The following is a 57,671-nucleotide window of genomic DNA, read 5'->3' on the forward strand; positions in this document are numbered from 1 at the left end:
TCCCACATTCTTGGTGGTAAAAAATGGTTCGAAAATACGCTGTTTCGCCTCTTCGCTGATACCACTGCCGGTGTCGCTTACACTTAAACGGGCATAGCTGCCTGATGCCAGATTTAAAGGCATACCGGCCTGCCCCTGCTGCACCTGTACTTTTTCACAATGTATGCTGACCTTCCCTCGTTGTTTCATGGCATAGGCAGCATTGCTGATCAAATTAATTAGAATTTGTTTTAATTCGCCATGATCAATGCGGACAAACAAAGGCTCTTTACAACTATCCACTTGTAGGTCAATGGCTGAAGATAATGTGGAACGAATAAACTCCAGTTCCTTACGCACCTGCCCTTCCAGTTCAGTTAATTCTTCCTTACGACTATTGGTCCTGCTAAAAGATAACAGTTGCTGAACCAAGTCTCTGGAGCGGTTAGCCGCTGCTAACACCTGGCCCAAATGCTTTTTCATCCGTTCATCGGGATGAGTACAATTAATTATTAAATCCGTGTTACCTATGACGATTCCCAGCATGTTGTTAAATTCGTGGGCAATACCGCCGGCCAATGTACCGATAGCCTGCATTTTCTGTGCGTGATGAATTTTTCGCTCCAGTTTGGCCTTATCGGTTTCCAGCTGCTTGCGTTCATCGATGTTGACCCAGTTACCGATAATATCAACCGCATCGCCCACATGATTGCGAATTAACCGCAATTCGTCGTGAATCCAATGGTAAGTGCCGTCACTGTGTAAAAACCGATATTCGTGACCCAGCGATCCGTTGTCATATAAGCGCCTCATTTCCTCATATACCCTGTCTCTATCCTCCGGGTGAATATGTTGTCCCCAAAAAGTTGGGTCATCGGTAAACTGGCGCGGCGCATAACCGGTGAGTCTGCGTACATTGTTGCTGATAAAAGTGGAAGAGAAATGCTGTGCCGGTTCACAGCGATATACCACTGTAGCGCTTTCCTCCAGAATTTCATCCAGATTTTGCTCCACGTAGGTTAATTGCTTTTTCAACTCTGTAATATCAATCAGAACACCGCAGAGCAGTTCCGGGTTGCTCATATGCTGGACCCTGTCCTGGACCCACCGAACTTCATTATCTTTGTTGGTGATACGATATTCCAGACTCAGCGATTGGCCTACCGAGAGATTTTTAAGGGCTCGCAGCACTTCCTGACGATCATAGGGGTGAATGGTATCCAACCATAAAGTACCCTTGGACATCCAATCTGCATCAGTATACCCATAGACATGACTTACTGCTTTATTCACATACTGGATGTGGAGATTTTTCGCGTTCGCTGTATAAATAACTTCGGGCAACCACTCCACTATGTCTTTATACATTTCCCTCATCTCTTCCCTGATTTTCTACCCCCTACTCCTGTGCGGCTCCGTGCACAGGTACTTGTAGGTTTTTCCTACAAATTCCAGGCCAGGATCATACAAAACAGTGCTTACATCGCAGTAATTCTGTTACAACTCTGTAAAACCACACTAATTATATAGTTTCTGCGCAAGCCGTTCTGAATGTGGTATATTGGCCAACATTGCTACATAGGAGACCGACTCATGCCTCATACAAACGCGGACGGTGAATTTATCCGCTGGGAATCTGCATTTCGAAGCTGGATAACCCCTGACGGCCAAGCAGGACCCAGTGGCCAAGCCGGGTTTGCCGCAGAACCTAACCGTTACCATTTATTTGTTTCCTATGCCTGCCCCTGGGCTCACCGTACTTTGATTTACCGACGCTTAAAAAAACTTGAAGAATTTATCAGTGTGTCCGTTGTTAGCCCGGATATGGGCCCGGAGAGCTGGCATTTTGACCCTACTTTTCCAGGCTCCACCGTTGATCACATTTACAATTCCAAATTTCTGTACGAGGTCTACCGCAAGGTTCGCCCGGATTTCGACGGTGTGGTCACGGTGCCGGTGTTATGGGACAAAAAACAAAATACCATCGTCAATAATGAATCGTCAGAAATCATTCGAATGCTGAATTCGGCATTCAATGAGTTTACCGACGTTAAAACGGATTACTACCCCGAAGCTCTACGCACTGAGATTGACGCCATAAACCACGTGGTTTACGACCATATCAACAACGGTGTGTACCGCTGTGGTTTTGCCACGTCACAACAAGCTTATGAAAAAGCCTTTGACAGTCTTTTTAGTACGTTGGATGATCTGGAACAGCGTCTAAGCCAACAACGCTTCCTGGCAGGTGGGCAAATAACCGAAGCCGACTGGCGCCTATTACCCACCTTGCTTCGATTCGATCCGGTATACGTGGGACATTTTAAGTGCAATTTGCGTCGCATCGCCGATTTCCCCAACCTTTGCAACTACACACGCGACCTGTATCAACACCCCGGAGTAGCAGAGACGTTTGAATTGAATCACGTAAAACGGCACTACTATTTCAGCCACGAATCCATAAACCCCACCCGCATCGTCCCCAAAGGGCCCGAGTTGGATTATATGGCACCGCATGATCGGGAGCGTTTTTCTTAACGTTGTTGGAGCACACGGCGACGGCAGGCGGAAGTCGGGTACACGAGGCTGACGTTTATCACAGCGTAATTGTAAGAAAACCTAACTACCCAAACTGATTCTCTTGAAACTGAGATTGAATGCCTTCAACTTGACTCATATTATCCAGCAAGGCTTGCACACAATCCTGGTCCAGTTGTTGCCCTGCCATTTTTCGCAACATATCCAGTGCCTGACTGTTGCTCCAGGCTTCCTTATAAGGTCTTTGCGTCGTCAGGGCGTCAAATACATCCGCTACGGCGACGATGCGTGCTTCCAGGGGAATATCACTGCCGCATTTACCATCCGGATAGCCGGTGCCATTCACAGCTTCGTGATGATATTGGGCTATATTGCGCAGCACATTAATGTGATTAATATTCCCCAGGCCAAAGTTAGCAATCATGGTATCAATCATTTCTCTCCCTTTTTCGGCATGGGAGTGCATTAGAACGGTTTCGGCAGAGTTGAGCTTGCCAGGTTTGAGCAGAACACTATCCGGAATAGCTACTTTACCTATATCGTGCAAAGGCGCAAACATAAACACATGCTCAATGTACTCGTCATTCAAATCATATTTATCGGCCAGTGCCAGTGCAATTAAGCGGCTGTAACGGGACATACGGTCTAAATGGCTGCCGGTTTCAGGGTCACGCACATGAGTAAACTGGCTGGTCGTACTCACCGCTGCCGTCATAACCCGAAGCATATACAATTCATTCACGATCATTAAAGAAATGAGATGACCGTACACATCCAAATCAGTCAATACTTTTTCGGTGAAAACTTCTTTCTCGTAAGAATTAAAAAACAAAAAACCGAAAAACTCACCGCTGTAAAACATGGGCATGGTATAACTGGCAGCGTAACCCTGGCGGCCAATTCGATTGGTGTGTTCCTGGGTACCGTGCTCAAAAGTCACCAAATTGTTCACCACCCGGGGCTTACCCTGCCTAAGAATATCCTTCAACGAAGTGGCCTCATCCAACAATGCCTGGTAGTGAAACAGCGGATCATCATCACCGCTGCTGTGCAGAAAGGTTTTCAATACTTTGGTATCTGGATCATATACCGTAACGGCAATACGGGCGATAAAAGGAAACTTCTCCTGTACCACGTGATGTGCGTAAACGAGCTTTTCCTTCAAAGGGATATGATCATTCAACTTGCTCAGCACATCCTGGTGTTCAAACATTCACGCCCCCGAAAACAGATCAATAAAGCACAAACAGTACTTTTCCACTTGCAACATATGTGAATCCGACTGCAGTTGCATGGCAACATTTGAATTCTGCACCAAACGCCGATCCATTTCCGTGATGCACTCTTTAAATGTCTGCTTGCCTACTGTTCCATGCGTTTCATTTTGGTTCCATAACATTATTTGTAGCACAGCCAGGTTAAGCATGCCATTAACCAGGGTAATCTCATGACTATATTTGGGTGCAAATGGAAATCCCAAATTAGTAAAATATGCTTTTAAGTAGGGTCGCAGCATGGGATTCAGCAGTTTCATACTCTTGCGGGCGTTTTTTCTCATGAAACTGATGTGTTGGTAGATTTTTTGGTAATTTTCGTGAGACTCCGGCGACTCCATGAGTTGTTTCAGTTTGGAGCCGGGTTCACTCAAATACTTGGTATGAATATCCGCTGTGGTGAGCATGGAATAAATACTGCGCCAAAACGAACCTGCTGTTACCGAATCGGGACGAATCTCGCCACGGTTAACCAACGACACAATATCCTGCAGATTTGCTCCCAGATTATCCTCCAAACTCTGCAAGGCCTGCGGTTGCAGTTGTCCGGCATGGTAAAGGGAAAAAATATCATTAAAAACATCTGTTATATAGAACAACATCACACCCAACGGCAGTTTTTTTTGACTCAAAATGACATCCAAGACATCCGCTGCTTGATTTAACAATAGTGTGGAAGCATCCGACTTTTCGGACGGTTCTACCGACCGACTGAATACCGTTTGAGTCCCTGAGGAAAAAAATCGCTGCACGATTTCGGGACAGGAAAAAGACCCGGTGGAAACGCACCGCTGCTCATTCTGTACTACGGATCTGGGAAAGGTTCGGCAAACCTCGGGAATAAAATCATGGCCAAACCGAAGCTGAATATCGCAAAGTTTATCCCTGTTTAAGGCTACACAGGACTTATTGGGATTTTTCCCCATTTGTTGCGGCTGAGACTCCGGTGCCACCACCATATCCAGCAAATATTGACGATCCTCTTCACCTAAATGTTGCCATTTTTCCAGGGTTGCCGCATCGATGCCGATAACCCAATTCTCACTACAGCAACTGCGGGGGCACTGGGACCCCGTACAGACAAACCCTTCCATAGCTTGCAAATGAAAGTTTTGATTCACACTGACTCCCGATACCACTGATTCATCATGCCGGAATTATACGCCAGTCATAGAAATGGGAAAGTCTGATTTTCCAGGTTTCAAACCCCAAATTCCGGGGTTGCTCGCTATACTATGTAAAAGTCAAATTTCTCAGCTTGAATTATTATCAACCGGTGGACGGACAATGCTGGCATTTATACTACGCACACTTTGGTTACTCTGGTGTTGGATCGAACTGACAGTATTTACCTTGAGTCTGTATTTGCTGGCTTGGATACCGGGAATTGGACGTTGGACCCCCTATCATTCCTGGTTTCGGCTTTGGTGCTCGTTTTTTGTCAGAGCCCTGGGCGTGAATCTGGTCCTGCACGAAAAAAACCAAAAACCCTTACCACGCCATTTTATTTTTATTTCCAATCATCCTTCGGCTTTTGAAGACGTTGGGGTTCCGGCCTTGTTTGATGTATACCCACTGGCCAAAGTGGAGGTACGCTCATGGTTTCTGGTGGGAAAAATCAATGCCGCAGCACAAACCCTGTTTGTAAAACGCGAAGACAAGGAATCACGTCAAGCAGCAGTGCAAAATATGATCGATCGGCTGAAACAAGGCCATAACGTGGCATTGTTTCCGGAAGGTGGTTGCAAAGGGCGACGGATAGCACCGTTTCAGTATGGTGCTTTTGATATCTCCCTGCAAACAGGTATCCCTATTCTACCGGTGTTTCTCCATTATGAATCTCAGGACACCTTTGAGTGGCGCGACCCGCAAACTTTGATACACAAATTGTGGCACTTTATAACCTGTCGGAACAGCAAAGCCAATTATTACGTCTACGACGCCATCTACCCGGAGAACTTCAGTGACAAAAAGGCATTTGCCGAACACGTGCATCGCATGTATTTGCGCTGGCAGGAAAAGTATTTGGACTGAATGCTACTGCAGTTTGTTATCTATTTTTCTTAACAAACTTTCTCAAGCGTTTTTTACTGCGAATTTGCCTTGGCGTGAGAGTATTGCGTTTACCTTCAAAGGGGTTGTGGCCGGACTTAAACTCTATACGCAAAGGAGTCCCTTGCAAACGCAACGCCTTGCGGAAAAAATTAGATAAATAACGCTGGTAGTGGCTGGGAACCTTATCCACTTGGTTGCCGTGAATAATGATGCGCGGTGGATTACGCCCCCCTTGGTGAGCATACCGTAATTTAATACGACGCCCTTTAACCAGTTGCGGCTGATGTGCCGTCACCGCGTTTTCCAGTAAAGTGGTCAGCTCAGAAGTCGACACATCAATAAATGCAGAACGGTAAGCTTGTTCTATAGGCTTGTACAACTTACCTACCCCGCTGCCGTGCAATGCCGATATAAAATGAATCTCGGCAAAATCTGCAAACTGTAAGCGCCGTTGCAATTCTGATTTCACCTGGTCGCGTTCATCCGCTGCCAAGCCATCCCACTTGTTAACTGCAATCACCAGGGCTTTACCCGCATCCAACACAAAACCCAGCAAATGGGCATCCTGGTCACTGATCCCTTCACGGGCATCCACCACCATCAACACCACATTGGCAGCTTCCACTGCCTGCAAAGCTTTAATAACGCTAAACTTCTCCAGTTTATCGTCGATTTTGGATTTACGCCGGACTCCGGCCGTATCAATCAATGTGAATTTTTTTCCGTCCCGTTCAAAAGGAATAAAAATACTGTCGCGGGTGGTTCCCGGCATATCTAAGGCAAGAACACGATCTTCGCCCAAAAGCCGATTGACAAGGGTCGATTTACCCACGTTGGGTTTGCCAACAATGGCAATGCGAATGCCCGCATCTTCATTCTCGCCCTCGAGATCGTCTTCATCGGGAACATCTTGAAGGACGGCTTCGATCAAACTTGTTACGCCACCGCCATGAGACGCTGTAATACCGATGGGGTCTCCCAAGCCGAGTGCGTAGAATTCGGAGACACTCACATCGGGATTCGTACCGTCAATTTTGTTTACCACCAATTGCACCCGTTTGTTAAAAGGGCGGAGTTGGGTGGCTATTTCATGATCCTGTGAACTCAATCCCTCCCGCGCGCTGACCAGAAACAGTACGGTGTCCGCTTCCTCTACTGCCTGCCAAACCTGGCCGGCCATTTTCACATCCAAATTCTGTTCGTCGCCACTTAGACCGCCGGTATCAATCACAATGAACGGCTTGGAACCGAGGCGGCCTTCGCCGTATTTACGATCACGGGTCAAGCCAGGTTGATCCGCCACCAGGGCGTCTCGAGACCGGGTTAAGCAATTAAATAAAGTGGATTTGCCCACATTGGGGCGACCGACTAACGCAATGACGGGCTTCATGAGTATTCAAACCGTCTCAGGGATTTGTCTTGGTGGATTTTTCGGGGTTTTTGGGTGCTTTAGGTGTTTCTGTCAAAGCCTTAACGGTGGGTTCGATAATTTCAAAGGCCGCCAAAGAACCGACGTTATCACGCACCAATACACGAGTACCGGCCACAACGGGTGTAGCACTAATGGCATAGTCCCAGTCTTCAATAGGCTCGCCATCGCCCCAATCCACAAACGCGCTAAGATAAACATCCTGCATATGCAAACGCGCTAAAAAATCTCCGTCTTCTTGGGATAACCAATGAATATTACCGGTCACATCCCCAACCACGACTGTCTTACCCAAAACTACCGGGGTTCCGGGGTCCCGGTCAGCGAGGTTTTCCTGACGCCATACGGTGGCCCCTGTATTGGTATCCAATGCCCAAACAATTCCCTGTGAGTCGCTCAGATAGAGCTTATCTCCGTGAACCGTAATTCCGGAATAGGATGACATGTCTCGAGACCAAATCACATTGCCGTCCCGCGCTGAGATAGCAGCCACCCGCCCCTGGTAAGATACTGCGTAAATGGTGTTACCCGACGCGTACATGCGCGCATCCACATCCACCATACGCTCAGTATCGGTGCGCCCGTGGGGTACGGCTAACGCCAGTTCCCACAAGCTTTTACCGCGGCTCAGGTCGTAGGCGATCAACTTACCATTATCAAAACCGGCGACAATTTTTCCGTCCAGCACCAAGGGAGTGGCTCCGCCTCGCAGACTCAGGGCTGGTACTGTTTGTTTCTCCGTCCAGATACGATGACCATCGTGTAGATTCAAAGCGATCAAGTACCCGGCAATAGATTGCAATAATACTTTATCCTGAGCGATCACCGGCTGTATTACAATTTCCGTATCCGCTTTGTGACGCCATTTTTCCCGGCCTGATGCAATATCCAGAGCTACCACCGTGGAATCGTCCTGGACCAGCACTAATGTTTGTTGACCCAAGCCAGGACCGGCAATAATGCGATCACCGGACAAACGTACCTGCCACTTGATTTTACCATTGAGCAATTGCAGAGCTGCCACGTAACCTGACTCATTGGCGACGTAGACGATGCCGTCAGCACTGACCATCGGCAATTGACGAAATTCTCGGTAATGCTTGTCTCCGCTTTGTGACACCCATTGCGTTGCCAGTTGAATTTTCGGCGTGACCGCCTGCAGTTCTTTGAGTTCTTTATAGGATGTTGAGCAGGCGCCAATCAACAACGGCAACACGGCAAATACCAGCTTTTTCATTATCAGGACTCTTTCGCAACGGAGAGGTCTGCAGGCTTACCTAAATCATCCAGCTTCATTTCAATAAAGTTACGCGCGCGTGAGTCAGGTTCCAGTTTTTGCAAAGCCATGGCATAAGCGCTTCGTGCCTGATCGATTTCACCTTTAGCAACATAAATGTCGCCTTTGACTTCTTCATAGGCTGCAGCAAAGCCACCTTTTTGTACGCTGTCCTGCAAGCTCAGAGCCTCATCGGCGTTACCTTCAGCCAGCAACACCCGCATTAAACGCAATCGCGCCACATGCTGGAGATCTACATCATCCGTATTGGAAATAGCCCAGTTCAAATGAGTTTTGGCTGCGACCAAATCCTGCTGTTCCACTTTGATTTTAGCCATTAGTAGAGCGGCAAAGGGGGCATAGGCCGTATCTGCATATTGCCCTAATAACGAGGCACCCAATTCTTCCGCTTTGGTAAAATTGGATTTTCCAACCTCTTGCGACATCAGTTCGTATTCAGCGGAAGCCACTTCTATATGGGAGTAGTGGGATTTGAGCCACGCCTGACCACCTAACAACACACCTATTCCCAACAGAACACCGCCAATAACGGATTTGCCGTTGTCCTTCCACCATTTTTTAAGGGCTTCGACCTGTTGCTCTTCTGTTTCGTAGTTCATGATACCTGACCTGCGGTCTCCAATGGTTAACATTCAGTGGCGCCTAGCGCGCGCCAGCCCGACACTTTACTAAACTCGGCCTGACTTGGACAGCACTTGGGCCAGAATTTCCTGTAACTTTTGCAGCGGAACCGTCTCTTGTTCCCGGTTATCCCGTAAGTACTTAATACTTATTGAATTATTTTGCAACTCCGCTTCCCCCAGAATCAATGCCAGTGCAGCACCGGACTTGTCCGCTTTCTTGAACTGAGCTTTCATTCCACCGCCGCCACAATGATTCACCAGACGCAGCTCGGGTAGCTCATCGCGTAAGCGCTCCGCCAATTGCATCGCCGCAATTTGTGCGTCCCCTAGCCCAATCAGGTAGACATGGGGTAAATGCTGGGGTTGCAGGTGATCCTTGACCAACTCAAACAAACGCTCCATACCAATAGCAAAACCGGCAGCTGGGCTGGGCTTACCGCCCAACTGTTCCACCAAACCATCAAAGCGACCGCCTGCACAAACTGCGCTCTGGGCTCCCAGACGGTCAGTAATCCACTCAAAGACGGTTTTGGTATAGTAATCCAAGCCTCGCACCAGGCAGGGATTGATAACATAATCCACACCAGCAGCATCCAACATGGCTTGCAATGCCTGAAAGTGCTCCCTGGATTCTGAGTCCAAATATTCCTCCAGTTTAGGTGCATCCTGCACCAGGGCATACAGGTCCGGATTTTTGCTATCCAGGATGCGCATCGGATTGCTGTGTAAGCGCCGCGTACTGTCTTCATCCAACTGCTCTTTATGAGCACTAAAATATTCCACCAATTGTTCCCGGTATTGTACCCGGCACTGAGGCGTGCCTAAGGAATTGATTTGTAATTGCAGCCCCTGTAGACCCAGGGCTCGCCACAAGCGGGCGCTCAACAAAATCAATTCGGCATCCATATCCGGACCTTGGAACCCAAAGGTCTCAACGCCGATTTGGTGAAATTGACGATAACGACCTTTCTGGGGTCGTTCATGACGAAACATAGGACCCATATACCACAAGCGTTGAGTCTGATTGTATAACAAGCCATTTTCGATCCCGGCACGCACGCAACCGGCGGTGCCTTCCGGACGCAGGGTGAGCCAATCACCATTGCGGTCCTCGAAACTGTACATTTCTTTTTCGACAATATCGGTCACTTCACCAATGGAGCGCTTAAACAGTTCAGTTTTCTCCACGATGGGCATGCGAATTTCGCTGTAACCGTATTGCGTCATCAAGCGCCTTGTTTGCGCTTCCAGAGCTTGCCAATAGGGTGTTTCATCCGGTGAAAAATCTTTCATTCCCCGAATGGCTTGAATTGATTTTGACACGAAAAAATCCCCGATTTTTTATTATCGCGTGAAATGCTGTTGTATTGGACGGATAAGTGCCGGCTTGGTTCCAGCCCATATCTCGAAGCAGCTGTCCGCGATTCGCCTCTAACTAGCCCACGTGGTTCAGGTTAACTTGCACAACCTCGTCGGTTCCCGCAGCGTTATCTTGCTGCTCCCGGATTTGCCGGCGAATGGCTTTTTCCAATTCGTCCACGAGTTGCTCATCCGTGACTTTATGGTGCGGTTTGCCGCCCATGTACAGCAGATTGGGCTCCCCCCCGGTTAAACCCACATGGGCTTCTTTCGCCTCTCCCGGTCCATTAACCACGCAGCCGATCACGGCTACATCCAAGGGTACCAAAATATCTTCCAAACGTTCTTCCAATGCATTGACGGTAGCAATCACATCGAACTTTTGCCGCGAACAGGAAGGACAGGCAATGAGGTTAATCCCTTTTCGGCGAATGTGCAGGCTTTTCAAAATATCAAAGCCCACTTTGATTTCCTCAACCGGATCAGCTGCCAGCGAGACGCGAATGGTATCGCCAATACCCTCGGCCAGCAACATACCCAGACCAATGGCGGATTTTACCGCACCGGAGCGAATGCTGCCGGCTTCCGTAATACCCAGGTGCAAAGGTTGCTCGATTTGTGTCGCCAGCTCTCGGTAGGCCATTACGGTCATAAACACATCGGATGCTTTCAGGCTGATTTTAAAGTCTGGAAAATCCAGCTTATCTAAAATATCAATATGTCTTTTCGCGGATTCTACCAGGGCTTGTGGCGTGGGTTCGCCGTATTTTTTCTGTAAATCCTTTTCCAAGGATCCCGCATTAACACCAATGCGAATGGGAATGTTGCCATCCCGTGCCGCCGACACCACGGCGCGCACCCGATCTTCGCGTCCAATGTTACCGGGATTGATACGCAAACAATCCACACCCAATTGAGCAACCCGCAAGGCAATTTTGTAATCAAAATGAATGTCTGCCACTAAGGGCACGGCTACCTGCCGGCGAATTTTTCCAAAGGCTTCCGCCGCATCCATACTGGGTACAGAGACTCGAACAATATCCGCTCCCACCTGTTCCAGGGCACGTATCTGTGCCACAGTGGCATCCACATCGCAAGTTTCCGTATTGGTCATACTCTGCACTGCGATAGGTGCTCCACCCCCTATGGGAACATTCCCCACCATTATGCGTCGAGAGGCTCGACGCTTAATCGTATAACTAAGCTGCATAAAACTCTAAGACCTTATGTATTAAATTCTTGTTTTGTCCAACGACTATGGAGCCTTTAAAGTAAACCTGGCCACATCCTCTTTTCCCTGGTACTTGGAGAAATCATAGACTTCTCCGTTGTATTTTATTTCAACAGCGGGGCCGTTACCCAAAATCACATCAAACGGTGCTACGCCACTCAGCTCTTTGGTAGCCCCAGCTAACCCCAAGCTTTTCATTAAGGGCTTGCCGGTCGCATCCATGATTTGCACCCAGGAATTGGCACTGAATTTTAAGGACAGATTCGTCTTCAAATCTTCCGTAGTTTCCAAAGGCGCGATAAAACCGGTATCGGTACGCTCACGCTTTTCCAATGTCAAGGGTTTAGTCACTTGTTGGGGCTTTTCTTCAGAACCCTGTAACCGGGACAGTGTATCTGCATCGATAGGAGCAACATCGTTGCTCAACACTTCCAGATTCGTGGACTGAATATTTTTTTCCACTGCGTCATCCAGACGGGTCTGCAGCTCGGGTACCGGAACATCGTCTGAATAATACAGAGAAAACCAACTCATGGTCACCAATACCGCCAAAGCACCGGTGATAGCCCCATAGCGCTTTAGCAGCGCTAAATTAGAATGGGCAAACAAGGTAAAACCTTTGGGCAAAGACTCGGTGACCTTTTGCAACCTGGAATGCACCGTTGCCTGTCGATAAATCGGCACTTCGGCTCCGCTGGTCTCATGCGACTGTAAATAATCCGAGGCAACAGAGTCCGGCGACAGCTCCACCAGCTTGGCGTAGGCACGCAAATATCCCACGGTGTACACCGGCTGAGGCAAAACATCCGCATCATCTTGCTCAATGGCAGCTATGGTTTTTACATCCAGCTTCAACCATCGGGCAATATCAGCCCGTTCAATATTGCGATCTTCTCGAGCTCGTTGCAGACGTGCCCCCACGGCGGGAGTGCGAGCGTAAACTTCAACCGTTTCTTCAACTTCAGCTTCAGCTGTTTCATCGCTCATGGCGTTGTATCTCCTTGCGATGTTTCATTTAACCATTGATTAAATTCTCGGGACTTTGGAAAGCCGGCACGCAATGATGAGGCATAACGCTGTTCCGCCTTTGCATCTCCCAGTTTACGCTCCGCCTGAATTCCCAACAACAGACTTTGCGGATTGGGCTGCGATACCGCTTCAAACCGTTGCAAATAAGCCCGAACTGACAAATACCGCTGTTTAGAAAACATGATATTCGCCATACCTAACAATGACTTAGGAAGCTCTGCGTTAATTTGCAAAGCTTTGCGAAAATACTCTTCCGCTTTTTTCAAATCCGGAACCTGAGCGGCGCATATTCCAGCATTTTCATACACTTGCTCACGAATATCATTTCTGCGGAACTCCAATGCTTTTTTAAAATAATATTCCGCATCCTCGAAGTTTCCCTGTCGACACAAGAAGCCTCCGTAATTATTGTAGACGTCTACTTTTTCCGGTTGAAGTGATACGGCGGAAGTATAATGATCTTCCGCTTCGTCATATTTATACAGGCGGTCGTACACCACTGCTAAAACGGTGTGTACATCACCGTAGTCGCTTTTCGCCCGTAATGCCTTGAGCAAAACGCGCAAAGCATCATCCAGACGATTTTGCTCCAAATAACCCATGCCGAGTTTTAAATTGACATCGGCGATTTTAAATTCTTTCGTTTCTTTAGGGTCCATCACTGAGCACGCAGCCAGCGTCAACACCAGAGAAAGCATAATAAGCCAGGCAAGAGGATTAACCACCTAACCGGCCTCCCGTACCATCACCTCGTTGCGTGTGGTTCGTTTAGTCTTGTCCTCGACACGTCCCACTAACTGACCACAAGCGGCATCAATATCGTCACCTCGGGTTTTTCGCGTAACAGTATTCAACCCACCTTGCACCAGTTTTTCCTGAAACGCCCGAATTACCGCTGCGCTGGAACGTTCATAATGCGACTGGGGAAAGGGATTAAACGGTATCAAATTGACTTTCACCGGACGCCCGCGTAGTAAGCGAATCAACTCCTCAGCATGATGCATTTGATCATTTACACCTTTCAACATGACGTATTCAATTGTAATTAAGCGGCTGCGCTCATAATTCACATAGTGTTCGCTGGCCTCCAGCACCTCGGCAATCGGGTACTTACGGTTCAGTGGCACCAGTTCGTTGCGCAACTCATCATTAGGGGCATGCAGGGACAGGGCCAAACTAATATCCGTCACTTTCGCCAAACGGTACAGCGCCGGTACTACACCGGCAGTACTCAATGTGACCCGACGCTTGGACAACCCATAGGCGAAATCATCCATCATCAAGTCCGTGGCTTTGACCACATTGTCGAAATTGAGCAACGGTTCACCCATCCCCATAAGCACTACATTGGAAATGACACGTTGATCCTTGGTATACCCCAGTGCTTTATTGGCTACCCAAAGTTGGCCAATAATCTCGTGAACACTGAGATTGCGATTAAAACCTTGCCGTGCGGTGGAACAAAAAGAACACTCCAACGCGCAACCGATTTGAGAGGACACGCACAGGGTTCCACGGCCACTTTCGGGAATGAACACCATTTCCACGTGATTACCGCTGTCCATTTTCAGCACCCACTTGCGGCTGCCGTCTTCAGATTGGACATCCAAAACCACCTCAGGTGCCCTAACTTCGGCAATTTCCTGCAGTTGAGCTCGCAGCTTTTTACTGAGATTGCTCATAGCATCAAAATCGGACACACCCAATTGGTGTACCCATTTGAGGACCTGATTGGTCCGAAAGGTCTTTTCACCCAGCTGAGTGAAAAACTGGTCCAACTCCTTACGGGGAAAATCCAACAGATTAATTTTAGTGCTCATGTAGCAATTCCCCTGCAAATCAGCGGGTGCGCTCGCACAATTCCTGAGGTGTAAACATAAACGCTATTTCAGCTTTGGCGGTATCCGGCCCGTCAGAACCGTGAACAGCGTTTTCATCTATGGTACTGGCAAAATCAGCGCGAATGGTTCCCGCTGCCGCGTCGGCAGGATTGGTTGCACCCATGATTTCCCGATTCTTGCTGATGGCATTCTCCCCTTCCAGCACCTGAACCATTACTGGGCCGGAGGTCATAAACTCAACCAGATCCTTGAAAAAAGGGCGCTCTTTGTGAACAGCATAAAACCCCTCAGCCTGCTCTTTAGACATGTGAATCATCTTAGAGGCGACGATACGCAAACCCGCAGACTCAAAACGGTCGTAGATTTTGCCAATCACATTTTTAGCAACCGCATCAGGTTTGATTATAGAAAAGGTTCTTTCAATAGCCATTCAACAACTCCAACAATTTCAAAGGGTTCGCCGGCCTCATTCCGAGCCCGGAATCAAACCGTTTTATTCAGTGATTAACATTTAATTATACACTGAATTAATTGTTGGATGGGGAGGTTTTTTGCCCTTGCTGATGGACCTTAACGCTTAAATCATCAGGGCGTCGTGCACTTCTTGGATATTCTCTCCCTCAGACATATCAACCACACTAACGCTGGTATCCAAACCCAGCTTTGCAAAGGCCGGGACCGTCTCCCAGTCGACCTTAGCCAATTCATGGTCTTTGTCCACATAGCTCTGTAGATTCGCAACAATTACCAAATCCAGAAAATCCGCAGCCCCATCATGCCGGCGTAGTACATTTTCATGGTGAGCTGCCACATCGACAAACATCTCCGGAAACTCCCATTTTTTCAGCATTGCCTCACCAATAGCGGTGTGGGTATTGCGAATAACCCTGTCCAGCAAGGCGTTATCATTGAGCAACTCGGGTACATCCTCGGCTCGTTTGATAATGGGCAACATACCAATATCATGCATCAACCCGGCAAGTAAGGCTTGATCCGGTTTCAGCTTGGCAAAGCCTGACAATGCATGGGAGATGGCCGCCACTTGAGCGCTATGATCCCAAAATTCGCGAAACTTGGTATCGGAAACCTCCGTGGTTGGCTGAAACATTTGCTGAACTATCAAGCTGTTAGCCAAATTAGTCACCATGGAATTGCCCATGCGGGTCACCGCCGATTCCACCGTTTCTATACGTGTGCTGCCGCGTATCAATGGGCTGTTGGCCACCTGAATCAACCGGGCAGTCAAACCGGCATCCGTTTGAATGACCTCGGCAATACGCTGGGTGCTCACATCCGGATCTTCCAGTACCTCTCTGATTTTCAAGGCCACTTCCGGAAGACTGGGCAGCACCATTTGATCTGAGTGCAACTCGTCCAACAATTCCTTTGTAATTTGCTCTTCCATGTTTGAGCTCATCGATCCACCTCTTATGTTCCCTGAGAAAAAACCACGGTTAATTCAAGCGAGGATCATGCCAAGGCGGGGACTTGTATCGCAGACAGGTTTGCAATGCGGGCTGGGAAAAGACTAATGGTGGGTGATTTACTTCAATCCCGCTCTTCAATCCAATTCATTTGGATCGCCTCCAGGATTTTCTCGCCACAGTGTTCTGCGTCATCATTGAAATCGTCCAGTGCCAAAACCCAGGCCATAAGGTCGGTAAACCGAATATTGCGCGGGTCCACATCAGGATGCGCTTCATCCAGGGCTATTGCGATTTCCAGGGAATCGGTCCATTTCAGTTCCATTGTGTTTTCCCGAAGGCTAGTGGTTTTCAGAAACCATATTTATAGTGTATTTGGGAATCTCCACAATTAAATCCTGATCCCCAACCTTCGCTTGGCAACTCAAGCGCGACTCCGGCTCCAGTCCCCAAGCCTTATCCAAAAGATCTTCTTCTTCTTCCTCGGCCTCATCGAGACTACTAAAGCCTTCACGAATAATAACGTGACAGGTAGTACAAGCGCAGGATTTTTCACAGGCATGCTCAATCTCAATACCGTTTTTCTGTGCCGCATCGCAAATAGTGGTCCCGGGTTCGGCCTCTATAACAGCGCCGTCCGGACAAATTTCTTCATGGGGTAAAAATATTATTTGGGTCATGCCTATTCAAAATCTCCAACTTTATGCCCGGCCATGGCTTTCTTGATGCCGGCATCCATACGCCTGGCGGCAAATTCCACCGAATCGTTGTTTAATTGATCCACGGCCTGTTTGATCTCTCTATGATTTTCGCTACGGTTTAACAGCTGTTGTAAATTATCCATACCGTGTTGCAACTGTTCGATCTCCTGCGGCGACAACAGTTGCTCACCGTCTTCCTTTAAAGCTTGCACCAAAGCCTCCAACACTCGCTGTGCTTCAACCCTCTGTTCATTAAGATTGCGAGCGGCCACGTCTTCGCTGGCATGAGCCATGGCCTCACGCAGCATGGTTTCTATTTCCGTATCCGTTAAGCCGTATGAAGGTTTGACTTGTACGTTGGATTCAATCCCCTGGGTTTGTTCTCGGGCGCTGACAGATAACAAACCGTCCGCATCCACCTGGAATGTCACACGAATTCGGGCCGCACCGGCAACCATGGGAGGAATGCCTCTGAGCTCAAATTTTGCCAGAGAGCGACAATCACTCACCAACTCGCGCTCACCCTGTACCACATGAATGGACATGGCCGTCTGACCGTCTTTAAAAGTAGTAAAGTCCTGCGCCTTGGAAACAGGAATAGTGGTGTTTCTTTGAATCACTTTCTCCGTTAAACCACCCATGGTCTCTATACCCAAAGACAGAGGGATCACATCCAGCAATAATAATTGATCATCCGGTTTGTTACCGGCCAAAATATCCGCCTGAATCGCTGCACCCAAGGCGACCACTTTGTCAGGATCAAGATCCACCAGCGGTTCACACTCGAAAAACTCACCCACTTGGCTGCGAACATAGGGAACTCGCGTGGAGCCTCCCACCATCACCACATCCTGCACCTCGTGCACCTCAATACCCGCATCACGCAAAGCCCGGCGACAAGACAAGAGGGTACGCTTAACAACAGGGTCAATAAGGCGGTTAAACTCCTCCCGAGTTAGTCGCTCACTCCACTGGATACCGCCCGGTAGATTCAACTGGATGGGCACTTGCTCCGCCTGACTCAGCTGTTCCTTGACTCGGCAGGCTTCGTGGCGCAGGGCACGCTTAAAAGTGGCTGATTCTTGAGTACTTACATCGATCTGGACAGCGGCCCTGGACACCATCCAGTCCATAATCAGTTTGTCCATATCGTCACCGCCCAGCGCCGTATCGCCGGCCGTGGACATAACCTCAAATACACCCCGATGCAGACGCAGGATAGATACATCAAAAGTTCCCCCGCCCAAATCGTAGATCACATGTACGCCTTCGGCCTGCTGATCCAACCCATAAGCCACTGCCGCTGCCGTGGGCTCATTTAATAGACGGAAAACATGCAAACCGGCCAGTGTAGCCGCATCTTTAGTTGCCTGGCGCTGAGCATCATCAAAATAAGCCGGCACAGTAATGACACAGCCGGTCAACTCACCGCCCAGAGCCTGCTCTGCACGCCCTCGCAAATGGGCAAGGATGTCAGCGGAAACCTCTACCGCGCTTTTGTCTCCGGCAGCGGTACGAATTTTGGGTACGGCGGATTCGGTTTTCACGTACTCGGCAATCTTCGCGGCATCTGCCATGACATCATCATAACCACGCCCCATAATCCGCTTGACGGACAATATGGTGTTCTGTGGATCCTCAATCATAGCCGCGCGTGCCTCACTACCCACATCACAACTGCCGTTATCTTTATAACGTACCACTGAAGGCAGCAGGTGCATTCCCTGGGCATCGGCGATGGTTTCCGCCAAACCGCTGCGTACAGTTGCCACCAGGGAATTAGTGGTTCCTAAATCGATACCCACCGCCAGCCGATGTTGATGTGGGGCAGTAGACTGCCCGGGTTCACTGATTTGTATTAAAGCCATAATCCGTATTATCTGGAACCTGGGGTAGGTTCTTGTCTATTTTAATCCAGCTGCCGGGAGAAGTAAGTTACAGCAATTGCTCTTCCAACTCCCGACTTTCCTGTTGTAATTTACTGATGAATTGCAGGCGTTTCACCAAATCCTTAGAGTGTTGTAACTGTTCCTGCAAGCTGCCCAAACTTTTCATCAATGGCCGCAATTGTTCTAAAACCTGCGTCAGCAATTGATCCAGTCCCTTGTTAAAATCCAACAATTCGCCCACAGGGTCTGCCGCACTGCTGATAGCGGCCAGAGATTCCCGCAATTCCATTTGCTGCATTAAAAAACCCTGATCCATTGATGTCGCCGTATCGTGCAACACATCACACCCTGCCAAACCTAACATATAGATTGCCCGGCTCAAGGGACCTCGCAACGTTTGATAGGCCTCATTAATCAGCGCGGATTGTTGCACGGACAAACGCCTTTCAGCATCGCCTTTATTGGCAAAGTTGTCAGGGTGTACGATGGATTGCAACCGGCGAAATCTTTCGCTTAAATCCTGGAGATTGACATCATAGGAAACCGGCAATTCAAACAGCTCAAAATAATTACTGGTGAGATTCACCGTGGTCATTGTGTTATTACTTGCGTTTGCGTCACTACTTTAAACAGTAAAACTTTCACCGCAACCGCAACGATCCTTCTCGTTTGGATTGTTAAACTGGAAACCTTCATTCAATCCTTCTTTACCATAATCCAACTCGGTACCATCCAGGTAAATCAAGCTTTTGGGGTCTACGATCAGAGTAACACCGTGATGTTCAAACACAGTATCCTCTGCCTGAACCTCATCGGCAAATTCCATAATGTAGGCCATACCCGAGCAACCGGTGGTTTTTACACCCAAACGCAAGCCTACGCCCTTGCCCCGGTTTTCCAGAAAAGATTTCACGCGATTTGCCGCGGACTCTGTTAATGTGATGCTCATAACTTAATATTCCAATTAATCCAACCAAACAACCTAACTCAGCACTATCACCCGTTCCATGTGAGCGCGGGATTAGTGCGCTGCCCATTTCACCGTGGATAAATCAACACCATCCTTATACATATCCCATAATGGGGACAGTTCCCGCAATTTTCCAATCGCGTGGTTGATTTGCTCAATGGCAAAATCGATATCCGCCTCATTGGTAAACCGGCCAATACTGAAACGTATGGAACTGTGGGCCAATTCGTCACTGCGACCTAAAGCCCGTAACACATAGGAGGGCTCCAGACTGGAGGAAGTGCAAGCTGAACCGGAAGACACCGCCAGACCTTTTAAGGCCATGATCAATGACTCACCTTCCACGAAATTAAAACTGACATTAAGAATATTGGGCACACCATGATCCAAATCACCATTGATGTACACTTCTTCCAAACCCTTGAGACCTTCGTATAAACGGTTTCGCAATGCGGCTATTTTGTTACGATCGTCCGCCATGCGTTCTTTGGCAATCCTAAAAGCCTCGCCCATCCCCACGATTTGGTGAGTGGCCAGAGTACCGGAGCGCATACCGCGTTCATGACCGCCACCGTGCATTTGGGCTTCCAGTCGGACCCGAGGCTTACGTCGAACGTAAAGGGCACCGATACCCTTGGGACCGTAAACTTTGTGTCCGGAGAAGGACATCAAGTCCACTTTTAATTGCTCCAGATCAATATCCACCTTGCCCGCGCTTTGAGCTGCGTCTACATGAAAAATAATGCCTTTGGACCGGGTCATGTCGCCGATGGCGGCAATGTCCTGAATAATGCCAATTTCATTGTTTACATGCATGATGGAAACCAAAATGGTATCCGCTCGCATGGCAGCTTCCAGTTTTTGCAAATCAATTAAACCGTTGGGCTCCGGGTCCATATACGTGACTTCAAAACCTTCCCGTTCCAACTGGCGACAGGTATCCAAAACTGCTTTGTGCTCTGTTTTGGAAGTGATGATGTGCTTGCCTTTTTTGCTGTAAAAATGCGCCACGCCTTTAATGGCCAGATTGTCGGACTCTGTGGCTCCTGAAGTCCAGACGATTTCCTTAGGGTTTGCGTTGACCAATGCGGCAACCTGGTTTCTGGCTTCTTCTACGGCAGTTTCTGCGTTCCAACCGAAAGCATGGGAACGCGATGCCGGATTACCGAATTCACCCTCCAGCGTTAAATACTGGGTCATTTTTTCTGCAACGGCCGGGTCCATTGGAGTGGTGGCCGCATAATCCATATAAATGGGTTTATTCATCAAATACTCCGTGAATCTCTGGTATTAACCGCATGCGTGGGAACAGGTGTCTGGAAACTTCAACCTCGAACAGCGGGTTTACGAGCCCAAGTGTATAACAATCAATCGTTTCAATAAACGCTATAGTGCACGCGTGAAATGCACCCGATCCACCGCCGACTTCAGACGACTGCGATCTCCCCCAAAATTTTATATCTAAAAACCAGGACTTATACCCGGTTTTGTGCCGGAAACTCGCCTCCCCCGTGAGCTCACGGGGAAACACGAGAACCGACCAAACGCTTACATTGCCAGTATATTATCGTTGCGTTCAGTAGAGGCGTCATCTGCCGCAGCAGCGTTTTTGTTGCTGTTATGCAGTTGATCCTGACGTGCGGCCACATCTTTCACATGACGTTGTTCAACTAACTTGCCCAACGTGATGCCGTGCAGAAAGTCGTACAACAAATCACTCAAGTCAGTCCACAGCTGATGCGTCAAGCAACGTTCGCCATTTTGGCACCCCTGCTCACCGGAACAACGAGTAGCATCTACTTTTTCATCCACGGCGGCAATGATGTCCGCAACATTGATGTCATTGGAATCGCGACTCAGACGATAACCGCCACCCGGGCCTCGTGCACTGGAAACCAATTCCCGCTTCCGCAATTTTGCGAATAACTGCTCCAGATATGACAAAGAAATACCTTGTCGCTGGGAAATGTCGGCTAAAGTAATCGGCCCTTCAGTAGCGTGAACAGCCAAATCCAACATAGCAGTAACCGCGTAGCGGCCTTTAGTTGTCAATCTCATAATAAATTTCCTTTGATTTTCAAAGCTTTTTTACTGAATTTTATAATGTTATACCCTGTCCGGTAGTACAGGGAATAAATTGAGTGTACTATTACACACTCGCTGTAGTAATATTAATAATACCAGACCTATTTTGTCAAGTATTATATCCCCCCCTTCTCCGAAGGGTTAGTCAGTTTATCGTCCGCAGCGCTTTTTGGATGAGCGTCTTGCATCCCGATTTCACAAGATTCCAGCTCTGGTAATTCAACATCCTTAAATTCCGCATCCATGGCTTTCAGAGCAGCACACATGGCTTCGATTTTCTTATCTACAGCGTGGGTATGGTCTAATATACAATTAATGGCGTGAGCCACTGGATCCGGCGCATCCCGGGTAACGCCATAGGCATCAAATCCCATTTTTTTGGCCATATCATGCCGATGATCGTTTTCTGGAGAGGAAGTGTGGGTACCTACCGCTCGTCCGGGCACACCCACAACCGTACAATTTTCAGCCACATCTTTGACCACCACGGCATTGGAACCAACACGCACTCCACTGGCCAAAGTGATGGGCCCCAACACCTTGGCACCGGCACCCACCACCACGTCATTTTTAAGCGTCGGATGACGTTTGCCTTTTTCCCAACTGGTGCCGCCCAAGGTCACCCCATGGTATAGAGTGCAATCATCACCAATTTCCGCCGTTTCTCCAATCACCACCCCCATACCGTGATCGATGAAAAAGCGCCTTCCGATTTTGGCACCGGGATGAATCTCAATTCCCGTAATCCAGCGGGCAAACCCGGCAATGGCTCGCGCTAACCAGAAAAAATCCCGTACCCACAAAGCGTGGCTGAGTCGGTGAATGATCACCGCATGCACTCCGGGGTAAGTGGTAATAACTTCGAAGAAAGTGCGAGCGGCAGGGTCTCGGTCAAATACACAAGCCACATCTTCTTTTATTCGCTTGAAAAACTGTCTCATGGGAACCTTTTTGGTTTAACAACGCATTGTTGCTGCGCGGTTGCGCTTTATCTTACTTAAATAGTGGCCTATGCAACAGATTACAAGGCCGGGCAACCGCAGTGAAGTTTTGCACTAGGGTTTTCTGTTTTTCTGCACTGTCGAGAGTATTCCACGCATAATGTTAAGCTCCACCACATCCAGTTGAGCTCGATTAAACAAACGCCTTAAGCGGCGCATCATTTTACGAGGATGGTCCTGACTGAGAAAGCCAATCTCGGAAATAACGTGAAATAAGTGCTCGTAAAACAATTCCATCTGCTCTGAACTCGCCGCCGCTGCTTCATTGTCCATCACTTGCGGTGGTTCCCGGGAAGCCATTTGCAGTTCATAGGCAATGACTTGAACCGCAGCCGCCAAGTTCAAGGAACTGTACTCGGGATTACTGGGGATATGTACAAGATAGTGGCACAATTCCAACTCTTCGTTGGTCAGCCCGGAATTTTCCCGACCAAACACGATTGCTACTGTTTCTCCGGCTCCGGCCCGTTGCAGAGACTCACTGGCGCATTGTCTCGGGTCAAGTTCCGGCCAAGCCAAACGACGCAGTCTGGCACTGGCACCCAGCACCAAACTGCAGTCCTTTAGAGCATCCGCCAGAGTGGAGAATACCTGTACTTTTTGCAGCACATCATCCGCGCCGGATGCCCTGGCCGTGGCTTGGGCATGGGGATACAAAACCGGATCTACCAGGCGTAAATTCTCCAGACACATGTTTTTCATGGCTCGAGCCACGCCGCCGATATTTCCCGGATGGGACGTGTTTACCAATACAATTTGTATATTTTCCAGCATAATTCCAGTTACCACAGCCCTGAGCACAAAAAACCCTATTGTAACTTTAATTCGCACCTTAACGGGTATTTACTGACTGAAAAATGGCAATTTAGGTGTGAATTTGATACATTTGCCGCCCCAACGCTCTATGCGGAAACCCGAACTTTTACTTAGCTGAATACATCCTATGCATCCTACGCTTAATATCGCTGTTCGCGCCGCGCGCTCAGCAGGAAACATTATTGTTCGCTCCATGGACCGGATCGGACAACTTAATATAACCACCAAATCCAGCAATGATTTTGTCTCTGAGGTTGACCAAAAAGCAGAGCAGGAAATCATATACACCTTGCGCAAGGCCTTTCCCAGTCACGGTATTCTGGCGGAGGAAAGCGGCTCGCAGAAGGGCGATGGCGACTACCTCTGGATCATTGATCCCCTGGACGGCACCACCAATTTTTTACACGGCTTCCCACAGTTTGCCGTATCCATCGCCTTACAGCATAAAGGCCGTTTGGAACACGCTGTGGTGTACGACCCCCTGAGTCAGGAGTTATTTACAGCTTCTCGAGGTAGCGGAGCACAGTTAAATGATCGCCGCATTCGAGTATCCAAACACTCTGACTTGAACGGTGCACTGCTGGGCACGGGTTTTCCATTTAAAATGCAGCAACACCTGGACGCGTATCTAGCCACGTTCAAGGCCCTGTTTCCCATGACGGCCGGCATACGTCGCGCCGGTTCGGCGGCTCTGGATCTCGCTTATGTTGCCGCCGGCCGTTTAGATGGTTTTTGGGAAATTGGCCTCAACCGCTGGGACATGGCCGCAGGTGCTCTCATCATTCAAGAGGCCGGTGGTTTAATCAGCGATTTCAGCGGCGGCCACCGCTATTTGGAAACCGGCAATGTCGTGGCCGGAAATCCCAAAATTTTTAAATCCATACTTCAATCCATCAATCCCCATTTGACCGAAGAGTTGAAACAGTAGTTTAAACCGCTAATTCTGTGAGGCGGAGCACAGTTTAACAATTGACCTTGACGCTGTCGTCAAGGAGCGACAGCCTTTCGCCGACAAAATAGGCATGTCAGTCAAACCCTTCACAAAAGTCACTCCGCAAATGCTACGGGAAATCGGTATCCGGGATTGCCGCGACAATTTATTTGAGTTTACTCTATCTCTTTCACAACATGTTGATTTCGATACCTTTGATGTTTTATCGGTCACGCGCGTGGAAGAAGAGCCGGGCACAGAGCAAAACCCCGGCCACACCCAGTTTTTTCTGCACCCTAAAGTACCCCGGCAATATCCCCAAGGTAAAACCCAGGCACAAATTATTCCTTTGCGACCACGACCCCGTCGCGACTAAAACACAAGCCGTTCAAAGGTTCCCATAAGACATAAAATAATGTAATACTTACCGAGAAACTCTGAATGAGTCTGGCTGTGACTCAAATATCCGTTTATTTTTAGTGGAAAAATCAAAGACAGGGGCAATGGATCTACTTTCCAAATTATTAAAAGATATGGTGGCCAACAAGGCTTCCGATCTGTTTTTAAGCACCGGCTCCACTCCGGCTTTACGAGTGCACGGCAAAATGCATGCTTATGATGGAACCCCATTAGGCCCCGGCCGAACCAAGCAAATGGCCGCGCTCATCATGAACGAAGAACAAATGCAGGCTTTCGAAGAAAACCGTGAAGCCAATATTGCCCATAGCGTTCCGGGTATCGGTCGATTCCGCTTCAACTTGTTTTTCCAGCGCAATGAAGTAGCCATGGTTATCCGCTCCATCCCTGACACCATTCCCAAATTTGAACAACTGGGCATCGCCAGCCCTTTGCAAGATATTATTATGATGAAGCGCGGCCTGGTATTGGTGGCCGGACCCTCCGGTGCCGGTAAATCCACCACCTTGGCAGCCATGATCGATTACCGCAATGAAACCGAATTAAGCCATATGGTTACTGTGGAGGATCCCATTGAATACGTCATCCAACACAAAAAATCCATCGTTAACCAGCGGGAAATCGGCTCTGATACCACCTCGTATCATAACGCTTTGATCAACGTCCTGCGCCAATCTCCCGACGTGATTATGGTGGGGGAAATTCGCGAAAGACTGATCATGGAAGACGTACTGGAGTTTGCCGACACAGGGCATTTGTGCCTGGCGACAATTCACGCGAACAGCGCCAGCCAGGCCTTAGAGCGCATCCTGCACATGTTCCCCAAAGACATGCAGGACAAACTTTGCACCTCATTGGCCAATAACCTCAAAGCCGTGGTATCGCAAATTCTGGTACCCAGCGTCTTTGGCGACCGAGCGGTAGCCTTGGAGTTATTGTTAAACACCCCCCGTACCAGTGACTTGATTCGTCGGGGACAATTTGACCATCTCACCGAAGTAATGGACAAGGACACCAACAGTGGCATGCGCACAATGGATCAGTCTTTGTTCCAACTGTATTGTGACGATCGCATATCGGAAGAAACCGCATTGGCATACGCCACCTCAGTAAGTAATATGCGTCTGCAAATCCGTCTATCGGCCCCTTCCGCTCCCGAGCCGGTCACCACATAAGTTCCCTCTTCAGGGAACTGACGCTTTGAACAGTATTTGGTAACAAAATCTTATGGCTTCGTTGAAAAACTTGGAAATGGCCCCCATATACCTGTATTTTCAGCCTCGTCTGTTCATACTGGACTTCTGAGCTTAAATTAATTACCGAGAGGACCTCTTGTCACCATGGCTACCGATATTCCGTTGCTTCTGGAAACCGATCAGCTGGAGCAAAACCTGGACAATGATGACGTTATCATCGTGGATCTTTGTAAAAATGAGCAATACCAAGCCGCCCATATCCCAGGGGCGATCCACATAGAATACCCACAAGTTATTAGCGCCCGGCCGCCGGTAATGGGCCTGTTACCCGAGGCGACGCAACTCAACGCGCTGGCTGCCAGTATCGGTTTACAACAAAACAAGCAAGTTGTGGCTTATGACGATGAGGGTGGCGGTAAAGCGGCTCGCCTGTTGTGGACCTTGCATGCGATGGGACACTCACACACCTCTTTGCTGAACGGCGGATTACATGCCTGGAGCGCGGAAAACCGTCCCATGGAAAACAAAAACAATACTGCCGCTGCGGGTTCATTTGACCTGGATTTATCCACTCACGTGGTCGCCGACCGCGAATTCATTCTCAACAATTTAAACAGTGATGCAGTCAAACTGTTGGATGCTCGCTCCGCCCAGGAATTCAGTGGCGAGAAAAAGTTTGCTGAACGTGGCGGACATATTCCCGGAGCGGTGAACATTGATTGGTTACTCTTAATGGATCAAGCCAACAATCTCAGACTCAAAACTGACGTCGACCTGCACAGCCTGTTGCAGCACTACAACATCCATTCGGAACACGAAGTGGTGGTATATTGCCAAACCCACCATCGCTCTGCACTCAGCTATATCGCCTTGAAACATTTGGGCTTCAACCATGTTCGCGGTTATCCGGGCTCCTGGTCTGACTGGGGCAACAGCGCTGACACCCCTGTTGAATCCTGAGTTCAAACCAACGCAATCCAACAAGCAACGAAAGCATTCTCATGACATTAAGCAGCGCTAAAATCACCGCTATTCAAGCCTTATCACCTACGGTTAAGCTATTAGAGTTATCCTGCGAACCGCCCCTGTCCTTTATACCCGGCCAATGGGTATTAGTCGAAGCGAACCGAGACGGCAAAACCGAGGCTGCTGCTTATTCCATCAGTTCCATACCCAATAGCAACAACAGCATTGAGATTGCGGTAAAACATGTAACGCAAATTCCAATCAGCGGGTATTTACATCAGTTAAAAACGGGTGAACCTTTGCAGATCAGTGCAGCGCAAGGCGATACTGTGTTACCTCAAAACCCGACCGGTCCTATGGTCTTCATCGCCGGCGGCACCGGCATTGCGCCTCTATTGTGCATGGCGAAGTCCCTTTTGCAAAATCAATACACTTACCCCATCCGCTTCCTTATCAGCTGCACCACCCTGGACGAATGTATATTCCATGAGGAACTGCAACAACTGCGCAAAACCGCAGACTTTGACTTTAGCATTACCACGACCAAGGAACAAAATCCCAAAGCAACCTACCACGGTCGCATCAATGACGCCATGCTGAATCCTTTACTGCTGGACCAGGCGCAATTCTACCTTTGTGGCCCACCGAATATGGTGGATCATGTCAATGAACGTTTGATCCAGTGCGGCGTGGCAGCGGAACGGGTCTATTTTGATAAATGGTGGTAACCCAAAAAAGCGGTTCTATCTGTTGTAAGCCGCAGATAGGCCTGATATCGATCACGAATGGAGCGCACATAGTTCACAGGCTCCTGCCCCCGCACATAACCGTGCGCCGCTTGTTGAGCATATTTTCGTTTGGACAATAACAGCATGGCCTTTTCTACATGACCGAACCAGCGGTTGGACTTCCAACCTTTCTTACGTGCCAGGCGCCGGGCGTCATTCACATGCCCCAAGCCCGCATTGTACGCTGCCAAAGCAAACCACATACGATCTTTAACCGGTAATTCATGCTCAAAACGATCCATGAGCCAGTTCATGTATTTGACTCCTGCTTTGATACCATTTTCCGGCACTTCCAGTTGACTGATACCCAGTTCCCTTGCCGTGCGTGGCATCACCTGCATTAACCCCTTTGCCCCCACCCAGGACTTGGCGTTGGGATCAAAGCGGCTTTCTTGGTACATTTGCGACACTAACAAACGCCAATCCAACTGGTATTGTTTGGCATATTTTTGCATTAACTCATCATAGGGCGATAAGGCCGCACCATTACCACCATCCACACGCTGTTGTAAACGTTTGGCAATAGCATGGGGCTTTTTAAAGTACTTATTGCGGGTCATATTATAGAACACACCGCGGTATTCTTTCTTGATAAAACGGTTGATTTCCTCCAGCAGCAGTTGGTCTTCGCTGCGCACCACCCAGGCATGGTCCACCGGTTGCCCCAAGGTAAAAGCTCCTTTGATATCCTCACGCCAAGTGAGCTCAATATCAAGAATGTGACTGTCGGCTACAGTGAGGTCATACTCACCTTGCGCTACCTTTGCAATAATCTCCTCGGTTTCCAGGGTTTCAGGTGCTTTTTTAAGCTTGAATTTCAGCCCCTGTTGTTGCAGTTGTTGTTGTAATTTCTGTAACGTTTTCCAGTAGGAACTGCTGCCTCTTACTACCACAGTACGACCGTGCAAGCCCTTCACTTGACCCAAGGGATCATCGCTTCGACTCACCAACATTTCACTGACTTGATTGATTTTCCGGCTTGCACTCACGCCTTGCGCAGCCCACGCAGGATCAATGGTCAGAGAAGCGCTGATCAAATCGCCCTTACCCTGCTTTAGCCACGGTAACAATAGCTCTCGTGATGGCGGCACGACCACCTCCAATCGCAATCCATGTTGTTGTGCAAACCTCTGCACCAGTTCATAGTCGAACCCCACCAGTTCACCTCGCCACAAAAAATAAGTGGCGGCACTATTGCGCGTCAAAACCCGCAGTACTTTACGATTTTTGATTTCGGTAAAATCCGCCGTATAAACCGACTGGGTCTTTTGTGTGAGTTTCTCCTGTGACAAAAACTGATCCAGCTTTTGTTTTAAGGTTGCAGCCTGGGGCCGCACCGCCCAGGCAATAGCCCGTTCACCGCTCACATCAAAAGCAATCGCCAGATCGTCGCGATAGCTAAGCACATGAGCCGCAATGTTGCTGTCCAATATGGTGTAGCGATTCTTGCTTTGCGCGATATCATCCAAAATGGAGTCCGTCTGCGCCCCCGTCTCAATTTCCTCTATAGAGACTTTGGAATTCGCCCTTTTAAGTGCTTGTGCTGTATCCCAAAAACTACTGGTTTTTTTCACAGCTACTTGCTTGCCGGTCAACTCGCTGGGTTTGCTGATGCGCGCGCCGCTGGATCCGATAAGTTGTTCTTTCACAATGGCAACCGGCACCGTGAATAACCACTGTTTTTTTCGCTCCGGTGTCACTGTCATATTGGCAGCTATAATGTCTGCTTTGCCTTGCAGCAACGCTTGGCCGGTCAATTCAAAACTATCCACGAATACCCAAACCACATTGAGCTTTTCGCGTTCAGCAAAGCGGTGCAGAAGTTCTATATCTACATTTAAAGGACTGCCCTGACGCGGCAAAAAACCGTCCTGGTTGCCAAAGCGTGGCATCACCACTCGAATTTGTCCCCGTTGTTGCAGCGTATCGAAATCGCCTTTTTCAATGTAATTGTCGTCGGAATCCAAATCCAAGACCCGGATGTTTTCTGCTGCATCAGATGCAGAAGGCTGCTGTGAGGGATCACCACAAGACAATAAGCTTAAAAACACTAAGCTTAAAAACACCAATAGCGCCAATAATTGCCAGGGAACTTTAACCATTCGATTCATAGCCACGTGCGGGTGAATTCGTTGAGAAAAAATTGTACCGAATTATGAAAGATTTACCAGTGATTTGGGTAGTTTCAAATATCAGTACAATCTGAATACGGTGGTGAGTCGGTAGAAACGCCGGACAATAACTGGGTATTACCGCCAATGGCTGCAGTATTTACTGTTAATACCCGCTCTGTTGCAAACGCATATAGATAGTGTGGTCCACCGGCCTTAGGACCGGTACCGGACAAAGCTTCACCGCCAAAGGGTTGTACCCCGACAGTTGCGCCAATCATATTGCGATTGACATAGAGATTCCCGACCCGCGCTTGCAGCCGCACTTTATCCATCGCGGACTCCAAACGGCTGTGCAGCCCCATGGTCAAACCATAACCACTGGCGTTTATGCTTTGCAGTAGATTTGCTAATTGATTTTGCTTAAATCGCAAAATGTGAAGCACAGGACCAAAAATCTCCTGTTGCAAATCTTCAAATTTCTGAATTTCTATGACAGCAGGAGCAATAAAATAACCGGTATCGCAACCAGGCGGTAACTCCAATTGAAACACGATATAGCCTTTGTCTCGCATGGCCTGAATATGTGCCAGAACTCGTTTCCGGGACTGAACATCGATGACCGGCCCCACATCCACACTCAAATCCCAGGGAAAACCTATTTTCAACTCCTGCATCGCACCACGTAGAAGCTGTAGAACCGGCTCGGCAATATCGTCCTGTAAACACAGTAGACGCAATGCCGAACACCGCTGTCCTGCACTATTGAATGCGGACAACAAAACATCCTTCACCACTTGTTGCGGTAAAGCCGAACTATCCACAATCATGGTATTAATGCCACCTGTTTCAGCCACTAGTGGTATAAGAGGACCATCGCCTTTTGCCAACTCACGGTAGATAATCCTGGCCGTTTGTGTGGAGCCGGTAAAAGCCACCCCCGCCAACTGTGACCGATTCAATACCCGGCGCTGTACCTGCTCACCCGAAACCGCTAATAAGTGCAATACCGATTGCGGTACACCCGCTTCGTGAAATAAACGCACCGTTTCACGTGCAATCAAGAAAGTCGCCAACGAAGGTTTGGCCAATACCGTATTACCCGCCGCCAGCGCCGCAGCAACTTGACCGGTAAAAATAGCTAAAGGAAAATTCCAGGGACTGATACACAGAAACACACCACGCCCATGCAGGCTAAGCTCATTACGCTCCCCGGTCACGCCATCTGGTAATACGCTCACAAATTGCTGCCGCAACTGCACGGCATAGTAGCGACAAAAATCCACAGCTTCACGAACTTCAGCCACTCCATCCTTGATACACTTGCCCGCTTCCAGGGCTAATAACGCCACCAGTTCCAAACGGTGTTGCTGCAGCAATTCCGCCATCCGCTCCAGGCATTGCGCTCGCTGTTCTATGGACTTCCTACTCCAATCGGCAAAAGCTTCGTGGGATTGAACCAGAGCCTTATCCAGCTCTCCATCTGTTAACACACGGCTGTGGCCAACCTGATGTTGGGTATCAGCCGGGCTAAACATGGGGGTTCCGAAGTCCTCCCCCCAATGTTTTTGCAAGAAAAACTGCATTTTTTGTTTAAACTCATGCCTCACCAGAGGGTCTGCCAATAGCATCCCTGCGGAGTTAAGACGATCGCGATACAATTGAGGTGGCAATACAACACCATTAACAGCAACACACTCGTCTGCACTGGCTTTCTCCCTGGCCTGCACTAATGCCACCGGGTGATGGATAAGCGATTCCATCGGTACCGCAGGGTCGCTGATGCGGTTAATAAACGAAGTATTGGCACCGTTTTCCAATAAGCGCCTTACCAAATAAGGTAATAAATCTTCATGAGCCCCCACCGGCGCGTATACACGACAGGGTCGGGCATCTGCTTTTTGGGCGTAAGCTGCGTACAGGTCTTCGCCCATGCCGTGTAGGCGCTGCAACTCATAGTGAGTATTATCCGCAGATTTCGCCATTACCGTAATACAAGCCAGAGTATGGGCATTGTGCGTGGCAAACTGAGGGTAAAACCAGGTGGACTGCAACAAAATCTGAGCACAAAGCAAATAGGATACATCGGTGTGTTCTTTACGGGTAAATACCGGATACGTCGTTAATCCCTGTTCTTGGGCCCATTTAATCTCCGAATCCCAATAGGCCCCTTTGACCAAACGCACCGGGATCTGACACTGATTTTCCTGGGCCAAAGCCTCCAACCACTGCAGTACGGCCGGAGCTCGTTTTTGATACGCTTGTACCGCCAGCCCCAGACCACCCCATCCCTGCAACTGCTCGTGACACAACAGTTGCTCAAATAAGTCCAGCATAAGTTCCAGGCGATCGGCTTCTTCAGCGTCCAGCGTAATTCCCACTTGGTGTTGTCGTGCCAACACAGCCAAGCTCAGTAATTCAGGAAACAGTTCCTGTATAACCCTTTGAGACTGGGAATATTCGTATCGCGGATGCAAGGCGGAGAGTTTCACTGAAATACTCACACAATGCTGCGGCAACTGATCACCCAGTTCCTGACCACCTGGATTACGATCACGTAAGGCTGCGGCTATTATGGCCTGGGTATAGTCCTTAATATAGCGCCGGGTATCTGCCTGGCAAATGGCAGCCTCACCTAACATATCGAAGGAAAACAAATTAGCCTTGAATTCGTCACCTTTACTGCGCCGTATGGCTGCTTCTATGGTGTCGGCCATAACATACTGTTGACTGACATTTTTCATCGCTTCTTTCATGGCCGTCCGGACCACCGGCTCACTTAACCGCGCCACCAACGCTCCAAAAAAACTACCAGGATCCGATAACTGATTCGCATCGAGCTGCACCATGCGTCCAGTCAACATCAAACCCCAAGTCCCCGCATTAACAAACAAGGACTGGCTCTTATTCATATGGCCCAGCCAATCGGCTTGGGACAACTTATCCTTAATCAGTTGGTCTGCAGTTTTGGAATCGGGAATACGCAACAAAGACTCAGCCAAACACAATAGCAACACACCCTCCTTAGAGGACAAATCATACTCGCGCAAAAAAGCATCAATGCCACCGCTATCCGCGTTTTTGTCCCTTACCGCCACTACCCAACGACGCGCCAGATCCCTCACGACCTCGCTGTCCGTGCTGTTGTGCTGGAACTGACTCAATAATTGCTGTAGACAAACCGCCTCATCCGCCAAATATGCGGCACGGATTTTTTCTCGTAGGAAGTGCTTGTCCTGGAAACGCATTAGACCACCGGCTTGAAAATTGCTTGTTAACCCTTACATAGACTTACATTGATACTATAGTTTTACCTGTGGATTTATTCATTAAGCGCGCCAGTTTTACTTTGGAATAACCAGAAAATACAGAGAGTTATTGATGTTTCATTTTGACGTCGACAGCAGCAACTTTCAGGAAAAGGTCCTTGAAGCTTCGCATAGCACCCCGGTTCTGGTGGATTTCTGGGCGCCCTGGTGTGGCCCTTGCCGTTCGCTCAAACCTCTCCTGGAAAAACTGGCGGATGAATATGGTGGAAAATTTCTCCTGGCCAAAGTGAACTCTGACGAACAATCCACATTGGCGGCGCAGTTTGGCGTTCGAGGCATCCCCGATGTGCGCGCCGTGGTTAATGGTGCTGTCGTTGACGGTTTTTCCGGTGCTCTACCCGAGTCGGCCCTACGCCAATTTTTGGCAAAAATCATTCCCAGCCCGGCGGAAGAGTTACGCCAACAAGCCCTGAATGCGCGAGCTGAAGGACGTCTCGATGAGGCTCAGCAGTTGTTGCAACAAGCGGCGAACCTGGACAGCGACAATCACAAAATTAATTTAGATCAAGCCGCTTTGCTTCTGCAACAAAAGAAAATCGATGAGGCCAAAGCCATTATTGAACATTTACCCGTGAATGTCCGCCAAGAGGAAGATGTGGTCAAACTAACTGCGGAAATAGAGTTACAGGAAAACCTCCGACATCTTCCCGATCTGAACACTTTACAACAAAACATCGCAACAAATCCCGGAGACCTGCAATCACGCTTGGACCTGGCCAATCACTACATCGGCTCGCAGGATTATGAGGCAGCATTCGAACAACTGTTCGAAATCATCAAAACCGACCGCGGTTTTAAAGATGACATAGGACGACACACCGCCGTCTCCATTTTCACTCTGCTGGGTAATAATGATTTGGTACGCCAATACCGTAAACGATTGGCGACTTTGTTGAATTAGTTATTTTGTATTTTGTGAATATGCGTTTCGCTAAATCTCACTAGCCGGCGGCAAGTCAGCGTAAATGCTATTAGCCATCCAGGCCGTAATATCTCGAATCAACATGGGATTACCCACGATGGTCATATCGCCTTCTCGTTGGGCCTGTTTGTAGCTACGATCCCCCATCCAGATATCCGCCAGGGTTCGTACGGTTGAAGTGAAATACACATCCACCTCTTTTCCCGGGTCGTTGGTACACACATCCAATTCGCTGCCCTGCGCCACCAACCACCAGCTTGGGTATTCCTTGATATCCGTGAATTGGAAACGAACAACGGTTTCCTTACCAATCAGTTTTTCCGGAATAATACTCCGCTGCAGGTACAACATCAGCAGCTCCACATCGTAGTCTTTCTCTGACAATTTAGACCTTGCCCAACGCATCCCCCATTCTCCCAATTTGAATACGATAGGGGTTAACTCCCGGCAGGACTCTGTTGCAAAGTATTCATGGCCTTTCTGCCCCGGGATTTTCTTTTTAAGCACAAGTCCGTAGTGTTCTAAAGTATCAAGGCGTTTGGACAGTAATGTGGGTGATATCTGAGTCAGACCCCGCTGTAACTCATTGAATCGGGTCGCTCCCAACAGCAGTTCCCGTACAATGAGAATAGTCCACTTTTCTCCCAGGATTTCTGTCGCTTTCGCCACCGGACAAAACTGACCATACTCCATGTAGCACTCCAATTTCTTTAGGGATTTATAAAACAGATTCTGTAGTTCGTTACTCCATTTTCTGTAGTTAGATACTACACAAATGCGAGTATTTTAAAAACAGTGATCTACCTAAACTTTCTCCCCATCAAGCACAACTCAATTATCAGGAGAAAGACTATGCAGACACACACCGATGTTATGATCCACATCCCCAAACTCACGGAGGATCAGCAGTTTAGCGAGATTGCTGAACAGATTCGCGCTCTCGCAGGCGTGTTTCACTTCGAACGTATGCAAGTACGCCCCAGCATTGTCTTGCTGGTCTACGATGCCACAAAAATACGCGCTTTGAACATTCTGGATCGAATCCACAAAAAGGGGTTCAGCGCATCCTTGATCGGGATGTAAGCGTACCATGGCGACCCAATCAGAAATTATGTCCTTGCTATGGAAGTTTTTCGAAATCATGAGCCACCGGGCTTATAGTACTTACTAACAGGAGAACCAATATGAAACCACTGAAAAAATCCCTGACTTTATTATATGGAGTTTTTGCCTACCTTGCCTTTTTGCTGGTATTTACTTATGCCATTTTGTTTATCGGCAACCTGTGGGTAACACCTTCTTTAGATACGGTTGCACAAACAGATACTATTCATGCTTTGCTGGTTGACTTGGGACTACTTGGTGCATTTGCTCTGCAACACAGCATTATGGCACGCCCAGGTTTTAAACGCTTATGGACTAAGATAGTCCCGGAGCCAATGGAACGCAGTACTTACGTGCTGGCCTCCACCGTGCTGCTGGCGGCAATCGTTTATTTCTGGGAACCCCTGGGCGGAGCTATCTGGCATGTTACCCACCCCGTTGCGGTCACAGCAATTTATGCTGCCTTCACGATGGGCTGGGCGATACTGTTTGCGGCTACCATTCAAATAAACCACTTTGATTTGTTCGGTTTAAGACAGGTATGGTTGAATTTTCGCAACCAGCCGTATACTCAGGTTAAATTTAAAACGCCTTTTTTATATCGGCATATGCGTCACCCACTCTATGTAGGAATGATGATTGGCATGTGGGCCACCCCCACCATGACGATTGCCCACCTGGTTTTTGCAATCATGTGCACCGCCTACATCTTTATTGGTGTTCGCTTAGAAGAAAACGACCTGAAAAAGGTTTTGCCTGAATACGAGCAATACAAAAAAGATGTTCCTATGTTTTTACCGTCGCTAAGCTCACGCTAAATCCCCATTGCGGCTTAGACGGTAATGTAACCAGTTGCGTGGGCATGAAGTTTGTGCCCGCGCTACTCATTTGGATTAATAATTCAGTCTTGCATTACCCCCCATGAATCGCATACCCCGCCATAAGGTGCCATAAGTCTGGAAACAATATCCTGTATCTCAATAACCAAGGGATAATTCAGTTTTTTTACAATAGACAACTGAACATAGCCGTTGTAGTCGTCACCGGGTTCAATGACCCGAATATTTCCGTAGCGATCCCTTAACACCCCCAACGCCTCCATTTGCGGCGGCCAAGTTTCAAATTCAACATTAAAATCGATTTCATATTCTCTGGAAAAATCAAATTTATTTAATTCCAGTCTTCTAAAAACATCACCATCCTCATCATCGGGCCACCCCATATAATTTCCTTTGCAATTGAAAAACTAACTAAATATCAGAATAACAACGATTCCAACAAAGCTTACCGGCCAAAACCATAGCGTATACCTTGTATAGGAAGCCGCAATATATACACCCTACGCCACAACAAATGCCCAGACACCGTAAAAAGGCAACGATGCAGTGATCCCCAATGTGGCAAACTTTATTAAAAAAGCGCCAACGGCCCATGCCGTCGCCGCCATCCGTTCATTATTGTCCGGCTTCCACATCCATATGAAAGTAATAAAAAAAGGGAGTTTAAAAGATAGTATCACCATGTTTACTACATAAGTCTAAATGGTATAACTTCAATAAATTTTCCCTCCCCTTAGTATATTTGATAACGCTAACAACGCAATTCATAGACTCTAATTACTCCGAGAGTCCGATTACTCAACCCGATCTGTTCTTCCGGACGTAAACAGGAGTACCCCGTTTCTCATAAGCCAGTCCATATCAAAACCTAAAACCCTACACACTGGACCTGACTCCAGGAAAGTGCTCGGGCAGGCGTTAATGATCGAAAAATCTCAATTTTTTGAATTCAATATTTGGTGGCGATAATTTAGTCTTTATGGAACAATATCGGCATCAAACGACGAAAACGGACCGAAATGCAATTGCATAAATCATTAACATCCTGGGGTTCATCAGGTTTTGATCAAACGTTTAGGCAGGAAGTCCAAGAACTGAACTCCGCCGCGCTACCACTGCAGCAAGGACTTAGTTACTGCAGCCAGGTCAGCGAATCCGCGATAAATGTGGTGATTCTGGCCTCAGCAGAACTAGAACATTCCATTCAAGTAAAAACGGGAATTTTCTATACCGGCATCATCGCCGGAAGCTGTTGCTCGGATGACCCCACACCGGTTGACGAACAAAGCGAATATTGTGAACTGCTGTTTATCATAGACAAGTTCTCCGCAGAGACTCAGGTTTCCCTTTTAGAAAGCTGATATCGAATCCAAAAGGAAGAGACATGCTGACCATCATGATTCATGCAACCATCAAGCAGGACAAATTGGACGACTATATTGAGCTTATTAGAATGCTCTCCCAAAAGGCCGGCAAGAAAGGCTGCTTATTTTATCGTTTTAATCAAAACCGGGAAGATCCGTTCAATTTCGTGTTGTATGAACAATGGGAAAGTCAGGAGGCCTTGGACGTTCACATGCAAGAGTTATTTGCCCTATTGGGACCGTGCCGCCCGGGAAGCCCCATACCGGATAAGTTAATGGATATGTATGAGTCCGTAACTCCGGTTTTTTATGACGTTATAGAGTAAGCCCGAGTGGGCACAACTCTTATTCCCAAATAATTTCGCCCACCCCAGGAATGTAGCTTGGGTTAGCGGTATCAATTAGGAAGTTCAGCGATCGAGTCGGAATCTAAAACTGCGCTTCTAAACCAAAATACGGTAGAAACGGCAGTTGGCAACTTTCCTCCTTGCTTTTGTAATCCGGGTTATAGCTGTAACCGGCCACATTGCATCGATTATACAGATTAACCACTTCAAAATAGGTGTTGAATTTCCATCGGTTAAATACAAAATCCCGATCCGCGCGGACATCCAAGCGGTGGTACGGCGGCAATCGTTCGGAATTAATGTCTCCATACTCCGGAACGTAGATAGTACCCGCCGATGTGTTGACTTCCTGGCTGTCAACAATGGGGGTATAACGCGCACCGGTGTGATAGCGCCATTTCAAGCCAAAATGCCAATTGGCAGAGGCTCGATAATTGGCCACCCAGGTTGCAATGACCGGTTGATCGTAATCAAAGGGGAAACGGTCACCAGTGCTATCGATGGTGCGCTCAGACCGCGACAGCGTTAAGGACAACCAGCCATTCAGAGGCGCTTCGGAGTTACGTTTTATAAATAACTCTAATCCGTAGGATTTACCGCCGGCTCCGTTGGCGTAACGCGTAACCGGATCCGCCACGACAAAATTGCTAAAGGTTTTGTAGTACAACTCCGACTTTATTTCCCACAACCTATCCAATTTGTGACTAAAGCCGATAAGACTGTGTTCAGCTTCTATACTGTCCAGTTGCGGATTACCCACACCTCGTAAAATGTATCGCCCTTCCGGCATCTGATGGTATTTACCCCACCCCAGAGTAAACAATGAGTCTTTACCTATGCCCCACTCCAAGCCGAGTTTGGGTTCGGTAAACGAGTTGCGTAAATAGTCTTCCGAACTGTGACGCAACCCCATAAGCAACACTAAATCGGGGACCAGATTCCAACGGTCCTTGATAAAACCATCCCAGCTGCGGACATCAAAACTCGTATCCAATGAAACCCGTTCCGCCGTGCTCAGCGTACAGTTGTCCAAATTGAATTCAGTACACAAGGGATTGACGCCATCGGCCTTGATTTTGAAAGTGGATTTGGAGTAGTCCAGGCCCAGTTGCAATTTGTGCTGTTGCGAAACCTGATAATCCAGACTTTCTTGAATATAGTAACGCTCATTGTACGTGGTAACATCATACGCGGCACCAATACGACTTCGTTGCCGGGTCTTACGATGACCACTCATCAGTTTATATTTCATTGTACCGGATAGCTGTGACTCCCAAATCAATGACTGGTTATCATAGGCCACATCAATTTCCGATTGGCCCGCCAACACCGGTTCTTTCTTAGCCGAATCCGCCGAATCCGGTACCGTAAATTCAATCCCATCACTGGCACCGTTCATATATATTTTAATACGATCCCGCTCGGTGACATCCCAGGTATATTTACCCAGATAGTCGTAATACGATGGAAACTGAAAACTAACCCCGTCATCCCCTGTCTGTTTACCCAAGAGAATATCCCAATAACTTCTTCGAGCGGAAAACAGTACGGACTGCTTCTCCGTAAGCGGGGTTTCCACTAAAAAATCCGAACTCACCAAACTCAAGTTTACATTCGCGCTCAAGCGATCCTGGCGCGGGTTGCGCAGCGCCACGTCAAACACGGCACCGGTGGCGTCTCCATAGGCCGGACCGAACGATGATGCAAATATATTAAAATCGCTGACCAGGCCGGCAGGAAAAACACTGACAAAGCCACCCATATGAAATATATAGGATAAAGGGATACCGTCTACATAATATAGGTTATCGCCGGGGCGAGAACCGCGCATGGCCGGAGCACCACTACCGTCATGATGACTGGTGGCTCCTGGTAAAGACTGAACAGCCTTTAAAGGATCCCCTCCTGACCCTGCGACTTGTTCCAATTCCTTTCCGGATATCACAGTTTTACCTACTTTGTCCTCATTGCGATTCTCCCAGACTTGCACAACCGGCATCTGTACTGTGGGCAATACATATAAATCAAGCTGTTGCTGCGAACGGCCCGGTAATAGTGCTAATTTATGCGGTTTGGGTTTATCAAAACCCAACACCACCGCACCAATGTGGTATTCCTGGGACGAACTCAATCGCAACTCATAACTACCGTCCGCTTTAGTCGTCGAAAACACCGTGTCTTGTTCCACCACATAAACGGTGGCGTTAGCCAGCGGTCGGCGGGTTCCTTTCTCCAGGACTCTTCCAAAAACTCGCCATTGACCCGTTAATTCGGTCGAACCATTACCATTCGTTGAGGCAGAATGCTCTGTTTGGGATTTATCGTGATGCTCAGTGTAGACCGGTTGAGGGAGTTCAATAATCTTACCTTTTGTATCACTGCCCATGCGCCCCATGGCTTCCTCAGCCCGTACCTGGGTGCAGGTCGAGTAAAAAAAGCAAAATACCGCTAATACACACAGCCTACTCTTGGCCGGCCTGTAATTTTCACTTTCCACCATATTCCCTTCCATTGCAACTTAACACCTTATATAAGCGGCCTGACAGTATCCCTCTATTTCAAGCGAAATTCAATAATACGTGTGACCGACACCGCCACCGGTTCATCTTCGATATAGCCCGGTGTAAAACTGGTTTCCTGCAATGCTGCAATCACCGCATTGTCAAACAAAGAACCTCCGCTGCGGATAATTTGAATATCCTCGGCACGACCGTTTGGCGTGACAATAAAAGTGACTTCCACATTCAATTCCCGCCCCAGGGATCGTTCCATTTCCGGGTATACGGGCTCAACAATATCTAAGCTGGGAATACGGGTTAAGCGATGTAACGGCGCGGGTTCATGACGTACCGGTAAAGGCGCTGTGGTAATTTCAGGCTCAGGCTCAAGCTTGTCTATCTGAGACTCCGGCTCTAGGTGAGGCTCAGGCAGAGGCTCCGGGGTGGGTATTGGTATTTGTTTGGTTTGCTGCAGCGGTTTCTTTTTGGGCTTTGTTTTTTGCTTTGGTTTTTGCTTTGGTTTTTGTTTTGTTTTTTGCTTTGGTTTTTGTTTTGGTTTTTGCTTTGGCTTCGTCTGTGTCACCGGCTTAGGCTGCACCTGGGCAATGATCTGCACGTGCAAAGCCGGTAATTTTTCCGCACGCGGTTGAAATAAACCCGGCACAAACATCGATGCATGCAACAGTACGGACAAACTTCCCACCAGCCGCCAATGCTGTATCGCTTGCCTCCAGTCTGGGCGGGGAATTCCTGTGTACAATCGTTATCCTTCGTATTTTTCTTGCTAACGCGAAAATGTTGAGAGTGCTGATTATTCCACAGTTAAGACCACAAAATAGGCAAAAAAATCGATTTTGATACAAACTTTTCGCCTTTTAGCCCATTTGGGCTATGTTTTGCTTCTGGCGCAGGAATATTGAATAATGGTGTTTGAAATACTTTCCGGGTAAATTCCTATGCACGTGACACTGCGTCAACTAACCGTTTTAGAGGCAGTTGCCAGAAACTTGAGCTATACCAAAGCAGCCGACGAGTTACATCTCACCCAACCGGCGGTTTCCATGCAAATCAAACAGATAGAAGAAAGCGTGGGTATTCCACTGTTTGAGCAAATCGGTAAAAAGATATTTTTAACCCAAGCAGGGAAAGAAATGTATAACTACGCCCGCTCCATTCAACAATTAATAAGTGAAGCGGAGACGGTAATTGAGGACATTAAGGGTATCAAACACGGAACCTTGACCATTGCTGTGGCCAGCACGGCCAATTACTTTGCCCCGCAAATTCTTGCCGCTTTTAAAGAACGCTACGGTGGCATCAATTTCAGCCTGGATGTGACCAATCGGGAAGGCCTGCTGCAACACTTGGAAAATAATGATACGGATATGGTCATCATGGGACAGCCACCACGGCACATGGATTTGGAATCAGAGTTTTTTATGGAAAACCCATTGGTTGCCATTGCCCCGCCCGATCACCCCATGGTGGGTCGGCGTAATATTCCTATGGATGATTTCTTACAGCACACATTTATTGTGCGCGAACAAGGCTCTGGCACTCGCACCGCTATTGAGCGGTTTTTCAGTGATCGGGGTAAAGAAATGACAACATCCATGAGCATGAGCAGCAATGAAGCAATCAAACAGGCGGTACAAGCCGGCCTGGGTTTAGGCGTGGTATCCATTCATACCCTGGATATGGAACTGGAGTTGAAACGCCTTGCAGTTTTAGAAGTTGAGTCTTTCCCCATACTGCGTAATTGGTATATTGTACACCGTAAGGGTAAGCGCTTGTCACCGGCCGCTATTTCCTTAAAGAAATTTATCACTCACAACGCGAAAAACATCATTCACTGACCATGACACTAGAAAAAGCCCGAGAACTGTTAACCGTACAAATTAATTTTGGCGGCGGATATAACCGCAACGCCAGTCGCCTAATATTGGCTGAAATTCAAAAATTCCACGGCCAGGAGGCGGTAGACCAACTAATTCGAGAACTTTCCCTGGAACAAACCTTTGGTTTCAAACCTGGAACAATCTTTAAGATTTAAACGACACCGAAATTCAACATCCACTGCTCCCAGTCTAACAGGATAAAACCGGCCAACAGTAACAGCGGGAAAATCCACTGAACCGGAGGTGGAGAGTTCCTGTCAGGTGTCTCCAGCGTTTGTCCGGGCATAGCCATGGCTTTATCCAGGACTGTTTGAAACAGGGTGGCGATGTTATCACTGATATTATTGATTCGTTGCCATAAACCGGCATTTGAAGGGATATCTTGCGATTTAAGCGCCAAACGATTCAATAAAGCGACTTGTTCCACTAACTCCAGAGTCAAGCCGATTCGAACCGCCAGTTTCTCGTGGTCGACCAGCTTTCTGATTGGATACAACAACCATAGCACGGCCCCTACCAAGTCTTGACGTGACAAACCGTGCAGCAGAATCTGCAAGGCCATTACGATTAAAATGAGCGCAGCCACGCGCATAATAGCCAATTGCGTCCCCAATACAGACGGAGACCAATCCCAGGCCGGAATTAGAGGTAACCCGGGCGTAAAACCTAAATAAACGATGAAAATGGACAAAAACAACCAACGCATACGCACAATGATTATACGGCTGCGGACAATTAATTGTGGTTCAAACAGAAAAAACAGCAGCAACAACCCCGCTTGAGCAACTAACTGGACCAACTGACCGTAGGCGGCAAACGCTGTAAATATGAAAAACGAAACAACCCTGATAACGGGATGCAGCATAATGAATCTGTCTTTTGAGGGTGGTATTAAGGTCCCACCAGGTGCCTGGAAAGGCGGAGTTACCCCATTTGCTGTAGTAGCTGTTCTGCCTGTTGTTTTTGCGAATCGTCCCCTTCCTCCAGCACCTCATCAAGAATACTGCGAGCACCATCGCTATCACCCATGTCCACATAGGCCTTGGCCAAGTCAAGCTTGGTTCCGATTTCATCCACATCCCCAAAAATGTCATCACCCAGATCTTCGTCACTGGAAAAAGCATCCTCGAAATCGGACAAATCATCAGAATCCAGACCTAAATCTGAGGTATCGGATAGATCCAAACTCATATCCAAATCGTCTGAGAGCGGTTCGCCATGGATGGTATCGCTTTCAGTGTCTTCCAAGAGATCACTTTCTTCCATATCCATCGCCAGAGACAAACCACTGTCTCCCTGCGCATCGGAGGAAAAGTCATCCATGGACAAATTCAGCTCGGTGGGCTCATTGAGTTCTTCCACTGCCTCATTATAACCGGAGCCGGAATCCCCCATATCAAAATCCAGGGAATAGTCATCTTCGCTGGATTTGGCTTCCACGGCTGGGGCAGATGTTGGTGCGGGTGAGCTGTCTTCCAAACCAAAATCCAGTGCATCCACATCAAAATCCAAAGAATTGTCTTCTGCGGGTGCCGCTGCCGCAGTTGCGCCGCCGCCGCCCAAGTCATCCAACATGTCTTCATTAAACTCGAAATCGAGTAAATCGTTCTCGTCAGTGGTAACTCCAACGGTGTCATCCGCACCGAGCCCCATATCCATGTCCATTCCCATGTCCATATCCAGGCCGTCAGAAGGCATCATCGTGCCACCAAACAGGGGATGTTCAGGACAAATCTCGGCGCCGTAGCCCACAATTCGGCTCCAGTATTCATTAGACTCGTCGCCACCAATTAACTGATGGAATTGCTCAGCATGTGCCGCAAACCCGTCTTTGTTGCTGGCTGCATGATAGACTTCCAAGAGTTTGGAGTGTAGATCTTGCCGCTCTGGATTCGTCTCCAGAGCCTGCTTCAGGATATCCTCTGCTTGTTGATGGCGCCCATAAGCCAAATAAACATCTGCTTCAGATATGGGATCCACATCGGCGGAATCCGATTGGATGCCCCCCATATCACTCATGGAGAAATCACTTACCAGAGCACTTTCTGCTTGACCACTACTCAAACCCGAAGCCGGAAAACCGGAAGCATCAAATTCGTTACCGCCCACATTCAAGATGCTTTCTTCAAACCCATCGTGCATTTTGCGACGCCGCATGTACAACCAAACCAGGAGCAGCAGGATCACGACGCCGCCCACCAGCAGCATATCGGAACTCAGCCCCAATGCACTCAGGTCGAACGCATATTCGTCTTCCGTTTGAGCTTGCGCGGTAGCGGCAACCGGTGGTTTGCCGGCTTCCGGTTTCTTGACGGCTTCTGCCGGTTGTTCTGCTTGTTTTTGAGCTAATTGGCCCTGCAGCGCTTGCAGTTCTTCGTCCTTGAGCATAATCAAACGCTGAATATTATCCAGTTGCTCCTTTAGCTCTTTGGACTGCTTATCCAGTTCTCCACCTTCGGCCGTGGTGGCGTCCAATTGCTCGGTAGCCAGTAATAGGTCCTGGCGCAGCTGCTTCACTTTGGCGTCGTCCTTACCGGAACCTGAACCTTGACTATCTTTGCCAGGTTGCACCAGTTGCAACTTCGCTTGCTCTTTTGCGGTTTTCGCCGCTGACGCAGGTTTGTCCTTGGGCTGCCGCTGAATCGGTGCCACCTGACTACCGGTAGAACCGGAGCCGGCGCCGGCCACTTGTTTAACCAGGCGACCTTTACTGCGAGCCCGCCATGCGGTCATTTGTTTTCTGAAAGTACGTACCGCTTCTGCCTGGGAGATTTCTTCCAACATGGCAGGATCATCAATTCGCAGTACAAAGCCTGCCTTCACCAAGTTAATGTTGCCATCAATAAAGGCGTCGGGATTCGACTTAAGTAAGGCCATCATCAGCTGATGGACACTGGCACCACTACCGGAACTTTCTTTTAAGTCCTCTGCAATTTGCCACAAGGTATCTTTACGTTTGACTACACCGTAATTCAAAGAGCCCGGTGCAGCCGCAGTCACTTCCGGTTGCGGAGCGGGTTTGAAAATGTTTTTCGGTGCTGTCGGTTTGACGTCATCGTCAATTGCCGGTTCAGGCTTGGGCTTAACCGGTTCAGGCTTGGGCCGTACTCGCTTGGGACGTTCGGTTTGGGTTTCAGCCCGTGTTGACGCCGGACTGGGACGCGTTTGTCGAGGTTCAGATTGGACCGGCGCAGGAGTAAAAGTCTCAACGGGTTCGCGTACTGCCGCTTGACTGACCGGTGGTGCCTTGTCTTCCGCCAGTACGGGCGGATCAACCAATACGGTGTATTCTTTTAAAGCACGGCCACGAGGCCATTTTGCTTCAATCAGAAAATCCAGATAGGGCTCCGTTACCGGTTGAGTTGAGGTGATGCGAATGTAAGCGCCGCCCTTTTTGCGATAGGCAACTTTAAATTTTAATTGGTACAGAAAGGGATGGGGCTCAACTCGGATACGGGCAAAATCCTCGTCAGAGGCCAGTTTAACGCTTAAACCCTTCAGGTCGCCGGGCTGCACCGAATGCACATCGATTTCAGCCAACAGAGGCTGATTCAACGCGGACCGCATGGTAATAGGACCCAATCCCAGTGCAAAACTCACCGTGGGCACTAAAAATAAGAGTGTAGCTAATGTAAGGGTTAGTCTCCTGCACTTACCCATGCTGAACATACTCCCGATTTACGAAATCCTTATATCACGTATCCCGTCTGTCTCGTGACCGCCGGGGCTTTGGCTACCAAGATCTAAAATCAATAAATTTTAAGCAATTACAAGGCCAGTTCTAGAACTTACTATAGCTTACAAATGCTTATTTACCAATATTTCTGCAATTTGTACACTGTTTAAGGCTGCTCCTTTGCGTACATTATCTGCAACCACCCACATATTCAAGCCTCGAGGGTGAGATATATCTTCCCGAATACGACCCACATACACCGGATCAGTTCCGGCTGCCTCTGTAACTGCAGTTGGGTAGCCTCCGGGTTCGTGTTCATCCAGAACAACGACACCGGGTGCTTTCTTCAGTAATTCCCTTGCAGCTTTTGCTGATATTTTTTCACGTGTTTCTATGTGTACCGCCTCGGAATGGCCAAAAAACACAGGCACACGCACAGCTGTCGGGTTCACCAATATAGCGGCATCGTCAAATATTTTTTGAGTTTCCCACACCATTTTCATTTCTTCCTTGGTGTAGCCATTTTCCTTGAATACATCGATATGCGGTAAGACATTGAATGCTATCTGTTTTGGATAAACTTCGGCCTTGATTTCCTTGGCATTCAGTAGCGCCGCTGTTTGCCCCGCCAGCTCTTCGATAGCCTCTTTACCGGTGCCGGAAACAGCCTGATAGGTACAAACATTGATGCGCTCTATACCTACCGCATCATAGATAGGCTTTAAGGCCACCAGCATTTGTATGGTGGAACAATTGGGATTGGCAATAATGTTGCGGTTTGTATAAGCAGCAATGGCATCGGGATTCACCTCCGGAACCACCAGAGGGATATCATCCTCATAACGGAAATGCGCCGTATTATCCACTACAACACAGCCGGCTGCCGCAGCTTTGGGAGCATAATCTGCAGAAATTGCCCCCCCGGCGGAAAAAAGACCAATTTGCGCCTGACTGAAATCAAATTCAGCCAAATCCTGCACAGTGATATATCCGCCCCGAAACTGTACCTTGCTACCGGCCGAGCGACTGCTGGCCAACAAAAATAAGTTTCGCACCGGAAACTGGCGTTGTTCCAATATAGATACCATAGCTTCACCCACGGCTCCGGTTGCGCCCACCACTGCTACATCAACTTCTTTTGCCATTACCTGTTCACCTTGGAAAAAATCTATTCACGCAAAAAAACAATATTCTAAACACGAACCGATATGAATACGAGTTTTTTCTGCTGCTTTCCTTAAACCGCAGACAAAGCGGCTACAACCGCGTCGCCCATCTGCGCGGTATTCACTAACTGATCTCCCTCCTGGTGTATATCGGCCGTACGCAACCCCTGTTCCAAGACCGAAACCACGGCCTGCTCCACCCGCTGTGCCAGTTCAGCTTCTCCCAGAGAATAGCGCAACATCATAGCGACAGATAAAATAGTGGCCAAGGGATTTGCTACGCCCTGACCTGCAATATCCGGTGCGGAACCGTGTATGGGCTCGTACATACCTTTTCCGGCAGCGTCCAGCGAAGCCGACGGCAACATACCGATGGAACCGGTCAACATAGCGGCTGCATCGGACAAAATATCACCAAACATGTTAGTGGTCACAATGACATCAAATTGCTTGGGCGCTCGTACCAACTGCATGGCGGCATTGTCCACATACATGTGGGATACACTTACTTCAGGATAATCCTGTGCCACTTTGCTCACCACTTCACGCCATAGCTCGGTACATTCCAACACATTGGCTTTATCCACAGAACAGACCCGTTTGTCCCGCTTCATAGCAATGTCAAAGGCGGAGCGGGCAATACGCTCTATTTCCGATTCCTTATAAACCAAGGTGTTAAATCCTTGACGCTCACCGTTATCCAAGGTGCGCACGCCACGCGGTTGACCGAAATAAATGCCTCCGGTCAATTCTCTGACAATCATCAAATCCAGTCCGGCGACCACCTCAGGCTTGAGAGTGGAAGCATTGGCCAACTGTGGATACAAAATGGCCGGGCGCAAATTGGAAAACAGACCCAACTCCGAACGCAATCCCAGTAAACCTTTTTCCGGCCGCACGGAAATATCCAACGCTTCATACTGGGGCGCCCCGACAGCCCCAAGTAATATGGCATCTGCTTCTAATGCCTGCTGCAGGGTTTGATCGGGTAGCGGTTTACCATGTGCATCGTAAGCCGCCCCCCCCACCAGGCCATGCAGCAGCTCGATATCCAGCCCGGCGTGTGCGCTCAGATGCTGCAAACATTTAACGGCCTCGGCCACGATTTCAGGCCCAATACCATCACCGGGCAAAATCAATATTTTCTTAGTCATTTAGTACTCCCAAACATTAGTACTTGCAACGGTACTATCAACTTCACTTTCAACTTCGCACTCAACAACACTCTCGACAGCACGACATAAGTACTCGCAAGTATCTCAAAACCAAACCTGTCGCCCAACAACGGTTATTGCTGCCCCGACCCATCGCGAAACAACCAGGGAGCCTCTGCGGAACGACGCTGCTCATAAGCGCGAATTTGCTCTACGTGCTCCAAGGTAAGGGCGATATCATCCAGACCGTTTAAGAGGCAGTGTTTTCGAAACGGATCCACTTCAAAAGCAAAACTTTCACCTGCGGGAGTCGTCACGCTTTGCTGCGGCAAATCCACTGTCAAACGGTAACCCATCTTCGCCACTTGTTGAAACAGACGCCCCACTATGTCCGGCGCCAACACCAAGGGCAATATACCGTTCTTAAAACAGTTATTGTAAAAAATATCCGCAAAACTGGGCGCAATGATGACTCGAAACCCATAATCCAGCAAGGCCCAAGGAGCGTGCTCTCGAGAGGAACCGCATCCAAAATTCTCTCTAGTCAATAAGATCTGAGCACCCTGGTAGCGTGACTGATTCAACACAAAATCCGGATTCAAGGGACGTCCGGTATTATCCATGCCCGGCTCGCCGCTATCCAGATAACGCCAGTCATCAAACAAATTCGGACCAAAACCGCTGCGTTTAATGGATTTTAAAAACTGCTTGGGAATTATGGCATCGGTATCCACATTAGCCCGATCCAAAGGCGCCACCAACGCCGTTAATGATGTAAATTTTTCCACATTTATTCTCCTGCGTATCCTGAAATCAGCCTTGCTTGATTTCGTTGACATCGACAAAATGCCCTGCTATCGCTGCAGCTGCGGCCATTGGCGGACTCACCAAGTGGGTACGTCCACCTTGGCCCTGGCGTCCTTCAAAATTTCGATTGGATGTAGATGCACAACGTTCCTGTGGCTCCAAACGATCGGCATTCATCGCCAAACACATGGAACAACCCGGCTCGCGCCACTCAAAGCCTGCATCCAAGAAAATCTGATGCAGCCCCTCCGCTTCGGCTTGCTGCTTCACCAACCCTGACCCGGGAACCACCATGGCAGTTTTAATATTTGCCGCCACTTTATTACCCTTGGCCACGGCCGCCGCCGCACGCAAATCTTCAATACGCGAGTTGGTGCAGGATCCGATAAACACTTTATCCACTCGAATTTCACGGATGGGCATATTGGCATCCAAACCCATGTACGCCAAAGCCGCTCGCATCCCCTCTCGTCGTGTGGCGTTGGACTCCTGTTCCGGGTCGGGAACTCGACCATCAACACCTACCACCATTTCCGGCGAAGTACCCCAGGTCACCTGCGGTTTAATGGCAGCTCCATCCAACTCAACCACACGATCAAAATGCGCCTCCGCATCACTGTGGTATTGACTCCAAGCGGCCACAGCCTGGTCCCACATATTCACCGTGGGCGCATAAGGTCGACCTTTGACATACTCCATGGTTTTTTCATCCACTGCCACCATACCTGCGCGTGCTCCAGCCTCAATGGCCATATTACACACAGTCATGCGCCCTTCCACCGACATGTCCTGCATCACGGCCCCACCAAACTCGATGGCGTAGCCGGTACCACCGGCCGTACCAATTTGGCCGATAACGGCCAAGACCACATCCTTGGCAGTCACACCCGGCTGTAAACTCCCGTTGATTTGCACCAGCATATTTTTGGACTTTTTCTGTATCAAGCACTGAGTGGCCAACACATGCTCCACTTCTGAGGTGCCAATACCAAAAGCCAATGCACCTAAAGCACCATGGGTGGAAGTATGGGAGTCCCCACAAACCACGGTCATCCCCGGTAACGTTGCCCCCTGCTCCGGACCAATCACATGAACAATGCCCTGACGTACGTCATCCATACCAAACTGTGTTATACCGAAATCACGACAATTTTGATCCAGAGTTTCCACTTGCAAACGAGACACCGGATCGGTAATACCCTTGTCCCGTTCTGTAGTTGGCACATTGTGATCCGGCACGGCAAGATTGGCATTGACGCGCCAGGTATTGCGTCCGGTCAGCCGCAGTCCTTCAAACGCCTGTGGCGAAGTGACTTCATGTACCAATTGGCGATCGATATAGAGCAAAGCGGTACCATCTTCTTGTACACGCACCACATGATCGTCCCACAATTTGTCGTAAAGGGTTTTTGCGCCCATGGTTTGAACTCCTGCTTTTAACGGTTGTTACTCATTACTGTCATTGCATCCTAACCAGAATTGATCTATAAAACAAATTCATATTATTTATATTTCCTATAACTATTTGGAATAGATAAAACAGCTGCGGAATACCAATACCATTATGGATTACAATGATTTGCAAACATTTTTACGAGTCGCTAACTCCGGCTCTTTTTCCGAAGCGGCGCAAAGTTTGTTCCTGACCCAACCGGCAGTGAGTAAACGCATTGCCGCTTTGGAACAACAGTTACAAACCCGTTTGTTTGATCGCCTGGGACGGCAACTACTCTTAACTGAAGCAGGACAACTGCTGCTCCATCGAGCCGAGAACATTGTCCGTGACATCCAGGACTGTCGCCGGGAAATTTCCAATCTGTCCGGGCAAGTGGGTGGACCCTTGAAGTTTGCCACCAGCCATCACATCGGTTTGCACCGACTGCCGCCGGTGCTGCGATATTTTAACAGCCACTATCCCCAGGTAAAATTGAATCTGAACTTCATGGACTCAGAACAGGCTTGCCGCCATGTTGAAAATGCCAATATGGAACTGGCCATAATCACGCTGCCGATTCAGATTCCAGCCAAACTCCACGCCCAAATCCTTTGGAACGATGAATTACAACTGGTCGTAGGCAAATCACACCCCTTGGCCCAATCCGTACCCGGTGGCTACAGCCTGGAACAGATCAGCGCGTACCCGGGAATTTTGCCATTGGCCGGCACCACCACACGGGCCTTGATCGAAGCAGTGTTTGTGTCGTCACAGCTCCCGCTCACCACACACATGGATACCAATTTTCTGGAAACTATCAAAATGTTGGTGAGTGTCGGACTGGGTTGGTCTGTGTTACCCCGTACCCTCTTGGACCAGGACTTGATCACACCGGACACGCCTGAACTGATTTTAAAACGACCGTTGGGAGTGGTGTGGCAGCAGGACAGAACCTTGAGCAACGCTGCCAATGCCATGTTGCAATTCTTGTCTCAGGCGGCTTGAACAATGATGCCCCCCTTGGCTACCATATGCTCATGAGCACAAAACTTAAACCGCTGATCAAACCCAAGACCATCGCTCAGTTCAATAAAAAAGTCAAAGACAGCACCGGCTTTTTAATATTCGGCAGCCTCTTACCCGGCGTCAGCGCACAGGTGCAGTTCTTGGGCAAGTTACAGCGAGAGGAAGTGCTGTGGGAGGCACAAATTCAAACTCTCGCATCTTACCATGCGCAATACTTGAATGATAAAAGTGAAAAAGAGCGTGCCCGTGAAGTATATTCTTTTTTCGAAATTTCTGAACCTGAGAAATCCGTCGCCCGTTTACATGTAGTGTTAGCCGTACCGTTAATCGATGAAGCCACGATTAAAAAAACCATGGTTATGATCCGCTGCTACAAACGCCTGAATGTTGGCAAGCATGTGTTTGGTAAGAATCTTTAAAACAGACTGCACCAAGCACTATATTTTTTCCGCTGCCGGTTCAGCATAACCCCATTTTTTAAAGCGCCGATCCCATTGTTTAAAGCGTTTACGGCAATAGGTATCCAGGGCTTCAAAACCATCAAAAAACAGCTCATAATCGTCTTCGGCCGGTCCGTCAAACTCACAACACTCATTAGAGTGGTCACGACAAATTTGCGGCCGCTGGTGATAAATAGCACAACGGCCATCAGGTAGAATATGATTGCAACGACTGATCACAGATAAAAACCAACCGTCATCATCCTTAAACAACTTCACATCGCGGTGAGACACCTGCCAGATTAAATAATCAAATTCTTCCAAAGACCGTGGCGTATCGATTTGGTGGGTAATGTAGGTACAACACTTTGCTGTGCAGAGGCCGCATTTATCCTCCAGTTTCACTTCAATACCACCAATGGTTTGCGTTGGTTCCATTGGGTTTTTCGCCGCTTGTGTGTTTTTTCTTGCCACCTGACATTCTACTCCCATCATGAAATTCTGCTTTGACTTATCAGCGACACAACCTTAGCTGCTGATGTCAGTGATTTCAAGCATAGTCACTGCAACCTTGCTTTGAACAAACCTGGCCGTATGGTGTGCGTGGAGGTTAGCAGTCCGGCGATACAGACAACCCATCTTTAACACGCTAATGGCTACTGTAAGCCTTACCAACTCTCGCGGACGAAACCGACGGGTGGCAGTCACCATCGCGCCCTCGCGCACGGACCGAACAAAACCATACATCTGCCCACCTCCCCCCGTTTGTGATACAGTTTTAATATGAGTGATGACAACAACATTTATGCGGCCATTGATCTGGGCTCTAACAGTTTTCACATGATCGTTGCCCGTTACCAGGACGGGCAACTGCACATCGTGGATCGTCTTAGGGAAATGGTCAGATTGTCGGCAGGCATGGACGACAGCAGGAACATTACAGTCGAAGCCCAACAGCGGGCACTGAATTGTCTGTCTAAATTCGGACAAAGAATCAAAGACCTGAACCAGGATAGCGTACGCATAGTTGGAACCAACACACTGCGCAGTGCCCGCAATGCGAAAGACTTTATTGCACAGGCAGAACAGGTATTAGGGACATCCATCGATATAATCTCCGGCATGGAAGAGGCTCGTCTGATTTATTTGGGTGTGGCACACAATACCGGAGAAAACGAAAAACAGCGCCTGGTTATCGATATTGGAGGTGGCAGCACCGAGTTAATCATTGGTAAAGGCGCTGAAGCCATCACCATGGAAAGCCTGTATATGGGCTGCGTCAGTTTCACCCAGCGGTTTTTCCAGAATGGGTTAATCAACACCGAGGCACAAAAACATGCCAAAATCGCTGCCCGGGTGGAACTGATTCCAATCATGAACAAATATCGTCAAATGGGTTGGGATGTGGCCATCGGTACATCGGGAACAGTGCGAGCAGTCCATAGTGTTGCCATGGCAGAAGGTTGGGTTAAAGAGGGTATTACGCAACAGGCCTTAAAAAAAATTCAACAACACCTGCTTCAAGCCGGACACAGTGATAATATCAAGTTAAAAGGATTGAGCGATGAACGCAAACCCGTTTTCGCCGGAGGCGTCGCTGTATTGTGCGGTATTTTTCAAGCTTTGGAATTGAAAAAAATCCAAGTTTCCGACGGTGCCCTACGTGAGGGCTTGTTGCATCATATGGTAGGCAGTCAGCATGAGGATGTACGCATGCAAAGCATAAATCATCTGGCACGGCGATTTTTGGTGGATCCGGCACAGGCAGAAAGGGTACAGGAAACCGCTCTGGTGTGCCTGCACCAATTGAGTCCGGCCTGGAACCTACCCTATGCTGCCAATAAAAACTGGCTACGATGGGCGGCACAACTGCATGAACTGGGATTGGGAGTAGCTCACAGTCATTATCACAAACACGGCGCCTATATTGTGGAAAATGCCGATGTAGCCGGATTCACTCAGCAGGAACAAGGTTTGTTGGCACTGCTGGTGAGATGTCACCGCCGTAAAATAAACCACCCGGACTTTAAAACGTTACCCAAAAACTGGGCTGGACGTTTGCAAAAACTGGCCATCATACTGCGCCTCAGTGTCTTGCTGCACCGTAGTCGAAGCGAAGAACCATTGCCGCTATTTGAAATTACTGCTGACGAGTCGCGCTTGCAGTTAAAATTCCCCGCCGGCTGGTTAAAACAACACCAACTCACCAAGGCCGATTTGGGACAAGAAGCGCAATACCTGCGCACTGTGAATATCGCTTTAAGCGTCAAGTAAAAATTTTAGTACTGCGTCACTGCTTGTATCAACTCAGCCTGCGCCGACAACCCGGTTTTCTCCTCAACCTTGGCTTTGCCATTGCGCTTTTTCTTCCTCACGACCGCATCCTTGTCCTTTTCCACACGAACATAGGTTCCGTCCTTTTGCAGTGACCAGGTATTACAATTGTCACTCAGATACAAATTCAGATCACCGATAACACGCTCTTTTAGTTGTTTGGTGTCGATTGGGAAACACACTTCCACACGTTGAAACATATTTCTGTCCATCCAATCCGCACTGGCACAATACACCTTAGGGTCACCATTGTTCTCAAAATAGTATACCCGTGTATGTTCCAGAAAACGCCCCACCACGGAACGCACTTGAATATTGTCCGACACCCCCGGCAAGCCGGGCCTTAAACAACACAATCCTCGCACCAGCAATATCACTTCCACACCAATAGACGATGCCTTGTACAGCGCCCGAATCAACCTTGGCTCAGTTAAGGAGTTCACCTTAATGATAATGCGCCCGGGTAAACCCTGTTCAATAAAGCTTATCTCTTGTTCGATTAAGTCGAGCAAGGACTGATGCAAAGAAAAAGGTGCTTGTAGAATTTTTTGCATACTGGGAACTTTACCCAAACTGGTGAGTTGCAAAAATACACTGTGTACATCCTTACCCAGTTTATTATTGCTACTGAGCAGGCTGTAATCCGTGTACAACCGAGCGGTACTGGAATGGTAATTACCGGTTCCTAAATGCACATATTGCTTTAACTGCTTGCCTTGGCGCCGCACGATGTGCAACATTTTTGCATGGGTCTTGTAACCCACAACACCGTACACCACGTGCACGCCGGCCTCCTGCAAACGGTTAGCCAGGCCAATATTGGCTTCTTCATCAAAGCGCGCTCGCAACTCCACCACGACAGTCACTTCCTTCCCGGCCCTGGCGGCAGCCACCAACGCCTCAACAAACACCGATTCAGCACCGGACCGATACAAGGTTTGTTTGATACTTAACACATCCGCATCTACTGCGGCGTGCTTAAGCAAATCCACCACCGGAGCAAAGGACTCATAAGGGTGATGCAGCAAGATATCCTGCGCATCCAACACGGTAAACATGTCCACACCGCCGACTAACGGTTTCGGCAGGTGGGGTGTGAACGGTGGATACGTGAGTGCTGAGTTATCAATAATATCGATTATGGCTGTAACCCGGTTCAAATTCACCGGCCCATTGACCAAATACAACTCCCTGGCGGTGATACCAAAACGCTCCAGCAGGAAACTCACGGTCTCATCCGGACATTGATCATCCACTTCCAATCGTACAGCATCGCCATAACGTCGGGACGCCAGCTCCCCTTGCACCGCTCGGAGCAAATCATCCACCGCCTCTTCGTCAACAAACAAATCACTGTTGCGGGTGACTCGAAACTGATAACAGCCTTTGATTTTCATACCGGGAAACAATTCTTCAACGAAGGCATGTATCACCGAGGATAAAAACACAAAATCATGCGGCCCACACTCCACATCGCCTTGTGGTAATTGAATAACCCGGGGCAAAGCCCGAGGCGCTTGTACAATCGCATGGGAGCGATGCCGACCAAATGCGTCCTTGCCCCGCAAGGAAATTATGAAATTAAGACTTTTATTGAGGATTCGGGGAAATGGATGAGCCGGGTCCAAACCCAGAGGCGTTATGATGGGTAACAATTGTTCATGAAATACCTGATGCAACCACTGTTCCTGTGAGGAATTCCAATCAGAACGACGAATAAAACGAATATTGTGTTGTTCAAGTAGAGGAAAAATCGTGTCGTTCAAAACCGTGTATTGTTCATCTACAAACTGGTGTAGACGAGTACTGATAGCACTCAACACTTCCAGGGGTAACATTTCGTCTGGTCCGGCCTGAATTGAACACAATTCCGCCATTTGCAGCAAACCCGCCACCCTGACCTCGAAGAACTCATCCAGGTTGGTACTGGAAATACTCAAAAAGCGCAGACGTTCCAATACCGGCACGGAATCATCCTTAGCCTGCTCAAGAACGCGCTGGTTAAATTCTATAAAACTCAGTTCGCGATTAATGTAAAGATTGGCGGAGTTCAAATCCGCATGATCAAGACTAACTTCATTCATAACCTTAGTTTAGCAAAGCATAGCTGGCCTGGCTTTTGCTACGCTATAAATATGGATCAACTAATTAGTTTGGGGATTGCCTTGGCTCTGGGCCTGCTGGTGGGGCTGGAACGCGGCTGGCAGGAACGTGAGGCCGCCGAAGGCAGCCGCATTGCCGGCATTAGAACATTTGGTTTAATCGGATTATTGGGTGGTTTGTGGGCCTTACTGGCCGGCAACTCCCAATATTCGGATATTACTCTAGGGTTTGCCTTTGTAGGCCTGGCAATTATTCTTATCGTAGCCCACACCGTCGATCGGGGCTCACAACGCAACTACGGTGTCACCACGATTATCGCCGCGCTCATCACTTTTGTACTGGGCATTCTCACGGTATTGGGAGAAAAAAATGTTGCTGTTGCAGCGGCTGTGGCCACCACGGTTTTACTAAGTCTAAAACCCGTGCTACACCAATGGATTCAAAAAATCGAAATCCTGGAACTGACCGCCGCCCTAAAGCTGTTATTAATATCCGTGGTATTGCTTCCGGTATTACCGGACAAAGGCTTTGGTCCCTGGGAAGCACTAAACCCATATGAGATCTGGTGGATGGTGGTACTCATTGCCAGTATCTCCTTCATCAGCTACGTCAGCATGAAACTGTTTGGCGCTCATCACGGTCTCTTGCTCACAGGCTTTCTGGGAGGAATCGCTTCTTCCACCGCAGTTACTTTGAATTACTCCCATATGGCTCGCACCCTTAACATTCACCGGGTTTTAGCGGCGGGGATACTCATTGCCTCTGCCACCATGTTTCCCCGGGTGTTATTGGAAATCGCGGTTATCAACCATGAAATGATCCCCTTAACGGCAACACCTTTGCTGGCCATGACCACTGTCAATGTTTTGGGTGCGTTTTGGTTATGGCGCCATCAGCCGGATACCTTGAGCCCACAAGAGCTGGCTCGATCCAAACCCTTTGAACTACTCCCGGCACTGCGCTTCGGTTTACTGTTGGTCATCATTATGTTGCTGGCTCAGGCTTTTAAGCACTGGCTGGGTGATACGGGGATTTATGTACTCGCCGCTTTCTCCGGAATAGCTGATGTCGATGCCATCACACTCTCTTTGGCCCGTATGGCACGCAATGGCCTGGCTGATGAGATCGCGGCCAATGCCATTATCATCGCCACTATTGTTAACAGCGCAGTAAAAACCGCGCTGGTGTATTTCATTGGCGGCATGCCTCTATTCCGTTACGTAATTTGGGTATTTCTATTGATATTGGCAGTTGGCACCGGACTGGCCGTAATGTAGGC

General features: G+C 48.5%; 54 protein-coding genes. 18 read left to right on the forward strand and 36 right to left on the reverse strand.

Going from position 1 to position 57,671, the window contains the following annotated elements; genetic code table 11:
• Positions 1 to 1,356 (reverse strand): PAS domain-containing protein (locus tag OEY58_12180; GenBank protein ID MDH5326210.1); only part of this gene is annotated, 1,356 nt, incomplete at its 3' end.
• Positions 1,357 to 1,572: 216 nt separating this feature from the next.
• On the opposite strand from OEY58_12180, the gene OEY58_12185 reads away from it, so the two are divergent.
• Positions 1,573 to 2,517 (forward strand): glutathione S-transferase family protein, encoded by a 945-nt coding sequence (locus OEY58_12185; protein ID MDH5326211.1) that lies wholly within the window; start codon positions 1,573 to 1,575, stop codon positions 2,515 to 2,517.
• An 85-nt stretch (positions 2,518 to 2,602) separates the two neighbouring features.
• Here the strand turns inward: OEY58_12185 and OEY58_12190 are convergent, their stop codons facing one another.
• Both OEY58_12190 and fliB read right to left on the reverse strand, forming a co-directional pair.
• Complete coding sequence (locus tag OEY58_12190) at positions 2,603 to 3,730, reverse strand: HD domain-containing protein (GenBank protein MDH5326212.1); 1,128 nt, start codon at positions 3,728 to 3,730, stop codon at positions 2,603 to 2,605.
• Positions 3,731 to 4,912: a flagellin lysine-N-methylase gene (gene fliB, locus OEY58_12195; protein ID MDH5326213.1), complete on the reverse strand. Its 1,182-nt coding sequence runs from the start codon at positions 4,910 to 4,912 to the stop codon at positions 3,731 to 3,733.
• Positions 4,913 to 5,078: 166 nt separating this feature from the next.
• On the opposite strand from fliB, the gene OEY58_12200 reads away from it, so the two are divergent.
• On the forward strand, positions 5,079 to 5,825 hold the full coding sequence (locus OEY58_12200) for a 1-acyl-sn-glycerol-3-phosphate acyltransferase (GenBank protein MDH5326214.1): 747 nt from the start codon (positions 5,079 to 5,081) through the stop codon (positions 5,823 to 5,825).
• A 16-nt stretch (positions 5,826 to 5,841) separates the two neighbouring features.
• Here the strand turns inward: OEY58_12200 and der are convergent, their stop codons facing one another.
• The 19 genes from der to trmJ all read right to left on the reverse strand — a co-directional run bounded on the left by der (position 5,842) and on the right by trmJ (position 23,499).
• On the reverse strand, positions 5,842 to 7,236 hold the full coding sequence (gene der / locus OEY58_12205) for a ribosome biogenesis GTPase Der (GenBank protein ID MDH5326215.1): 1,395 nt from the start codon (positions 7,234 to 7,236) through the stop codon (positions 5,842 to 5,844).
• Between the two features lie 16 nt (positions 7,237 to 7,252).
• Positions 7,253 to 8,512 (reverse strand): outer membrane protein assembly factor BamB, encoded by a 1,260-nt coding sequence (bamB, locus tag OEY58_12210; protein MDH5326216.1) that lies wholly within the window; start codon positions 8,510 to 8,512, stop codon positions 7,253 to 7,255.
• Positions 8,513 to 8,514: 2 nt separating this feature from the next.
• A complete protein-coding gene (locus tag OEY58_12215) occupies positions 8,515 to 9,171 on the reverse strand; it encodes a tetratricopeptide repeat protein (protein MDH5326217.1) in 657 nt (218 codons plus the stop codon).
• 69 nt (positions 9,172 to 9,240) lie between these two features.
• Positions 9,241 to 10,518: a histidine--tRNA ligase gene (hisS, locus tag OEY58_12220; protein ID MDH5326218.1), complete on the reverse strand. Its 1,278-nt coding sequence runs from the start codon at positions 10,516 to 10,518 to the stop codon at positions 9,241 to 9,243.
• Between the two features lie 112 nt (positions 10,519 to 10,630).
• Positions 10,631 to 11,764 (reverse strand): flavodoxin-dependent (E)-4-hydroxy-3-methylbut-2-enyl-diphosphate synthase, encoded by a 1,134-nt coding sequence (gene ispG, locus OEY58_12225; GenBank protein ID MDH5326219.1) that lies wholly within the window; start codon positions 11,762 to 11,764, stop codon positions 10,631 to 10,633.
• Between the two features lie 45 nt (positions 11,765 to 11,809).
• Positions 11,810 to 12,772, reverse strand: a complete 963-nt coding sequence (locus tag OEY58_12230) for a DUF4115 domain-containing protein (GenBank protein ID MDH5326220.1) — start codon at positions 12,770 to 12,772, stop codon at positions 11,810 to 11,812.
• Positions 12,769 to 13,539 (reverse strand): type IV pilus biogenesis/stability protein PilW, encoded by a 771-nt coding sequence (pilW, locus tag OEY58_12235; protein ID MDH5326221.1) that lies wholly within the window; start codon positions 13,537 to 13,539, stop codon positions 12,769 to 12,771. The genes OEY58_12230 and pilW overlap by 4 nt, the downstream gene beginning before the upstream one ends.
• The gene (gene rlmN, locus OEY58_12240) at positions 13,540 to 14,634 is read right to left on the reverse strand and encodes a 23S rRNA (adenine(2503)-C(2))-methyltransferase RlmN (GenBank protein ID MDH5326222.1); all 1,095 of its coding nucleotides are present in this window, start codon (positions 14,632 to 14,634) and stop codon (positions 13,540 to 13,542) included. It lies immediately after the preceding gene.
• Between the two features lie 19 nt (positions 14,635 to 14,653).
• Positions 14,654 to 15,085 (reverse strand): nucleoside-diphosphate kinase, encoded by a 432-nt coding sequence (ndk, locus tag OEY58_12245; GenBank protein MDH5326223.1) that lies wholly within the window; start codon positions 15,083 to 15,085, stop codon positions 14,654 to 14,656.
• 147 nt (positions 15,086 to 15,232) lie between these two features.
• A complete protein-coding gene (locus OEY58_12250) occupies positions 15,233 to 16,072 on the reverse strand; it encodes an HDOD domain-containing protein (protein ID MDH5326224.1) in 840 nt (279 codons plus the stop codon).
• Positions 16,073 to 16,203: 131 nt separating this feature from the next.
• Positions 16,204 to 16,404 (reverse strand): Fe-S cluster assembly protein IscX, encoded by a 201-nt coding sequence (gene iscX / locus OEY58_12255; GenBank protein MDH5326225.1) that lies wholly within the window; start codon positions 16,402 to 16,404, stop codon positions 16,204 to 16,206.
• A 16-nt stretch (positions 16,405 to 16,420) separates the two neighbouring features.
• Positions 16,421 to 16,759 (reverse strand): ISC system 2Fe-2S type ferredoxin, encoded by a 339-nt coding sequence (gene fdx / locus OEY58_12260; protein ID MDH5326226.1) that lies wholly within the window; start codon positions 16,757 to 16,759, stop codon positions 16,421 to 16,423.
• 2 nt (positions 16,760 to 16,761) lie between these two features.
• Positions 16,762 to 18,648: a Fe-S protein assembly chaperone HscA gene (hscA, locus tag OEY58_12265; protein MDH5326227.1), complete on the reverse strand. Its 1,887-nt coding sequence runs from the start codon at positions 18,646 to 18,648 to the stop codon at positions 16,762 to 16,764.
• A 67-nt stretch (positions 18,649 to 18,715) separates the two neighbouring features.
• Positions 18,716 to 19,264 (reverse strand): Fe-S protein assembly co-chaperone HscB, encoded by a 549-nt coding sequence (gene hscB / locus OEY58_12270; protein MDH5326228.1) that lies wholly within the window; start codon positions 19,262 to 19,264, stop codon positions 18,716 to 18,718.
• Positions 19,265 to 19,294: 30 nt separating this feature from the next.
• Positions 19,295 to 19,618 (reverse strand): iron-sulfur cluster assembly protein IscA, encoded by a 324-nt coding sequence (gene iscA, locus OEY58_12275; protein ID MDH5326229.1) that lies wholly within the window; start codon positions 19,616 to 19,618, stop codon positions 19,295 to 19,297.
• 72 nt (positions 19,619 to 19,690) lie between these two features.
• Positions 19,691 to 20,905 carry an IscS subfamily cysteine desulfurase gene (locus tag OEY58_12280; GenBank protein ID MDH5326230.1) on the reverse strand — a complete coding sequence of 405 codons (1,215 nt, stop codon included), beginning with the start codon at positions 20,903 to 20,905 and terminating at the stop codon, positions 19,691 to 19,693.
• A 282-nt stretch (positions 20,906 to 21,187) separates the two neighbouring features.
• Positions 21,188 to 21,697: a Fe-S cluster assembly transcriptional regulator IscR gene (gene iscR, locus OEY58_12285; GenBank protein MDH5326231.1), complete on the reverse strand. Its 510-nt coding sequence runs from the start codon at positions 21,695 to 21,697 to the stop codon at positions 21,188 to 21,190.
• Between the two features lie 143 nt (positions 21,698 to 21,840).
• Positions 21,841 to 22,665 (reverse strand): serine O-acetyltransferase, encoded by an 825-nt coding sequence (cysE, locus tag OEY58_12290; protein ID MDH5326232.1) that lies wholly within the window; start codon positions 22,663 to 22,665, stop codon positions 21,841 to 21,843.
• A gap of 114 nt (positions 22,666 to 22,779) precedes the next feature.
• Positions 22,780 to 23,499 (reverse strand): tRNA (cytosine(32)/uridine(32)-2'-O)-methyltransferase TrmJ, encoded by a 720-nt coding sequence (trmJ, locus tag OEY58_12295; GenBank protein ID MDH5326233.1) that lies wholly within the window; start codon positions 23,497 to 23,499, stop codon positions 22,780 to 22,782.
• A 169-nt stretch (positions 23,500 to 23,668) separates the two neighbouring features.
• Here trmJ and suhB point away from each other — a divergent pair, with 169 nt between their 5' ends.
• From suhB to OEY58_12320, 5 genes are all read left to right on the forward strand, one after another.
• Positions 23,669 to 24,469 carry an inositol-1-monophosphatase gene (suhB, locus tag OEY58_12300; protein MDH5326234.1) on the forward strand — a complete coding sequence of 267 codons (801 nt, stop codon included), beginning with the start codon at positions 23,669 to 23,671 and terminating at the stop codon, positions 24,467 to 24,469.
• A gap of 94 nt (positions 24,470 to 24,563) precedes the next feature.
• Positions 24,564 to 24,848 (forward strand): hypothetical protein, encoded by a 285-nt coding sequence (locus OEY58_12305; protein MDH5326235.1) that lies wholly within the window; start codon positions 24,564 to 24,566, stop codon positions 24,846 to 24,848.
• Positions 24,849 to 24,975: 127 nt separating this feature from the next.
• Positions 24,976 to 26,064 carry a PilT/PilU family type 4a pilus ATPase gene (locus OEY58_12310; protein MDH5326236.1) on the forward strand — a complete coding sequence of 363 codons (1,089 nt, stop codon included), beginning with the start codon at positions 24,976 to 24,978 and terminating at the stop codon, positions 26,062 to 26,064.
• Between the two features lie 165 nt (positions 26,065 to 26,229).
• Positions 26,230 to 27,045, forward strand: a complete 816-nt coding sequence (locus OEY58_12315; protein MDH5326237.1) for a sulfurtransferase — start codon at positions 26,230 to 26,232, stop codon at positions 27,043 to 27,045.
• A gap of 41 nt (positions 27,046 to 27,086) precedes the next feature.
• Positions 27,087 to 27,779 carry an FAD-dependent oxidoreductase gene (locus OEY58_12320; GenBank protein ID MDH5326238.1) on the forward strand — a complete coding sequence of 231 codons (693 nt, stop codon included), beginning with the start codon at positions 27,087 to 27,089 and terminating at the stop codon, positions 27,777 to 27,779.
• Here OEY58_12320 and OEY58_12325 read toward each other — a convergent pair.
• Both OEY58_12325 and putA read right to left on the reverse strand, forming a co-directional pair.
• A complete protein-coding gene (locus tag OEY58_12325) occupies positions 27,758 to 29,950 on the reverse strand; it encodes a transporter substrate-binding domain-containing protein (protein MDH5326239.1) in 2,193 nt (730 codons plus the stop codon). The two genes, OEY58_12320 and OEY58_12325, sit on opposite strands and share 22 nt — an antisense overlap.
• A gap of 74 nt (positions 29,951 to 30,024) precedes the next feature.
• Complete coding sequence (gene putA, locus OEY58_12330; protein ID MDH5326240.1) at positions 30,025 to 33,198, reverse strand: bifunctional proline dehydrogenase/L-glutamate gamma-semialdehyde dehydrogenase PutA; 3,174 nt, start codon at positions 33,196 to 33,198, stop codon at positions 30,025 to 30,027.
• A 133-nt stretch (positions 33,199 to 33,331) separates the two neighbouring features.
• Here putA and OEY58_12335 point away from each other — a divergent pair, with 133 nt between their 5' ends.
• Positions 33,332 to 34,180, forward strand: a complete 849-nt coding sequence (locus OEY58_12335; protein ID MDH5326241.1) for a co-chaperone YbbN — start codon at positions 33,332 to 33,334, stop codon at positions 34,178 to 34,180.
• A 30-nt stretch (positions 34,181 to 34,210) separates the two neighbouring features.
• Here the strand turns inward: OEY58_12335 and OEY58_12340 are convergent, their stop codons facing one another.
• Positions 34,211 to 34,894 carry a winged helix-turn-helix transcriptional regulator gene (locus tag OEY58_12340; protein ID MDH5326242.1) on the reverse strand — a complete coding sequence of 228 codons (684 nt, stop codon included), beginning with the start codon at positions 34,892 to 34,894 and terminating at the stop codon, positions 34,211 to 34,213.
• Positions 34,895 to 35,053: 159 nt separating this feature from the next.
• Here OEY58_12340 and OEY58_12345 point away from each other — a divergent pair, with 159 nt between their 5' ends.
• Positions 35,054 to 35,284: a hypothetical protein gene (locus OEY58_12345; GenBank protein ID MDH5326243.1), complete on the forward strand. Its 231-nt coding sequence runs from the start codon at positions 35,054 to 35,056 to the stop codon at positions 35,282 to 35,284.
• Between the two features lie 101 nt (positions 35,285 to 35,385).
• A complete protein-coding gene (locus tag OEY58_12350) occupies positions 35,386 to 36,123 on the forward strand; it encodes a DUF1295 domain-containing protein (protein MDH5326244.1) in 738 nt (245 codons plus the stop codon).
• Between the two features lie 83 nt (positions 36,124 to 36,206).
• Here OEY58_12350 and OEY58_12355 read toward each other — a convergent pair whose 3' ends face one another.
• Positions 36,207 to 36,527: a ribonuclease E inhibitor RraB gene (locus tag OEY58_12355; protein MDH5326245.1), complete on the reverse strand. Its 321-nt coding sequence runs from the start codon at positions 36,525 to 36,527 to the stop codon at positions 36,207 to 36,209.
• A gap of 636 nt (positions 36,528 to 37,163) precedes the next feature.
• Between OEY58_12355 and OEY58_12360 the strand changes: the two genes are divergently transcribed.
• Entirely contained in the window at positions 37,164 to 37,505 is a 342-nt protein-coding gene (locus OEY58_12360; protein MDH5326246.1) for a hypothetical protein, read from the forward strand.
• Between the two features lie 23 nt (positions 37,506 to 37,528).
• A complete protein-coding gene (locus OEY58_12365) occupies positions 37,529 to 37,834 on the forward strand; it encodes an antibiotic biosynthesis monooxygenase (protein MDH5326247.1) in 306 nt (101 codons plus the stop codon).
• Positions 37,835 to 37,937: 103 nt separating this feature from the next.
• Here the strand turns inward: OEY58_12365 and OEY58_12370 are convergent, their stop codons facing one another.
• Positions 37,938 to 40,355 (reverse strand): TonB-dependent receptor, encoded by a 2,418-nt coding sequence (locus OEY58_12370; GenBank protein MDH5326248.1) that lies wholly within the window; start codon positions 40,353 to 40,355, stop codon positions 37,938 to 37,940.
• A gap of 53 nt (positions 40,356 to 40,408) precedes the next feature.
• Positions 40,409 to 41,047, reverse strand: a complete 639-nt coding sequence (locus OEY58_12375) for a TonB family protein (GenBank protein MDH5326249.1) — start codon at positions 41,045 to 41,047, stop codon at positions 40,409 to 40,411.
• A 262-nt stretch (positions 41,048 to 41,309) separates the two neighbouring features.
• Here OEY58_12375 and OEY58_12380 point away from each other — a divergent pair, with 262 nt between their 5' ends.
• Complete coding sequence (locus tag OEY58_12380; GenBank protein MDH5326250.1) at positions 41,310 to 42,209, forward strand: LysR family transcriptional regulator; 900 nt, start codon at positions 41,310 to 41,312, stop codon at positions 42,207 to 42,209.
• 2 nt (positions 42,210 to 42,211) lie between these two features.
• Entirely contained in the window at positions 42,212 to 42,406 is a 195-nt protein-coding gene (locus OEY58_12385; protein ID MDH5326251.1) for a hypothetical protein, read from the forward strand.
• Here OEY58_12385 and OEY58_12390 read toward each other — a convergent pair.
• The 6 genes from OEY58_12390 to leuC all read right to left on the reverse strand — a co-directional run bounded on the left by OEY58_12390 (position 42,403) and on the right by leuC (position 50,473).
• The gene (locus tag OEY58_12390) at positions 42,403 to 43,116 is read right to left on the reverse strand and encodes a hypothetical protein (protein MDH5326252.1); all 714 of its coding nucleotides are present in this window, start codon (positions 43,114 to 43,116) and stop codon (positions 42,403 to 42,405) included. The genes OEY58_12385 and OEY58_12390 overlap by 4 nt on opposite strands.
• Before the next feature lie 59 nt (positions 43,117 to 43,175).
• The gene (locus OEY58_12395; GenBank protein ID MDH5326253.1) at positions 43,176 to 45,911 is read right to left on the reverse strand and encodes a hypothetical protein; all 2,736 of its coding nucleotides are present in this window, start codon (positions 45,909 to 45,911) and stop codon (positions 43,176 to 43,178) included.
• Positions 45,912 to 46,049: 138 nt separating this feature from the next.
• Positions 46,050 to 47,072, reverse strand: coding sequence for an aspartate-semialdehyde dehydrogenase (locus tag OEY58_12400; protein ID MDH5326254.1), 1,023 nt, complete (start codon positions 47,070 to 47,072; stop codon positions 46,050 to 46,052).
• A gap of 92 nt (positions 47,073 to 47,164) precedes the next feature.
• Complete coding sequence (leuB, locus tag OEY58_12405) at positions 47,165 to 48,247, reverse strand: 3-isopropylmalate dehydrogenase (protein MDH5326255.1); 1,083 nt, start codon at positions 48,245 to 48,247, stop codon at positions 47,165 to 47,167.
• Between the two features lie 134 nt (positions 48,248 to 48,381).
• Positions 48,382 to 49,035, reverse strand: a complete 654-nt coding sequence (leuD, locus tag OEY58_12410) for a 3-isopropylmalate dehydratase small subunit (GenBank protein MDH5326256.1) — start codon at positions 49,033 to 49,035, stop codon at positions 48,382 to 48,384.
• A gap of 25 nt (positions 49,036 to 49,060) precedes the next feature.
• Positions 49,061 to 50,473, reverse strand: a complete 1,413-nt coding sequence (leuC, locus tag OEY58_12415) for a 3-isopropylmalate dehydratase large subunit (protein MDH5326257.1) — start codon at positions 50,471 to 50,473, stop codon at positions 49,061 to 49,063.
• 145 nt (positions 50,474 to 50,618) lie between these two features.
• Between leuC and OEY58_12420 the strand changes: the two genes are divergently transcribed.
• Positions 50,619 to 51,494, forward strand: coding sequence for a LysR family transcriptional regulator (locus OEY58_12420; GenBank protein MDH5326258.1), 876 nt, complete (start codon positions 50,619 to 50,621; stop codon positions 51,492 to 51,494).
• Positions 51,495 to 51,526: 32 nt separating this feature from the next.
• Positions 51,527 to 51,934 carry a hypothetical protein gene (locus OEY58_12425; protein ID MDH5326259.1) on the forward strand — a complete coding sequence of 136 codons (408 nt, stop codon included), beginning with the start codon at positions 51,527 to 51,529 and terminating at the stop codon, positions 51,932 to 51,934.
• Between the two features lie 18 nt (positions 51,935 to 51,952).
• Here OEY58_12425 and OEY58_12430 read toward each other — a convergent pair whose 3' ends face one another.
• The gene (locus tag OEY58_12430) at positions 51,953 to 52,450 is read right to left on the reverse strand and encodes a YkgJ family cysteine cluster protein (protein MDH5326260.1); all 498 of its coding nucleotides are present in this window, start codon (positions 52,448 to 52,450) and stop codon (positions 51,953 to 51,955) included.
• A 288-nt stretch (positions 52,451 to 52,738) separates the two neighbouring features.
• Between OEY58_12430 and ppx the strand changes: the two genes are divergently transcribed.
• A complete protein-coding gene (gene ppx / locus OEY58_12435) occupies positions 52,739 to 54,229 on the forward strand; it encodes an exopolyphosphatase (GenBank protein ID MDH5326261.1) in 1,491 nt (496 codons plus the stop codon).
• 5 nt (positions 54,230 to 54,234) lie between these two features.
• Here the strand turns inward: ppx and ppk1 are convergent, their stop codons facing one another.
• Positions 54,235 to 56,373 carry a polyphosphate kinase 1 gene (gene ppk1, locus OEY58_12440; GenBank protein MDH5326262.1) on the reverse strand — a complete coding sequence of 713 codons (2,139 nt, stop codon included), beginning with the start codon at positions 56,371 to 56,373 and terminating at the stop codon, positions 54,235 to 54,237.
• A 51-nt stretch (positions 56,374 to 56,424) separates the two neighbouring features.
• On the opposite strand from ppk1, the gene OEY58_12445 reads away from it, so the two are divergent.
• Complete coding sequence (locus tag OEY58_12445) at positions 56,425 to 57,669, forward strand: DUF4010 domain-containing protein (protein ID MDH5326263.1); 1,245 nt, start codon at positions 56,425 to 56,427, stop codon at positions 57,667 to 57,669.
• Positions 57,670 to 57,671: the final 2 nt, after the last annotated feature.

This window comes from Gammaproteobacteria bacterium (genome assembly GCA_029882975.1).
GTDB lineage: Bacteria > Pseudomonadota > Gammaproteobacteria > SZUA-152 > SZUA-152 > JAJDNG01.

Excerpts from the sequence above, each read along its gene's own strand:
- OEY58_12335 (MDH5326241.1), top strand. The coding sequence starts at position 33,332 with ATGTTTCATTTTGACGTCGACAGCAGCAACTTTCAGGAAAAGGTCCTT.
- cysE (MDH5326232.1), bottom strand. The coding sequence starts at position 22,665 with ATGAGACAGTTTTTCAAGCGAATAAAAGAAGATGTGGCTTGTGTATTT.
- OEY58_12215 (MDH5326217.1), bottom strand. The coding sequence starts at position 9,171 with ATGAACTACGAAACAGAAGAGCAACAGGTCGAAGCCCTTAAAAAATGG.
- OEY58_12370 (MDH5326248.1), bottom strand. The coding sequence starts at position 40,355 with ATGGTGGAAAGTGAAAATTACAGGCCGGCCAAGAGTAGGCTGTGTGTA.
- der (MDH5326215.1), bottom strand. The coding sequence starts at position 7,236 with ATGAAGCCCGTCATTGCGTTAGTCGGTCGCCCCAATGTGGGCAAATCC.
- OEY58_12385 (MDH5326251.1), top strand. The coding sequence starts at position 42,212 with ATGACACTAGAAAAAGCCCGAGAACTGTTAACCGTACAAATTAATTTT.
- leuC (MDH5326257.1), bottom strand. The coding sequence starts at position 50,473 with ATGGGCGCAAAAACCCTTTACGACAAATTGTGGGACGATCATGTGGTG.
- iscX (MDH5326225.1), bottom strand. The coding sequence starts at position 16,404 with ATGGAACTGAAATGGACCGATTCCCTGGAAATCGCAATAGCCCTGGAT.
- OEY58_12185 (MDH5326211.1), top strand. The coding sequence starts at position 1,573 with ATGCCTCATACAAACGCGGACGGTGAATTTATCCGCTGGGAATCTGCA.
- OEY58_12355 (MDH5326245.1), bottom strand. The coding sequence starts at position 36,527 with ATGGGGTGGCCCGATGATGAGGATGGTGATGTTTTTAGAAGACTGGAA.
- OEY58_12350 (MDH5326244.1), top strand. The coding sequence starts at position 35,386 with ATGAAACCACTGAAAAAATCCCTGACTTTATTATATGGAGTTTTTGCC.
- OEY58_12420 (MDH5326258.1), top strand. The coding sequence starts at position 50,619 with ATGGATTACAATGATTTGCAAACATTTTTACGAGTCGCTAACTCCGGC.
- putA (MDH5326240.1), bottom strand. The coding sequence starts at position 33,198 with ATGCGTTTCCAGGACAAGCACTTCCTACGAGAAAAAATCCGTGCCGCA.
- OEY58_12345 (MDH5326243.1), top strand. The coding sequence starts at position 35,054 with ATGCAGACACACACCGATGTTATGATCCACATCCCCAAACTCACGGAG.
- hscB (MDH5326228.1), bottom strand. The coding sequence starts at position 19,264 with ATGACCACGGTGAATCTCACCAGTAATTATTTTGAGCTGTTTGAATTG.
- suhB (MDH5326234.1), top strand. The coding sequence starts at position 23,669 with ATGCATCCTACGCTTAATATCGCTGTTCGCGCCGCGCGCTCAGCAGGA.
- trmJ (MDH5326233.1), bottom strand. The coding sequence starts at position 23,499 with ATGCTGGAAAATATACAAATTGTATTGGTAAACACGTCCCATCCGGGA.
- OEY58_12230 (MDH5326220.1), bottom strand. The coding sequence starts at position 12,772 with ATGAGCGATGAAACAGCTGAAGCTGAAGTTGAAGAAACGGTTGAAGTT.
- iscA (MDH5326229.1), bottom strand. The coding sequence starts at position 19,618 with ATGAGCATCACATTAACAGAGTCCGCGGCAAATCGCGTGAAATCTTTT.
- iscR (MDH5326231.1), bottom strand. The coding sequence starts at position 21,697 with ATGAGATTGACAACTAAAGGCCGCTACGCGGTTACTGCTATGTTGGAT.
- OEY58_12310 (MDH5326236.1), top strand. The coding sequence starts at position 24,976 with ATGGATCTACTTTCCAAATTATTAAAAGATATGGTGGCCAACAAGGCT.
- ndk (MDH5326223.1), bottom strand. The coding sequence starts at position 15,085 with ATGGCTATTGAAAGAACCTTTTCTATAATCAAACCTGATGCGGTTGCT.
- OEY58_12445 (MDH5326263.1), top strand. The coding sequence starts at position 56,425 with ATGGATCAACTAATTAGTTTGGGGATTGCCTTGGCTCTGGGCCTGCTG.
- OEY58_12250 (MDH5326224.1), bottom strand. The coding sequence starts at position 16,072 with ATGAGCTCAAACATGGAAGAGCAAATTACAAAGGAATTGTTGGACGAG.
- OEY58_12400 (MDH5326254.1), bottom strand. The coding sequence starts at position 47,072 with ATGGCAAAAGAAGTTGATGTAGCAGTGGTGGGCGCAACCGGAGCCGTG.
- OEY58_12360 (MDH5326246.1), top strand. The coding sequence starts at position 37,164 with ATGCAATTGCATAAATCATTAACATCCTGGGGTTCATCAGGTTTTGAT.
- OEY58_12380 (MDH5326250.1), top strand. The coding sequence starts at position 41,310 with ATGCACGTGACACTGCGTCAACTAACCGTTTTAGAGGCAGTTGCCAGA.
- OEY58_12425 (MDH5326259.1), top strand. The coding sequence starts at position 51,527 with ATGAGCACAAAACTTAAACCGCTGATCAAACCCAAGACCATCGCTCAG.
- hscA (MDH5326227.1), bottom strand. The coding sequence starts at position 18,648 with ATGGCTTTAATACAAATCAGTGAACCCGGGCAGTCTACTGCCCCACAT.
- ispG (MDH5326219.1), bottom strand. The coding sequence starts at position 11,764 with ATGCAGCTTAGTTATACGATTAAGCGTCGAGCCTCTCGACGCATAATG.
- ppx (MDH5326261.1), top strand. The coding sequence starts at position 52,739 with ATGAGTGATGACAACAACATTTATGCGGCCATTGATCTGGGCTCTAAC.
- OEY58_12305 (MDH5326235.1), top strand. The coding sequence starts at position 24,564 with ATGTCAGTCAAACCCTTCACAAAAGTCACTCCGCAAATGCTACGGGAA.
- OEY58_12325 (MDH5326239.1), bottom strand. The coding sequence starts at position 29,950 with ATGAATCGAATGGTTAAAGTTCCCTGGCAATTATTGGCGCTATTGGTG.
- OEY58_12190 (MDH5326212.1), bottom strand. The coding sequence starts at position 3,730 with ATGTTTGAACACCAGGATGTGCTGAGCAAGTTGAATGATCATATCCCT.
- OEY58_12340 (MDH5326242.1), bottom strand. The coding sequence starts at position 34,894 with ATGGAGTATGGTCAGTTTTGTCCGGTGGCGAAAGCGACAGAAATCCTG.
- OEY58_12430 (MDH5326260.1), bottom strand. The coding sequence starts at position 52,450 with ATGATGGGAGTAGAATGTCAGGTGGCAAGAAAAAACACACAAGCGGCG.
- ppk1 (MDH5326262.1), bottom strand. The coding sequence starts at position 56,373 with ATGAATGAAGTTAGTCTTGATCATGCGGATTTGAACTCCGCCAATCTT.
- OEY58_12390 (MDH5326252.1), bottom strand. The coding sequence starts at position 43,116 with ATGCTGCATCCCGTTATCAGGGTTGTTTCGTTTTTCATATTTACAGCG.
- OEY58_12320 (MDH5326238.1), top strand. The coding sequence starts at position 27,087 with ATGACATTAAGCAGCGCTAAAATCACCGCTATTCAAGCCTTATCACCT.
- OEY58_12200 (MDH5326214.1), top strand. The coding sequence starts at position 5,079 with ATGCTGGCATTTATACTACGCACACTTTGGTTACTCTGGTGTTGGATC.
- rlmN (MDH5326222.1), bottom strand. The coding sequence starts at position 14,634 with ATGAGCACTAAAATTAATCTGTTGGATTTTCCCCGTAAGGAGTTGGAC.
- OEY58_12280 (MDH5326230.1), bottom strand. The coding sequence starts at position 20,905 with ATGAATAAACCCATTTATATGGATTATGCGGCCACCACTCCAATGGAC.
- bamB (MDH5326216.1), bottom strand. The coding sequence starts at position 8,512 with ATGAAAAAGCTGGTATTTGCCGTGTTGCCGTTGTTGATTGGCGCCTGC.
- OEY58_12365 (MDH5326247.1), top strand. The coding sequence starts at position 37,529 with ATGCTGACCATCATGATTCATGCAACCATCAAGCAGGACAAATTGGAC.
- leuB (MDH5326255.1), bottom strand. The coding sequence starts at position 48,247 with ATGACTAAGAAAATATTGATTTTGCCCGGTGATGGTATTGGGCCTGAA.
- fdx (MDH5326226.1), bottom strand. The coding sequence starts at position 16,759 with ATGACCCAAATAATATTTTTACCCCATGAAGAAATTTGTCCGGACGGC.
- OEY58_12395 (MDH5326253.1), bottom strand. The coding sequence starts at position 45,911 with ATGGGTAAGTGCAGGAGACTAACCCTTACATTAGCTACACTCTTATTT.
- OEY58_12315 (MDH5326237.1), top strand. The coding sequence starts at position 26,230 with ATGGCTACCGATATTCCGTTGCTTCTGGAAACCGATCAGCTGGAGCAA.